We start from the raw sequence: 57,671 nt of genomic DNA on the forward strand, positions 1-57,671 counted from the left end.
TTAACAAGGGGAAGATTACACATGATGCTTTTTGATATTCTTTAATATTTTTATTTATAGATTTGAGAGCTTTGGGGTAACTAAATTCTCCTGATTCAATATTTCCTACATTATATTTAGCACCTATTTTATCAATTATGTCTATTCTATTCACGTTGTTTTTATATTTATTTAGCCGTAAAATTACATTTTAACTTCCAATATAGCTAGTTATTTCATGGAGTTACGGTTTACATTGTTAAATATTGCAATATAAACATTCTAAATTATTAGAAAGCTTTGATGATTTCAAATAATGAAAAATTAAGGATATTGTTTAATTACATTAATTGATATTTTAAAAGAAAGTAATTTAGAATTTCTCACTCTACAATTACAAACCTTACAATTCCTACAAAAAATTTTTTATAAAATTTTCGAACACGTAAACTACCCTCGAATAACCCCCACCTATTTTTGGAAGATTTGGAATCCCCCTCACCACTTTTTAATAGAATGGTTTTTTCTGGTGGATTTATTCATCCTCCTGTGATTCTAAATTAATGTTTAACAAACGTAGAGGTAAACAAACTTGCTTGTTTTTTATACTAAATCATCAACAAAATTTATCTCTACTCTAAAATCTTATAGCCAAAAATGAAGGTGTCAGAAATTAAAATCTCATATATGAATGAAGTAGATGAGAAAATCAAAGTAATGGGAAGTAGTGAAGTTTATCAAGTTCTTAAAGCGAATTGGGATTTGGATACAATTGAACTTCAAGAAGAGTTCAAAATATTATTACTAAATCAAGGGAATCAAGTTTTAGGAATTAAAAGCATGTTTAAGGGCGGAATAAACACTTGTAGCATTGATGTAAGGTTAATTATGGGAATGGTATTAAAAGCTAACGCATCTGCTCTTGTAATAACTCATAACCATCCAAGTGGAAACTTAAATGCGAGTGAATCGGATAAACGAATAACTTCTAAAATCAAAGAGTGTTGCGAGTTATTTGATATTCGATTGTTAGACCATATTATTATGGCTAAAAATTCTTACCTTAGTTTTGCAGACGAAGGAATTCTTTGATTTAAATAAAATATACGAGTAGGGTTGAAAATGATAATTAGTGGAAATCATCCCCGATTTCATCCCCTTTAGAAGGTTTTTAGAGCTAAGAGATTGATATTTAATACATATCCTGAATCCCGCCAGCTCCACAAATCTCCTTTAAAAAGTTTTAAAGGAGGTTTTTTTATTAAGAAAACTAAGGTTCCCAAATAATACGTGTCATCACATCAAGGTTGGTTCCTGTATGTTTGGTGATAGAAACTCCAGTAACCAAACCAATCATTAAATTGTGTTGAATAGCCAATCTAATTTGAGGTCTTAAAGTATAATGAAATCCATCGCGGTCAATATCCATATTATTTTCAAGTCCAATAAAGTTTTTCGAATTTGGTAAAACATACATCATACTTGCATTTATAGTTGCTCCAACATCTACTTTTTGCTCTTTATAATGATGTTCAAAAATAGGACCTGTATAGATTAACGTGTTGAAATTTTTAAAATTCTTTGCTCCAATAAAAACAGGATTCATTTTCATACCCGTAAATACAGAACCTTGATGTCCTAATTCTTTAAAATTATTAAACTCAAATTCATGAACATAAGCTACAGCCAAAGACATTTTTTGTTTTTCATTTACTAAAAAAGTATATTGAGTTGCTAATTTTAAACCTTCAATTTTATTGTTCGGAACATAAATAGAGCCATCGTTATTATCGCTTTTGTGATTAAAAGAAAAAGGTACTTCAACCTCCAATCCCAAACGATCTGCAACAGCCCATTCATACTCAATAAAACCATTATATTCATTATATCCTTTTTTTGAGGTCACTCCAAATCCTACATTTATCTCAGCTTCTCCTTTTCGTGCGCCCAAATCACGCATCAAATCTGTATAGAGAGGTTCTGCATGTTCAACTTTAGGTTTTAATGTTTTTTGTTGAGGTTGAATGGTGATAATTGAATCATTTTTCGTCTGAGCTATCGTAGTAATTGTTAAGAAAGTGCTTGTAATTATTGTTAAGAAAAATTTCATTTGTTTATTATTTTGAGACAAAGGACAAAGAAGATTTAGGAAGAAATTAGGAATTGAAGTTTTACCCCTTTAAAAATCTAACCTATTAAATTTTGAAGTTTTTTGATACTTATCATTTTAAGAATAATAAAAACTATCTTATCTTAGTCGATGAATTAACACCACATTTAAGACAATCAAACAATTATGAGTTCCTACGAATATTATAACTTTCCGATACAGTTGATAAACGGTTTTTTAGATGATTCTAAAAAAGTTTTGATTGATATTTCACATTATTGTATTTATAGAGTTTTTATAGATAATTTCGAGAAATATTCGGGTTCTTTTACAGGTTATCAGAAGGCTTGTGATGATTTTGGAATCGAATTTAAAAATGTTGCAGCAGCTTATCAAAATGGTAAAGATTTGTATGAAGCAACAATAGATAAAAGTCCGATGGTTGGAATGACTTCTGAAATGTATTGGGATTATATGACCAATGAAAAATCTGAATTTGAAAAGGTTTTACTGCTTGGGGATCTTGCTTTTAAAAGCATTTTAGGTGCAAAATCATATATAAAATTGGATAATAAATATTGGTTTAGCCGAATGAATGGTTCTGTAAAATCAATTGCGAAAGAAGAAATTTCTCCAAAACTTCAACGTTATTTGAACGAATATCAAACCAAAAAGATTAAGAATCAATTAATTGCTGGTTGGGGATTAGCTTCATATTCAAGATATAATCGCGGATTTTATGTGAGTTATAAAATGACATTAGATGATTTGGCTTATCATGCAGAAAAGATTAGAAAATCTACACAAGATAAAAAGATCAAAAATGATGTAAAATCAGCTCACGAAAAAGCATTAGAGAGATTGGAGAAGGAAGGTCAATAGTGTATATATTTTATAGAACAAAAAACCTGAAGATTAACTTCAGGTTTTTATTTTATTTACGTTTAAAAAGGTTTTTAAAAAATCCACCTTTATTATGGTTTTCTCCATAACCATAACCATAGCCATAACCATAGCCATAACCTTTTGTAAAGTCAACATCATTAATAACCATAGCCATATTCTTAAGTCTATTTTCTCTATATAAATCTCTTGGAATTGCTAGCATACGTTTATCTAAGTAGTTGGCACGAACTACGTACATTGTAATATCTGCATCGTCTGAAATTAATAGTGTATCAGTTACTAAACTTACAGGAGCTGTATCAACTATTACATAATCATAATGTTCCTTTCCATATTTAATAATATCATCAAATCGTCCATTCATTAATAATTCGGATGGATTAGGTGCTATTTGACCTGAATAAATAACATCGAATTTATAATGTTCAGGTTTTTTTATGATAATATCATCAATATTAACATCATTAGAAATTAAATATTCAGTTACACCATATTTATGTATATATTGATCAGAAATACCTAAATAATCTAATACTTTTGGACTTCGAATATCAGCTCCGATTAACAATACTGATTTTCCAGACATTGTTAAAATCTGAGTTAAGTTAGTTGATATAAATGATTTTCCTTCTCCACTAGTTGTAGATGTAATATAAATACATTGAGGATCTGTTGAGTTCTTTAATAAGAAATTTACATTTGTTCTTAAGATTCGGAAAGCTTCAGCAGCACTTGAGTTATCATTATTTTCTAATATAGAAATATTACTTTTCGGTACTTGTCCTGCGATAGGTGCTCCTACGGCATTTTCTACATCTTCTTTTGAATTAACTGTATTATTTAATAATTTGTATATATAAATTATTATAAAAGGTATTATAAGACCTACAATAAGCGCTCCTAAAAATATAATACTTTTTTTAGGGGAAACAGGTTCTTTTATACCATAAGCATAATCAATTACTTTAATATTTTCTGGTGTTGCAGCAGCTTTTATTTCATTTTCTTCTCTTTTCTGAAGTAAGAATAAATATAAAGCCTCTACAATTTGTTGTTGGCGAGATATATCTCTAAAACCACGCTCTTGACTAGGTACTTTTTTAATTTTTCCAGCAATTTGATTTTGCTTTCCTTGTATTGTATTTAAAATAGTTTGTGTGTTATTTCTATATAATTTTAAACTATTCTTCAGGTTTCTTTTTACATCATTTATTTGCTCTTGTAATTTAATAACATTTGGATGTTCATTTGTTACAGATTTTAACATATCTTCTTTAGCTAGGACTAGTTCGTTGTATGAAGATATTTCTGATGAAATAGATTTATCTTCTAAACCAATATTTGAAGGAAGTAAATCTGTACGAGACGTATTAAGAGCTCCATTCATATATTCAACTAATTGTAGTTGTGTAGAAGCATCTAATAATTTCTTTTCATTATCAGCAGCACTCTCTAAAAAAATATTTGCTTCAGAGGTAACATCTGTAATATTATTACTTTGTTTATATTGTTCTAATTGTTTGTCAACACCATCTAAATCGCCACTAACAATAGCTAACCTTGAATCAATAAACTTAGATGTAGCTTCAGTTAATTTATGGTTATCGCCTACAATATCTTTGTTGTAATTAATAATTAAATCATTAATTACTTTTTTAGAAATCTCAGGAACAGGACCTACTAATGAGAAGTTAATAATTTTAGAGCTTTTTTCACTGTTAGGATCTATATCAAGTTTCTTTTGATAATTATCTACAGTCTTATCAATAGAATTTAAAACAATCAGATATTCATTATCAATTGATTTAGCTAAGTTTTTATTAGGACTGATAACAAAACTTCCAATCTTATCATTTATTTTTTGTCCAAAAGAATATTCCTTTTCTGTAGAAGTTGTTTTGTTTGTTAAAATAAATTTTGTTGTAGATTTTATTTGAACAATAAATTTAGCTTCTAAATCTTCATTGGTTTTATCAGCTTCGTTTAGAAAAATAATTTTAATAGGAGATTTCTCTTGAGTTAATTCAACTTCAGCTACACGACCTTTACTAAAATATTGAATATTTAAATTATTTTCTTCTACAACCTTAGTAATTAGTCGTTTTGATTTTAAAACATCAATTTGATCACCAACTTCAGCATTTGTTGAAGATCCCCCTCCAAGCATAGCTTGATCCATTAAACCAGCTAATTCACCTGTTGCAGATTCTTTCTCATTTAATAATATTTTAGCTGAAACTTGATATTGTTTCTGAGTATATTTAACATATAAAAAGGCTAAGGTTAAAGAAATAATAACTCCAAATACAAACCATTTCCAGTAATAAAGATATTGTTCTAAAATTTGCCTGATATTAATCGTTTCTTCAGACTCATCGAAGTATTGGTCTTCTAGGTTATTTTTATTTGTACTCATTTTTATTTAGAAATAACAGCAATTACAGATATTATAACACCAGCAACAGATATCCATAATGAATAGTTTGGTGTAAATTTAGATGATGAAATTTTAGCATTATTTGGTTCTACATAAATAACATCATTTTGGGCTAAATAATAAACAGGAGAGTTTAGTATTTCTTTGGATGTTAAATCGACGTTATATGTTTGTTTTTGTCCATTTTGTTCACGAATAACCATAATATTATTTCTAACACCATTAATAGTTAAATCACCAGCCATACCTAAAGCATCAAGTATACTTACTCTTTCGCTTGGAATTGTAAAATTACCAGGTTTAGCAACTTCTCCTAAAACGCTAATTCTAAAATTTGTAAAATTAATATTTACCCCAGGATTAACGATATATTTTGAGATTTTTGCTTTTAATTCATTTTCAGCTTCTGTTCTAGTTAATCCACCTACTTTCACATTACCAATTAACGGATAGTTGATATAACCATTTTCATCAACAGTATAAACCTTCGCATAAGGATTATTTTGCACCCCAGAATTTACTTGATAAACACTTTGTTGATTAAAAGGTTCTGTAGCTTTTATATCAGCAGCACTTACACTGATTGCTAGCATATCAGAAGATTGAATTTTAGGAATATATTCTTCGTATTTCGTAGTAGATTGTTGATCTCCTTGAAAGTAGACTAATTCTTTTTTTGATGCACAAGAAGAAATAGTGAGTATAACTATTACAATTAAAAGATTAAAAATTTTATTTTTCATAAATTAAGTTATCAAGTTTTTCAAATTCTGAGTTTTGAGATTTAAATTCTGGTACAATCTCTTTTATTTTAGCCACTAAATGCATGACTTGCTCATGTTTTTCTATGGTTGAAGACATTAAGCATAGTTCTTCAATTAGTTTTTTATTGTCTTGACATTTGTTTGTATTAACTTTTGCTATCATTATTTTTTCATGATGGGTCTTTACTGTATTTTCATCATTAGCCAATAACTCTTCATAGATTTTTTCACCTGGACGCAAACCTACAATTTTTATATCAATTTCTTCAGGATATTTAAAGCCACTTAATCTAATCATCCTTTTAGCAAGATCAATAATTTTCATTGATTCGCCCATGTCGAATACAAAAATCTCACCACCTTTTCCCATAATAGCCGCTTCTAATACTAATTGGCAGGCCTCTGGAATAGTCATGAAAAAACGTGTAATATCGGGATGTGTTACTGTCAAAGGACCTCCGTTTTCTAATTGACGTTTGAATAAAGGTATTACAGAACCATTAGATCCTAAGACATTGCCAAATCGAGTAACAATATAATTTGTTTTAGATTTTTCATTTGTACAATTTACATAAATTTCTGCCACACGTTTGGTTGCTCCCATCACGTTAGTCGGATTAACCGCTTTATCTGTTGAAACCATAACAAATTTTTCGGCACCAAATTCATTCGCTAAATCAGCAATAATTTTTGTTCCATAAATATTTGTATTAATTGCTTCATATGGAAATCTTTCCATTAAAGGAACATGTTTATATGCAGCTGCATGAAAAATAATTTGCGGATGATATTTATCAAAAAGGCTTAACATTCGTTTTCGATCTCTTACACTCGAAACGATATAATCTATTCTATTTTGTTTTTCTTCAGAAATTTCATTTTTTAAAGACTGTTGAACATCATATAGAGCCGATTCTGCCTGATCAATCAAAATTAGTTGAGCAAAATCCATCATAGCAAGTTGCCTTGAAATTTCACTTCCTATAGAACCTGCAGCACCAGTAACAAGTATTACCTTACCTTGTACATTTTCATTAATAATAGGGTTTTTCAACTTAATTGATTCACGACCTAATAAATCTTCAATTTTTAATTGTTTGATTTGAGCAGGCTTGTATGTACCATCAATCCAATTAGAAATAGGTGGAATTATTTTTATGTTTACATTCAAATCTTCTAATGATTTGGATAGATTTAATAATTGATTCGTTTTAATATTTTGAATAGAAATAATAATTTCTGAAATATCATTTCGTTCAATGAATTTATTATCAATATCATTTATAGAATAAATTTTAACACCATCTATAAATGTTCCAATTTTAGAAGGTTTATCATCAATAAAACCTACAACTTTATAATTAAACTGAGTATCATTTTGTAAAATATCTCGAGTAATTAATCCTGAATCTCCTGCACCGTAAATTAATATTTTTTGTTGTTCCTTATTTTTTGAGAAAAAATAATTATAAATCCATTTATAATATAATCTGGCAATAACCATTATTACTGTTGAAATAAATAAATGGACAAAGATAACAGAGTAAGACATTCTGAAAACATATGAAACAGGAGTGTTCTCCGAAAGATTAGATTCAATGAATTGTCTATAGATAAAAGAGATGAAGAAAAGAATCAGAAAAGCCGTAGTATTAGATACAAATACATTTTCAGCATCTTTTAACCCCGTTTTTTTTACAATTCCCTTATATGTTTTGAAGTATAGGAAACATAGAGTATATGCTGCTACAACAAATGGTAATTTAAATAATAATTTTTCTAAACTAAAAGAATTTAGAAAACTATTAAGTATAAAATTGGTTATTACATAGCTAAAGAAAACAATAAGTATGTCTAGCACTAATACTACCCATCTAGGAGCATTAAAGTGTTGGTTAAAAGGATTCAATATTTTAGTAATTTAAGTGGTGGTAAAGATAATAAAAAAATCAGGAATAGAGACTCCAAAAAATGGAAAAATCTATCCCTGATTAATATCTTAAATTAAGAGAGAATTATTTTACTCTGAAAACAACTCTTCTTGCTAATTGATGAGATGAAACTTGAGAGTTTTTGAACTCTTTATCTTCCCCTTCACCAACAGTAGTTAATTGAGAAGCATTAGCTCCTTGACTAACTAAAATAGCTTTAACATTTTCTGCTCTTCTACGAGATAAGTCTTTATTGAAAGCATCTCCTCCTACTGGATCAGCAAAACCTAAAATGTCAATTTGAGCATTTGGTTTAGCTTTTAAGTACTCAGATACAAATTTGATACCTCCAACAGATTGTTGGTATGGTTTGTCAGAGTTGTAATCGAAGTATACGTTGATAATACCTGAATTAATCATTTGCTCTAAGAAATCAGCATCGTTAATGACAGTTGTGTTTCCTCCTGCATTTTGTTTGATATATTCTTCAATATTATCTGGAATTCCGTTTCCGTTGTGGTCGATAGTAACACCTTTTGTGTCAACTACTGCACCTGGAGCTGAATCTGGTTCTTGATCTAAGTAATCAGCAACACCATCACCATCAGTATCTTTTAACATTTGTTCGATGTTAGAAATACGATCTTCTAAGTCAGAACGAGTTGGTTCGTAAACCCAGTCAGCATGTTTTTCGTTTTTACCTAAGTAAAATGTTAAACCTAAAGTAGCATTCCAAATTTCACCTCCAAATCCTGAACCTGATGTGTTAGCTGTGCCATCAAATGTTACATTTTGACGAATATTTCTTACGTAAGATACATCTCCTGTTAAAACAACACGATCAGTTAATCTTAATTGTGGTGTTAAACCAACCATAACATTTACCATGTTATCATTGTCGTCGAAAACTTTACCATCAGCACCTTTTGTCGCATCATTATTCATCCAAGAGTAACCTGCACCACCATGAGCTAATAATCCAATTCTATTTGTCCATGTTTCAAAATTCATGATTCGTCCTAAGTTCGCAACCCCTTGTAAATCTACACGGTAATAATTAGAACGGAAACGAGCTACATCTTCGCCTTCTTTGATACGATCATATCCACCATCTAATTTTAAACCAAATTTTGGATTGAACATATAACGTACACCAAAATCAGCATGGAAAAAACTTGGTGTTTCTGAATAATAACCTGGAGCGAATGCTTTTCTTGCTTTTACCGCACCTCCATTGGCCTCGATAGACCATTTGTTGTAATCGTTGTTAATTGTTTCAGTAGTTTCTTGCGCGTGAGCAAAAATTCCTAATCCAATTACACTTAATAGGTATGAAATCTTTTTCATGAGGATATATTTAATTGCAAATTTATATAAATACTTAAAAACGAATCAATCAAAAACTGTTAAAAAACACTATAACTAACGAAAGTCATGATTATGTCTTTATGATTATTTTAACTTGTTTAAAAAATATTCAATAATTGTGCCGAAATTAATTTTTGATTTTCTTATATCATTTTTAAATCATTTAAATTATTTTTGCATAAATATTTCCCAAAACAAACAATGGAACAATCAGCATTTCTTTTTTCGACCAGAGGATCATTAGAATTAGCACAAAAAATTGCCGATCAATATGGTCAAGAACTTGGTAAATCTAAAATTGTAGAATTTAGCGACGGAGAATTTGTACCCGCTTTTGAACAGCCAATTCGCGGAGCTCGCGTTTTCTTAATTGGTTCTACAATGCAACCAACAGACAATTTAATGGAATTACTTTTAATGTGTGATGCAGCAAAACGCGCATCTGCTAAAAGTATTACAGTTGTTATTCCTTATTTTGGTTTTGCTCGTCAAGATCGTAAGGATGCTCCACGTGTGCCAATTGGAGCAAAATTAGTTGCAAAAATGTTAATGACAGCTGGAGCAACTCGTGTAATGACTATGGATTTACACGCTGATCAAATTCAAGGATTTTTTGAAGTTCCTGTTGATCATTTATTTGCTTCAACAATTTTTGTTGAATACATTAAAGGTTTAGGCTTAGATAATATTTGTATTGCTTCTCCAGACATGGGAGGTGCTAAACGTGCAAATACATATGCTAAATACCTTAATGCAGATATCGTAATTTGTCACAAAGAACGTAAAGTTGCAAACCAAGTTGATAGCATGATGTTAATCGGTGAGGTTGAAGGTAAAAATGTTATTTTAGTGGATGACATGATTGATACAGCGGGTACACTTGCAAAGGCGGCTGAATTGATTATGGAAAAAGGAGCAAAATCTGTTCGTGCGATTGCAACGCATGGAGTTTTATCTGGACCAGCTTATGAGCGTCTTGATAACTCTCTATTAACGGAAATTGCTATAACTGATAGTATTCCATTAAAAAATACTTCCGTATCTAAAATAAAAGTATTATCTTGCGCTCCGCTTTTTGCTGATGTTATGCATCTAGTACATAGCAACAAATCTATTAGTCAACGTTTTGTTATCTAGTGGTTTAACTAAATATTAAATTATTTTTATTATATACATATTATTATGAAGTCAATTACAATTCAAGGTGTAAAAAGAGAAGACTTAGGTAAAGTGGCTACACGTAACCTACGTAATGCTGAACAAGTACCTTGTGTGGTTTACGGTTCTGGAGAGCCTATCCACTTTTCAGCTGATGAAAAAGCATTCAAATCATTAGTTTACACTCCAGATGCTCATACAGCAACTATCGAGTTAGCTGATGGAGCTAAAATTCAAGCAATTTTACAAGACATCCAATTTCACCCAGTAACGGATAAAATCTTACACGTAGATTTTTACCAATTAAACGAGGACAAACCAGTAACTATGGAAGTTCCAGTTCGTTTAGTAGGACGTGCTCGTGGTTTAGTAGCTGGTGGGGTTTTACGTTTCAATATGCGTAAATTAAAAGTTCGTGCTATTCCAGCAAACTTACCAGACGAAATCGAAATCGATATCACTCCAATGAGAATTGGTCACAAAATGTATGTAGAAACATTGAAAAATGATAACTACACATTCGCTCATCCAGATAACGCAGTAGTAGTAGCTATTCGTACTTCTCGTAACGCAGTTAAGGATGCTGATCAAGACGAAGACGAAGATTAAGAAATTTTCTTTTCAGATAATATTAAACCACTCATTTTTGAGTGGTTTTTTTATTTTTAAAAATTTAATAAGATAAATTTGTCCGATTTAAAATTAGTTGTATATTTGCTTCATAATTTATAATGAATAAAAGAAATTAATGTTTTCTAAAGCGTGCGAATATGGAATTAAGGCTTGTGTGTTTATTGCACAAGAATCTGTAGAAGGAAAGAGAGTCAATTTAAAACAAATTGCAAATTCTATTAATTCTCCAGAAGCTTACACAGCCAAAATTCTTCAACAATTAGTTAAAGCAAATGTGATTTCATCTGTCAAAGGAAAAATGGGAGGTTTCCAAATGGATGCAGCGCATTTAGAAGATATCAAATTAGTGAATATCATCAAAGCGATTGACGGAGATGGTCTTTATCATAGTTGCATTTTAGGTTTAGTAGAATGCGATACTAACAAACCTTGTGCTTTACATAGCCGTGTTTTTGCAATTCGTAATGATTTGCGAGGTATGCTAGAAAAGACATCGATGTTTAATTTGATTGATGATCTAGAGAAAGGAATTGCTTTTCTTAAGCATTAAAAAAATTTGATTAAAAATAAGATAAAAATATCCGATTATCCGAATTGAAAAATTATAACAATGAACCTATTAATAGAACTTCCTCAAACAACTGCTTCTCAGATGAGTTATACTGTAACAGTAAATCTAAATGAAGCGTGCGAAAGGCATCATAAAACATTATTTTTTTGTTGGAATATTCGTGCTGGAATAGATAAAGGAGTCGATATTCAACGAATTGTTGATTATGTAAATTGGTATGGGGAAAAAGTATTATTCAAAAAATTTGAGATAGAAGAAAATTACTTGTTTTCGCTTTTAGATGAAGATCATTACTTGGTAAAAAGAGCATTGAAAGAACATAGACGTTTGAGACGCTTGTTCAAAATAGATGCAAAAAATCCGATGAAAAGTTTGATTTATATCGAAGAAGAATTGGATTTGCACATCAGATTTGAGGAGAAACAAATGTTTCCTGAATTTGAGAAAAATGCAACACAAAAAAAGTTAAAAGTAATTAAAGAACAATTTAATTCACTTTTAACTAACACAGATTGGAAAGATCAATTTTGGTTATAGGATCTTTCATAACCATAAATTTTTACTTATAATTTTTTAGATGATTTTTGAAAAAGAAAAGCTCGATTTTGCAGGTCGAGCTTTTTGCTTTTTTATGTGTTAAGGAAATTATTTCTTAATCTTAATTTCAAATATTTTATCCCAGTTTTTACCTGTTAATAACATATTTCCGTTGTCTTTGAAAGCGATTCCGTTCAATTCTTGTGCTTGCGGATTTCCTTGTTTTCCTTTCAATTCAGCGAAGTTAAACTCTACTTTTACAGCGCCAGTTTGCGGATCAATTACCACAATATTACTGTTATCTGCATGTCCAGATTTTAGGTAAACATTTGCATAAATTAAACCATCGTGGTATTCAATTTCATTCAAATAACTATATGGTTGTTGACTGTCAAAAGCTTGAACAGTTCTTAGATAATTAAAGTTTTCATCAAAGAAATGAATACGTTGAGAACCTTCTGTTATGGCCAATTCTTTTCCAATTGTTGTAATTCCCCAACCTTCGATAATTTGAGCTGGCATATCAAATTTTTCAACTTGATTAAAGTTTAAATCATATTTATAAATCACACGATCTTGCCATGTTAATTGATAAATAAAACCATTCAGTTCTGTAATTCCTTCTCCAAAAACATCGTCTTTGATTTGATATAATTTTGTAGGTTCAGTTGCCCCCAATTTATATTCAATCAAACGTGTTTTTCCTCCGCGAAGTCCAGTTCCTTCGAAAATATTTCCGTTTTTGAAATAAAAACCTTGCGTAAAATAATCTGGATTATGTGGATAAGTTCCTACAATTTCATAATTCCATTGCGCAGCCGGCTCATTTGCATAAACCACAAACGTAAAATCGCGCGAATTTGTTTCTTCTTCTCCTTTGAAGAATTTCAAATTAACCGTATGATTTCCTAATCCAATTGTTTTTCCGTCAATCGTAAAATCAGCAGGAACTTCTTGTCCATCTACCGAAACAATAACTTTCGTAATTCCATCTAAATTAGTTAAAGGAATATCGATTTTGTCGCCAATTTTGTATTTGTTTTGTTCAATTTTCGAAACAATTTCAGTGATTGCAGTATTGTTTTTTCCAGTCGAATCTTTACAAGAAAATAACACTGAAGAGAAAACTGTTGCACAAACTGATGCTGCGATTAAATATTTTTTCATTTGATGTGTTTTATGTTTTACGAATTAGGTTGCTAATTCTACTACAAATATATTTTATTTTGTTCGATTCGGATTATTTTTTACAAAGGCATCCCAACTCGAATAAGAATTTGACGTCCCAGTTGTTTTACCCGAATTTAGATAATGACAAACCGCAACGGCAAGACCATCTGTGGCATCCAAACGTTTCGGAATTTCTTTCAAACCAAGTAAATGTTGTAACATGCCCGCAACTTGTTCTTTTGATGCATTTCCGTTTCCAGTAATCGCCATCTTAATTTTTTTTGGCGCATATTCTACCACAGGCATATCGCGATGCAGGCAAGCGGCAATACAAACGCCTTGTGCACGTCCAAGTTTTAACATAGACTGAACATTAACGCCAAAAAACTGCGCTTCAATGGCTAATTCATCAGGATGATATTGATCGATAATGGCTAAAGTTTTTTCGAAAATCTTTTTCAATTTCGTTTGCTGGTTCGGAAGTTTATGCAACAACAATTCGTCTAAAGTAATCAACTTTATTTTGTTATTTTTGACTTCAATCAAACCAAAACCCATCACCATTGTTCCAGGATCAATCCCTAAAATAATCTTTTCCATCGTTGCGAAGGTATTAAGATATTCTGAAAATTAAGCCGAATTTCGACTCGCATTAATATTTCCGAATAACGAACGCATCACAATTTGCTCATAGATTGATTTGAACTCACTTTCATGATGAATTTTGTTCAACGCAAATTGTTGAATCGTTAATAATGGTAACACAATTTTTTCGCGCATTTGTACCGAAGATTTGTTCAATGGTTCGTCTTGCATCAATTCTGTGTAACCCGAAATTTCTAAACATAATGCTTTTGATAATTCAAATTCATCGTGCAAAATATTCCAAAATTCACCATATTCAGGATCATTTTTCATATAAGATGTTAATGGAAAATAAGTTTTTTCCATCGACATCATACTATTCTGGATCAATGTTTTGAAGAAGCTCGAATTCTTGAATAAATCTTTTACATCCTCTAAATGACCTTGTTTTTTCAATTCATTTATAGCTGTTCCAACACCAAAATATCCCGGAACATTTTGTTTTAATTGACTCCAAGAACCCACAAATGGAATAGCACGCAAATCATCGAACTCTAATTTTTTATCACCACCTCGTTTACTCGGACGGCTTCCGATATTCGTTTTTCCATAATAGTTAAGCGTACTCATATTTTCTAAATAAGGTAAAAATGAAGGATGCGCTTTCAAATCTTCGTATTTCTGATAACTAATTGTGGCTAATTTATCAATCAAAATTCGCTCATCTGGCGAAATCTGACTTGTGCTTGTCGAGAAAACATCCGAAATAATACCAGCTGTGTACAATTGTTCAAAATTATATTTTGCCTGCGGCATTGTTCCATAATTCGACGTAATTGTTTGTCCTTGAATTGTAATTTGAATTTCGTGATTCGCAATTGTTTTCCCTTGAGAAGCGTAAAATTCGTGCGTTTTTCCACCACCACGCGCAGGAGGTCCACCACGACCGTCAAAGAAAATAACTTCGATTTGATTTTTATCCGAAACATTCGAAAGGATTTCTTTGGTACGATAAATTTCCCAATTCGCTTTGATGTAACCACCATCTTTTGTTCCGTCCGAAAAACCTAACATAATCGATTGACGTTGTTTTCTACGTTCTAAATGTTGCGCATAAATAGGTAAATTATACAATTTATTCATCGTATTTTCAGCACCATCTAAACCTCTAATCGTCTCGAAAAGTGGCATGATATCAAACTTAATTTCATCGTCTTGATAACCACAAAATTTGAATAAAGCATAAACATTTAAAACATCGAAAATGGTTTCAGAATTTGAAATAATGTATCGGTTAACACCTAATTCACCATTTCGTTGCTGAATTTTTTTTAATTGATAAACATTTTTGATTGTATCAATCACAATATCATCTTCAAAATCTTCTGGTTTAGCTGTAAAAGACGGATTTATTAACAATTCGATTTGTTCTGCTTCGCTTAAATCTTTCAGATTAATTCCAGTATATTTTTCAACAATTCGGTTAATCACTTTTTGATGAACACGCGAATCTTGACGAATATCCAAAGAAGCAAAATGCAATCCGAAAATATCAACACGTGTGATAAAATCATCTAAAATATCTAAGAAAACACCATTGTGTTGTTCAATTAAAATTGTACGAATCGTTTGTAAGCGCGTTTTGATTTCATCAATTGTAATTGTTCCATTTTCATTGAACATATTTTCGTAAATCAAATTACTCAACGCTTTTAAAGGTTCTGTAACATGCTTGAATGTTAATCTACGTTGAACAATTTTAAGATGATTGTAATAATTTTTTAAGATACTTGTACGCAATAAACTTGCAACTTTCCATGTAATTTCTGCTGTTACAAACGGATTTCCATCGCGATCGCCTCCAGGCCAAAAACCTAATTGAATAACAGGAGATTTTAGAGGTTCACTTTCTGTAAAAAACAATTGGTTGATTTCGTTGTATAATCGTCCAATTGTTTGATAATATACATTTCTCAAATAATAAATAATAGAAACAGCTTCATCGTAAGGAGTTGGTTTTTCTTCGTTGATAAAAGGTGTTTTTCCTAATTGTTGCAACAATAAATCAATTTTACTTACCGAATCTTGTTGAATTGCGTCGCGTAAATCTTGAATAATTTGTTGAACATTTGTTGGATAAAACTGCGTTGGATGGGCTGTAAAAACAACTCTTGTTACAAAATCTTCGATTCTGGTTTTTACTTGCTCCATTTTACCTTGCGCTTGTGCAATATGATAAATGCTTTCCAAACTTCCTTTTTCATTTTCGGAATGTAATGACGGAAATGCAGCATCTTCGATACTATCAAACAAAACAACTTGTCGCTCGATGTATTGTATCATTCGAAACATCAAATCGATTTGCTCTTGTTCGGTTTTTAAATCAGTGTATTTCTCAAAAAAATTGTTGATGATTTCATTTGGTGATTTACCTTCGGGTAAACCTTTTTGACTTTCATCATACAAAAACGGAATCAATGATCCGATGTTTTGCATTTTTTCGTAGGGAAGACTCATAAAGAGACTGTTGTAAATTTGAAACTTATTTTCCACAATTTGGTGGAATTTAAGTTCAGATAAATTCGTACTTCGCATTAATAGGTATTTTTTCTCTTAATAGTAAATTTACTTGTTTCGAGGTAATTATCCTATTTATTTTAAACCAAAAAAAGAGAATCATATTGATTCTCTTTTTTATTATGATCGATTATTTAATTCAATTAATGGTTCAATAAAGTCTCTTGTATTTGATAAACGAGGAACTTTATTTTGTCCACCTAATTTACCTCTTGAAGCCATCCATTCGATGAATAATTTTGTGCGTGCTTTGTGTACAATCGGTCGATTAAGTGTCATATTATTGTAACGTTTTGCTTCGTAATCGGAATTAACTTCTTGCAAACCTTTATCTAAACAATCAATAAATTGCTCAAAATTTTCAGGCTCTTTATCAAACTCTATCATCCATTCGTGAGCGCCTTTTTCTTTTCCTTGCATAAAAATTGGACCAGCACTATATTCAGAAACAATTGAATTTGTTTGCATACAAGCACGTTTCAAAGCTTCTTCTGCATTTTCTATCATCAATTCTTCGCCAAATGCATTGATATAATGTTTTGTTCGTCCAGAAACAACAATTCTGTGTGGATTAGTTGAGGTAAATCGAACCGTATCACCAATAATATAACGCCATAAACCACCATTTGTTGTAATTACCATGGCGTAATTTTTACCAACTTCAACTTCTTTAATCGTTAAAAATCGTTGAGCTTCTGAACCAAATTCTTCCATTGGAATAAATTCGTAAAAAATTCCGTTGTCTAATAATAACAACAACTCTTTACTATTTAATTGATCCTGAATTCCAAAAAAACCTTCGGAAGCATTATATAATTCGAAATAATTTAATTTTTTCTGAGTAATTAAATTATAATTTTCTGCATAAGGTTTGAAGCTGATTCCACCATGAAAAAACACTTCGAGATTTGGCCACAATTCGTCCAAATAATTCTTTCCAGTTTCGGCTAATAATTTATTCAAAACGACTAACATCCACGAAGGAACACCAGTTAAAGAACTAACATCTTCATTTTTTGTTGCATTAATAATAGCATTCATCTTTACATTCCAATCAGACATTAGAGAAATCTCACGATTTGGAATGTTTTTCATTTCTGCATAAAAAGGTAAATTATCAATCAGAATAGCTGATAAATCACCAAAACGCGTATCATATTTTTGATAAAGTTCACTACTTCCACCAATTCTTAAGTTTTTGTGCATAAAAATATCCGTTTCGGGATAAGCGTTTAAATACAATGCAAACATTGTTTTTCCTGCTGCGTAATGGCAATCTTCTAAGGATTCATTACTAATCGGAATAAATTTACTTTTGGCATTTGTTGTTCCAGAAGATTTCGCAAACCATTTTATTTTTCCATGCCAAGTAACATCTTTTTCACCTTTTCTTGCTAATTCAATATAAGGTTGAAAATCCTCGTAATGCACTGCAGGGACTTGCTCTTGAAATTTATGTGTCGTTTTGATTTCGTCAAAATGAAATTCTTTTCCGTAAATAGTCGATTTGGCTTTTTTGATATTCTCAAATAACACACGTTGTTGCGTACCAACTGGATTTTTGATACTTTCCTCGATGATATTCATTCGGCTACGCATCATAATTTCCATAATCTTATTGACTATTCCCATCCGCTAAAAGTTTTGTAGATTTACACAAAATTAATTAAACTTTTTTAGCAAGATGCAGTTTGAAGGACAAATTCGTAAAATGACAACTGAAAATGGAACGCCAATCAATTATTATTGGAATTTCAAGAATGATTTTATTGTTATGAATCAATTGTTAGGAAAAAAAATCAAGATTAACTTTGATCATTACGAATGTTTAAACTGTCACGAGGACAAAGAGATTTATCAGATGGGATATTGTAAAAATTGTTTTTTTACAGTTCCAGAAGCTAATCCAAGTATTATCAATCCAGAACTTTCTACAGCACATTTGGGAATTGCGCAACGTGATTTAGAGTTTGAAACGAAATTCGAATTGCAACCGCATATTGTGTATTTGGCAAATTCTTCGGGAATAAAAGTTGGTGTAACACGTTTAACTCAAGTGCCGACTCGTTGGATCGATCAAGGAGCATCAGAAGCTATTATTATTGCACGAACGGATAATCGTTACGAAGCTGGAATGATAGAGGTTTCGTTGAAAAATGTTATTGCAGATAAAACAAATTGGCAAAGAATGTTGAAAAATGATGTGCCAGAAATTAATTTGTTTGAAAAGTATCACGAAATCAGAAATGAAGTGAATCCAGATTTTCAACAATTTTTGGTTGATGAGCCAGAAGTTTGGAAGTTAGACTATCCAGTTTTATCTTATCCAGAAAAAGTAAAATCATTAAACTTGAAAAAAACGCCAGAAATAGAAGGTGTTTTGAAAGGAATAAAAGGTCAATACTTGATTTTTGAAGACAATACCGTTTTCAATGTTCGAGGTCACGAAGGTTTTTATGTGAATTTTAAAGTGTAAAATTTATTTTACAATAAAATATATTCAAAAGTCGATTTTGTAACAGAATCGACTTTTTTTGTTTCTATCTATTTGATTTCAATAAAAATACTTGTTTTTTATCTTATTTATTTTTACATTAGTTATAATCAATTAACACAAAAAATAGGAATTATGAAAGCAAGTGCATTACTTATGGTTGGTGGTATTTTGGCTTTAACAGCATGTAATAAAAAATCAGATTTGCCAGATTATAAGGTGAAAGAAGCAGTTTTAGATGTTTACAAATACAGAGCAGATAAGCCAGATTCACTTTTTTCGAAAGTAGAAGGCGTAAATGTGGATGATTTGAATGCGGTGGTTAAACAATATGGGCCAGTTGATGTCTACAACTTTGAGAAAATGACGCCTCTTGAAGATGGTGACAAAACAGTTTACGAAGCAGTTTATAAAGTATCTTTTAAAGGAGCAGAAGGTACAGAAACTTTTAAAGTACGAAAAATTGATAAACTAGACGGAATTGTTGTTGGCTATGCAAGTGATGTAAAACCTGTTGCTGAACCAAATGATTCATTGGCTGTAAAAAAGGATTCGGTGAAATAAATATAAAAAAAGAATAAATACGTAATGATTTATTGAAAAAGTTTGTATATTCGTTATCAATAATGAAACAAAACGGATTAGATACAATCATTTCAATTACGACGACTTCTAGTGTTCACACTTAGAGGAGTTTTGTTATGTATTTAATTCTAAAAAAATAATGCAAAAGCATCTTCTCAAAAGGAAGATGCTTTTTTTATGATCAAAATTTAAATTATGAAAGTTTTAAAATTCGGAGGAACATCAGTCGGATCGGTAGAAGGTATTCGCGCGGTCGTAGAAATTGTTAAACAGGAAAAGCAACAAAATAACTCGATTATTTTGGTTGTGTCTGCTATTTCTGGTTTGACCAATTTATTAACCAAAATCTCTGAAGAAGCTTCATCAGGAAATTTTGATGAAAATGATTTAAAACTTTTTCAAGACAAACATTTCGAAATTGTAAAAGCTTTAATCGATGTGCCGAATCAAAATCCGATTTTAACAAAATTAAAATTGTTGATGAATGAGTTGGAAGCATTATTAGAAGGGGTGGAAATTCTGAAAGAATTAAGCCCTCAAACAAAAGATTTGATTTTGAGTTTCGGCGAAAGATGTAGTGCTTTATTAATAGCAAAAGTAATGCAAGAGCATGTTGGAAATTCATTGGCGATTAATGCATCAGATTATATTTTGACTGATCATAATTTTGGTCAAGCGAATGTTATCGAGGAAAAATCGTTTCAGAATATTCAACAATTAGCAAAAGATTATTCGGATAAATTATTAGTTGTAACAGGGTTTATTGCTGCTAATGAAGAAGGACGAGTGACAACTTTGGGAAGAGGAGGTTCTGATTACACTGCGGCTTTGATTGGTGCGGCTTTACATGCAGAACAAATTGAAATTTGGACAGATGTAAATGGAATGATGACGGCGGATCCTCGTTTTGTGAACAAAGCTTTTTCGTTAGAAAATTTATCGTATACAGAAGCGATGGAATTGTCGTATTTCGGTGCGAAAGTGATTTATCCGCCAACAATGGCTCCAGCTTTTAAACTTCGAATTCCGATTTTAATTAAAAACACATTTCAACCGGATTTTGAGGGAACAAAAATTCAGTTCGATTCGCAACCAACAGATTATCCAATTAAAGGAATTTCGTCGATCAAAGATATTGCATTAGTCAATATAAAAGGAAGCGGCTTGGTTGGCAAATTGGGCTTTAGTGGAAAACTTTTTTCACTTTTAGCGCAACATCATATCAACATTGTGTTGATTACGCAATCTTCGTCAGAGCATAGTATCACGCTTGCCATTCATCATAATGAAGTCGAAAAAGCAAAGCAATTAATTGAAGAAGAGTTTTGTTTGGAAATTGCAGTAAAATGGTTGGAACCAATTGAAATTGAAGAAAATCTCGGAATTATTGCAATTGTTGGAGAAAACATGAAGAAAATGGTTGGTGTTTCGGGCAAGTTATTTTATGCATTAGGACGAAATGGAATCAATGTCAGAGCGATTGCGCAAGGTTCTTCGGAGTATAATATTTCGGTTGTGATTAACGAAAATGATTTGTCAAAAGCTTTAAATGCGGTACATGATGCGTTTTTTAATCATTTGAAAAAAACAATTCATGTTTTCAATGTTGGAGTAGGAAATATTGGGTCGACATTTTTAAATCAATTAGAAAAACAGAAAGATTTTTTAGCAAAAAATAATGATATCGAAATAAAATTGGTTGGATTATCAAATTCAAAAAAAATGATGTTTGATGAAAACGGAATTAATTTATCGAATTGGAAAAATGAATTAGAAAATTCTTCTTCTCCAGCTGATTTGAATGAATTTATCCAAAAAATGAAACAGTATAATTTACCAAATTGTGTTTTTGTAGATAATACTGCGAGTTCTGATTTGCCAAATTATTACAAACAAATTTTTGAAAGCAGTATTTCGGTTGTAACATGTAATAAAATTGCGAATTCATCTTCTTATCAAGAGTATAAAAAATTGAAAGAAACTGCTCGAAAATATGGCATTGATTTCCTTTATGAAACGAATGTTGGAGCAGGTTTACCAATTATTAGCGTGTTGAAAGATTTAAGAATGAGTGGAGATCAAATCTTAAAAATTGAAGCAATTTTATCAGGAACAATTTCGTATATATTTAATCATTTTAAAGGTGAAAATACATTTGCCGAAATTGTAAAAAAAGCGCAAGAATTAGGTTATACAGAACCAGATCCTCGCGATGATTTGAGTGGAATAGATTTTATGCGAAAAATGTTGATTCTTGCTCGTGACAATGGTTACGAAATTGAAGCGGGAGATGTAAAAATCGATTCTATTTTGCCTAAATCTTGTTTAGAAGCTGCAACTGTAGAAGATTTTTATCAAGAATTAGTCAACGAAAATGATTATTTCGAAAAGATAAAACATCAAGCAGATGAGGAGCAGAAAGTGATTCGTTACATCGGGATTTTAGAAGATGGGAAAATATCAATTTCGTTAGAATTGGTGGATAATCAACATCCGTTTTATGCCTTGTCTGGAAGCGATAATATTATTTCTTTTACAACAGCGCGTTACAAGGAACGTCCTTTGGTTGTGAAAGGACCTGGAGCTGGTGCAGAAGTTACAGCAGCTGGCGTTTTTGCAGATTTAGTTAATATAAGTTCAATACGATAAAAGATGAATCAAATAATCGAAAATAAATATAAGCTTGATCAAGCGAAGTTTTTAGATAAAGTACATGTTTTTGCTCCTGCAACAGTTGCCAATATGATCTGTGGATATGATATTTTGGGCTTTGCGGTGGATTATCCAGGTGATGAGGTAATCATGAAAAAGACAGAAAAGTTAGGAATCGAAATTCTGACAATTACAGGTGACGAGGGTAAATTGCCTTTGGATGCGATGAAAAATACAGTTTCTCATTCGGCATGGAAATTATTTTGTGATTTAGGTCTACAAGATTCTTTTGGATTATCGATAGAATTACACAAAAAAATGCCAATTGGAAGTGGTTTAGGTTCAAGCGCGGCGAGCACAGTTTCTGGACTTTTTGCATTGAATGAATTATTAGGAAAACCACTTTCTAAAAATGAGCTTTTGCCTTATTGTATGGAAGGCGAACGATTGGCTTGTGGCGCTGCTCATGCGGATAATGTTGCGCCATCGTTGTTTGGAGGAATTACGTTGATTCCTTCTTATGAGCCGATTTTGGTGCGTTCTTTACCTGTTCCTGAAAATTTATATGTCACACTGATTTACTCAAAAGTAGAAGTGCCAACAAAGGATGCGCGCAAATTAATTAAAGATAAAGTGCAATTGAGTAAAGCAATAAAGCAATGGGGAAATATTGCAAGTTTGGTTGCAGCGCTTTATGAGAATGATTACGAAGAAATTGGTCGTTCGATGCAAGATGATATTGTCGAACCAAATCGTTCTTTATTGATTCCATATTTTAATGAAATGAAAAGTATTTCGCTCGAAAATAATGCATTAACATTCGGTATTTCTGGTTCTGGACCAACAGTTATGGCGTTATCTAAAAGTAAATTGGGTGCAGAAAATATCGAACAAAAACTAAATGATTTTTTGACGATAAAAGAAATTGAACATTTATCATTTGTCTCTAAAATTAATCAACAAGGACCTTACATAAAACACTAAAAATGAAATTATATAGTACAAATAATCATAATAACAGAGTCGATTTTAAACAAGCGGTTTTCCAATCTTTGCCAGAAGATAAAGGATTGTATATGCCTTTGTCGTTGGAAAAATTAGATGAAAATTGGTTGAATTCTATTGAAAATTATTCATTTCAAGAGATTGCGAAAAAGGTGACAAATCACTTATTAAAAGATGATTTTTCTGAAGAAACGATTAATAATTTAATTGATGATGTAATTAATTTTCCTGCGCCTTTGGTGTTTTTAGAAGATGATTTAGCTATTTTGGAATTATTTCACGGACCTTCTTTTGCTTTTAAAGATTTTGGAGCAAGATTTATGAGTCGCGTGATGGCACATTATTCAAAAAAAGATAATCAATTGTTAGATGTTTTGGTCGCAACTTCTGGCGATACAGGAGGCGCTGTAGCACTTGGCTTTCTGGGAGTAGAAGGAACGAGAGTAACGATTTTGTATCCAAAAGGAAAAGTGTCGCTGATACAAGAATTGCAATTAACGGCGAATGGAAAAAATATTCGTGCCATAGAAATCGACGGAACTTTTGATGATTGTCAAGCATTGGTCAAGCGAGCTTTTTTAGACAAAGATTTAATGAAAAATCTAAACTTAACCTCAGCAAATTCAATTAATATTGCTCGCTTAATTCCGCAATCTTTCTATTATTTCGAGGCATTTGCCCAAGCAAAAAGAAAAGGTTTTGAGAAAGTTTCTTTTGTTGTTCCGAGTGGAAATTTCGGGAATATTACAGCAGGTATTTTGGCTTCAAAATTAGGATTGGAAGTAGAACAATTTGTTGCGGCTACAAATGCGAATGATACTGTTCCATTATTTTTAAAAACCGAAAATTATCTACCCAAACCTTCTGTACAAACGTTTTCGAATGCGATGGATGTTGGAAATCCGAGCAATTGGGTTCGTGTGATGGAATTTTTCGAGCAAGATATGGAGCAATTAAAATCAAAAATGGTTTCAAAAGCTTTTTCAGATATTGAAACGACAAATGCAATTGTTAAAATTAATCAAGAATATGATTACATTGCTTGTCCGCATACGTCGATTGCGTGGTTGGCAGCGAAGGAATACCAAGCGAAAAAGCAAGATGAAAAAGAGTTAGTGGTATTTTTATCGACAGCGCATCCGTGTAAATTTCCTGAAGTTTTTCCGAAAGAAATACGAGATAAAATTGTCTATCCAAAAGAAGTCGAAGAATTGAAATCGAAACAATCGAATAAAGTTAAAATGAACAATAATTTTGATGAGTTAAAAAATTGGTTGTTGAATAATTAATAAATTAAAAAGCAAAGTTTCTAACTAAATAGAAGCTTTGCTTTTTTTGAATAGTATATTAATGATGGAAAAATTATCCAATCATTAACGAAAAGAGTGTGTTGTCTGTGTTAAGATATTGATAGTCGAAATGATGATTTTCTAATCTAAAAATTAAACCATCTAAATCTTCTTTTTTGTCTAATTCAATGCCAACTACTGCTGGACCTGTTTCTTTGTTATTTTTTTGCGTGTATTGGAAATAGGTGATGTCATCATTTTCACCCAAAACTTCGTTCACTAATTCTTTTAAAGCGCCAGCACGTTGAGGAAAATTGATAATGAAATAATGTTTCAAACCTTCATATTGCAAACTTCTTTCTTTTATTTCTTCCATTCGCGTAATGTCGTTGTTGCTTCCACTAAGCACGCAAACCACATTTTTTCCTTTGATTTCTTCCTTGAAAAAATCTAAAGCCGAAACACTCAAAGCGCCTGCTGGTTCTACAACAATTGCGTCTTCATTGTACAAACGCAAAATGCTCGAACAAACTTTTCCTTCTGGAACAGCACAAGTTGTTTCTAAACCTTCTGCACAGATTTTGTAGGTTTTTTCACCTGCTTTTTTTACAGCTGCGCCATCTACAAAAGGGTCAATCTTCGCTAATGCAACAGATTGTTTTTGTTTGATAGCTTCTGCCATACTTGCTGCGCCACTCGGTTCTACGCCAATAATTTTGGTGTTTGGACTAAGTGTTTTCATCACAGAAATAACGCCAGATGCTAAACCTCCACCGCCAATTGGCACGAAAATATAATCGATTGGTTGATTGCATTGATTCAAAATTTCTAAAGCAACAGTTCCTTGTCCTGCGATTACTTTTTCGTCATCAAAAGGATGAATAAATGTAATATTTCCTTCTTGGGATAATTGATGTGCAAAAGCCGATGCATCATCAAATGTATCACCATGTAAAATGATTTCGATTTGATCTTTCCCAAACCATTTTACTTGTTTTATTTTTTGTTGAGGTGTCGTCGTTGGCATCACAATTTTACCTTTGATATTTAATTGTTGACACGAATACGCCACACCTTGTGCGTGATTTCCTGCACTTGCGCAGATTACACCATTATTTTTTTCTTGTTCTGATAACTGAACGATTTTATTATAAGCACCACGTAATTTGTATGAACGGACGACTTGTAAATCTTCTCGTTTTAGATAGACATTCGCATCAAATTGACGACTTAAATTTTCATTGAAATCGAAAGGAGTGTTTTTGGCAACTCCTTTCAAATTCATTTGTGCTAAGTTTACTTCGTCAAGCGAAACGCCTAAGGTCTCAGTTTTCTCACTTCTAAGTCCCTTTGTCATAATTCACTATTTTCTTAGTTATTTTAATATTTGATTATGCCGTTTTTATGGTTTTCATAGCAGTCATTGCTTTACGAAGTTTTTTTCCCACAGTTTCGACAGGATGATTACGTAAAACATCATTTATGTGTACCAATGTCGCATTGTCAACAGCATTGTCTTTTCCTTCGTTGTAATTTTTTCCGACAACGTCTACGTTTACTTTTGTCATAAAATCTTTTAACAAAGGTTTACAAGCCTGATCGAAAAGATAACAACCATATTCTGCTGTATCAGAAATTACACGATTCATTTCGAATAATTTTTTACGAGCAATTGTATTTGCAATCAATGGTGTTTCGTGTAATGATTCGTAGTAAGCAGATTCAGGTTTAATACCTGCTTCCACCATAGTTTCGAAAGCTAATTCAACTCCAGCACGAACAAAAGCAACCATTAAAGTGTAATGATCAAAATATTCTTGTTCAGTAATATTTGCATCTCCAGCGGGTGTTTTTTCAAAAGCAGTTTCTTCAGTTTCAGCTCTCCATTTTAATAAGTTTTTATCATCATTCGCCCAATCTTCCATCATTGTTTTACTAAACTCACCAGAAATAATGTCGTCTTGATGTTTTTGGAATAATGGACGCATAATATCTTTTAATTCCTCTGATAGTTCAAAAGCTTTAATTTTAGCAGGATTACTTAATCTATCCATCATACCGCTAACTCCACCATGTTTTAAGGCTTCTGTAATTACTTCCACACCATATTGAACTAATTTTGAAGCATAACCAGCATCAATTCCGTTTTCAATCATTTTTTCGAAAGAAAGAATAGAACCTGTTTGTAAAAGACCACATAAAATGGTTTGCTCTCCCATCAAATCTGATTTTACTTCCGCAACAAATGATGATCTTAAAACTCCCGCTCTGTGACCACCAGTTCCTGCACAATATGCTTTTGCTTGATCAAAACCTTTTCCTTCGGGATCATTTTCTGGGTGAACGGCAATTAATGTAGGAACTCCGAATCCTCTTAAATATTCTGCACGAACTTCCGAACCTGGACATTTTGGTGCAACCATTATTACTGTAATATCTTTACGAATTTGCACACCTTCTTCTACGATATTGAATCCATGAGAATATAAAAGTGTAGCACCTTGTTTAATAAGTGGTTGAACAGTATTGATAACTTGCGTATGTTGTTTATCCGGCGTTAAATTCGCAACAACATCAGCATTTGGGATTAATTCCTCGAAAGTTCCTACTGTAAAATTATGACTTGTTGCATTTTTCCAAGAATCTCTTTGTTGTTCAATCGCTTCTTTGCGTAACGCGTATGAAACATCTAAACCGCTGTCTCGTAGATTTAATCCTTGGTTTAACCCTTGCGCACCGCAGCCTACAATCACAATTTTTTTGTCTTTTAATGCGTCTGTACCTTTTGCGAATTCTGAGTTATTTAGAAATTCTGCTTGTCCTAGTTGATATAATTGACCTCTTAATGATAGTGAATTAAAGTAATTAGTCATTTTTGATTTTTTAATAAAATTATTTGTTGAATTATTCGTCTTTACATTGTGAAAACTGAGGTTCCTTCGTTTAGGAATTCATTTTCGATTACTTCTTTTGATGGCTCGTCTTTTTCGAATTGTAATAATTTTTCATGGAAACCAGCACTTGCTTTTATAATGGCTATTCTAGCTCCACGAACAAATTCTATTAAGCCATATTTAGTCAGCTCTTGTGTTAGATTATCAATTTCCTCACGATGACCAGCTGTTTCAAAAACTGTATAATCATTGCGAATCACAACTGTATTCGCGCCATATTGACGTAATAAACGTTCAACGTATGCCTTTTCAGCAATAATGTTAGTGGGTACTTTGTATAAAGCTTGTTCTTGCCAGATTAATTCATCATTATTATTGAAATAAGCTTTAAGAACATCGATTTGTTTTTCAATTTGCATGCAAAGTTTTCGAACGACTTCTTCAGATTCTTCAATTACAATTGTAAATCGGTGTACATTTTCTATTTCTGATGGAGAAGTGCTTAAACTTTCAATATTAATTTTTCGTCGAGTAAAAATTCCTGCAACTCTTCCCAAAATTCCTATGGAATTTTCTGTATATAGCGTAATTGTATATTCTTGTTTTGAGTCCATAATAATTTATTTTAATCTAATTTCAGAAACACTTGTACCTTGTTCTACCATAGGAAATACATTGTTTTCTTTTCCTACCATAACTTCTAAAAGATAAGAACCATCATGCTCTAACATCTCTTTTAAAGCATTTTTCAAGTCGTTTCTTGCTTCTATTTTTTGACCTTCTATTTGGTAGGCTTTTGCAAGTGCTACAAAATCTGGACTTGTAATATCTACGAAAGAATAGCGTTTGTCGTTGAATAATTCTTGCCATTGACGCACCATTCCAAGGAAGCTATTGTTTAGGATTAATATTTTTACTTTAGCTCCAAATTGCATAATCGTTCCCATTTCTTGTAACGTCATTTGGAAACCACCATCTCCACAAACCATGACAATGTCTTTTTCTGGTGCTCCATACCATGCTCCAATTGCTGCAGGTAAACCAAATCCCATTGTTCCTAATCCTCCTGATGTAACCAAAAGCTTAGAATCTTTGAATTTCGCGTAACGACAAGCCGACATCTGATGTTGTCCTACGTCTGTCACAATAACGGCTTCTCCTTTAGTTAATTCATTTAAGGTATTGATAACCTCAGCCATAGATATCACATCAGTTGTTGGATGGAATTCTTTATTAATAACTTCTGTACGTTCTTCTTTTTCGAGATCTCTAAATTCTTTTAACCATTGAGAATGATCATTAGGATGAATCAAATTTGTTAATAACAGAAGTGTTTTTTTACAATCTCCCCAAACAGGGACAGCAACTTTTACATTTTTACCAATCTCTGCTGGGTCAATATCAAGATGAATCACTTTGGCTTGTTTTGCATATTTGTCTAAGCGTCCAGTTACGCGATCATCAAACCTCATTCCTATGGCAATTAATACATCGCAATCATTTGTTTTAACATTAGGTGCATAATTACCATGCATACCTAATAAACCTACATATTGTGGATGATCAGTATCTAAAGAACTTAATCCCATCAAAGTTGTTGCTACAGGAATTCCAGATTTTTCTAAGAAATCGTTTAATTCTTGTTCAGCTTTTCCAAGTAATATTCCTTGACCAATAATCGCAAATGGTTTTTTTGCTTGATTAATAAGTTTAGCAGCAGCTTTTATATATTCAGTTCTTATCTCTGGTTCTGGTCTATAACTGCGAACATGCGTGCATTTCTCATACTTTTTCTTTTCGATAAGTTGTATTTGAGCATTTTTTGTAATGTCAATTAAGACAGGTCCTGGTCTTCCAGAGCGAGCAATATGAAATGCTTTTGCTAGAACATCATTTATTTCTTCTGCATCAGTAATTTGATAATTCCATTTCGTGATAGGATTAGTAATATTGATAACGTCAGTTTCTTGAAAAGCATCCGTTCCTAAAAGAGAAGCGAAAACTTGCCCTGTGATACATACAATAGGATTGCTATCAATCATGGCATCTGCAATTCCAGTGACTAAATTCGTTGCGCCTGGACCACTCGTGGCAAAAGCTACACCTACTTTTCCTGAAGTTCTTGCATAACCTTGCGCAGCGTGAATGCCTCCTTGTTCATGACGAACTAAAATGTGTTCTAATTTATCTTTGTAATCATACAAAGCATCATATATAGGCATAATTGCGCCACCAGGATAGCCAAAGACTGTTGTAACTCCTTCGGACAATAAAGCGTTAATAATCGCTTGTGAACCTGAAATTTGAGTTGGTTTATTGGTCAGTAAGACATCCTTCTGAAGCGTTTCCGACTTGCTTTGCGTATTTGTATAAGACTCCATTTTTTACTTTTAATGCGGGTTGTTTCCAGTTATTTTTTCGATTTTCTAATGTTTTTTCATCAATCAAAAGGTTTAATTCATTTTTGTTGATGTCAATTTCGATGAGATCATTATTCTCGACTAATGCGATTGGACCTCCTTCAAAAGCTTCTGGTGTTATGTGACCGACGACAAATCCGTGCGTTCCGCCACTAAATCGTCCGTCTGTAATCAAAGCGACTTTATCTCCTAATCCAGCTCCAATAATGGCAGATGTTGGTTTCAACATTTCTGGCATTCCAGGACCACCTTTCGGACCTTCGTTTCGGATGACGATAACGCTTCCAGCTTTGATTTGTAAATCTTCGATTGCTTTTAAAACTTCAACTTCGCTATTAAAAACTTGTGCTTTTCCTTTAAAATAAAAACCTTCTTTTCCAGATATTTTAGATACCGATCCGCCAGGAGCAAGGTTTCCGTAAAGCATTTGTAAGTGTCCAGTTTCTTTTATGGGATTAGATAATGGACGAATAATATTTTGTTTAGAGAAATCTAAATCAGGAACCGATGCTAAATTTTCGGCTAATGTTTTTCCAGTAACCGTTAAACAACTTCCATCGATTAAATCTTCTTGTAACATATACTTTAAAACAGCAGGAACTCCACCAACTTTACTCAAATGTTCCATCAAGTATTTTCCACTAGGTTTTAAGTCTGCTATTACTGATGTTTTATCGTTAATTGCTTGTATATCGTCTAATGATAATTTGATATTCATAGTCGCTGCAATTGCTAATAAGTGCAAAACAGCATTTGTGCTTCCGCCTAAAACAACAATTGTTTTGATTGCATTTTCTAAAGAATTCTTCGTGATGATATCACTTGGTTTAATATCTTTTTCTAATAAAATTCTTAGATAATGTGCCGCAGTTGTACATTCGTTTTTCTTTTCTTGACTAAGAGCAGGGTAAGACGAAGAATAAGGTAAACTCATTCCCATTGCTTCAATCGCCGCTGCCATTGTGTTTGCTGTATACATTCCGCCACAAGCACCTGGACCAGGACAAGCATTCTGAATGATTCCACAAAAATCTTTGTCATCAAGATTTCCGTTTAATTTTTTTCCTAATGCTTCGAAAGCAGAAACAATGTTTAATTCCTCTTCTTTGTAATGTCCCGGAGCAATTGTTCCACCATAAATCATGATCGAAGGACGGTTTAAACGTCCCATTGCCATAATCGATCCTGGCATGTTTTTATCACAACCAGGAATAGTAATTACGCCATCGTAAAAGTGTCCTGCACAAACAGTTTCGATAGAATCTGCAATGATTTCTCTACTTACTAAAGAGTAGCGCATTCCTGAAGTTCCGTTGGTAATTCCATCGCTAATTCCGATAGTGTTGAACTTCAATCCGATTAGGTTTTCGGCTTTCATTCCATCTTGTACCAACTGTGCAAATTGATTTAGGTGCATATTGCAAGTATTTCCATCGTACCCCATGCTTGCAATTCCGATTAATGGTTTTTTAAGGTCTTCGTTTGTTAAGCCAATCCCATGTAACATCGCTTGTGACGCGGGTAAAGTGTCATCTTGCGTAACGGTTCGACTATGTTTGTTTAGTGCTTTGTTGTTGTTTTTCATCACTATTTATTTGACATTGTTTGTATTAAAAACATAAAAAAAAGCCACCCTGAATAAAGGTGGCTCATAAAAAATCGTTCAAAAAATTTGTCATAAAACCACCTTTCCTAATCGTAAGACCAAGACTAAAATAATAATGATAATAATGACGAAATTGTTTTGCATAATATTGTTTAATTAATTTTTCTCCATAAAAAAAGCCACCTCGTTAAGAAGTGGCTTTAATTGTTATTTTGTACGTACACAACTAATTACCACTCCCTGGGATAAGAATGACTAAAATAATCAAGTTGATAATGTTGTGAACTAATTTCATTTTCTTTTTTTGATAAGCCAAAGCTAGGATTAATTTTTTTAACTTAGCTCAACTTTTTTTATAAATTTTCCGAAAAATTTTCATTAATTGAAAATTCGCATTTTAACATTGCTTTTTTTAAAGATTGTTTAAAAATAAGTTTATAAAATTTTATATTTGCAAAACTTTGGAACAGAAAACTATTCACAACGTTTTTAGCTTATACGATTCTTCAGATTTCGTACAGAAGCTTATTGTCAATTTTAAAAATAATCCACAGCATAAAGTCAATATCAAAGGTTTTTTAGGTTCAGGATTGAGCATTATAACTGGTCATTTATATGATCGTGTTGCGCGTCCTACGATTCTAATTTTTGATGATAAAGAAGAAGCGGCTTATGTGTTAAATGATTTGGAAACTTTGTTTGATAAAGAACAAATTCTATTTTTTCCGTCTTCTTATAAGCGTCCTTACGAAATTGAGGAAGTAAATAATGCAAATGTTGTTATTAGAACAGAGGTTTTAAATGTATTATCGCATTCGAAACGCCCAAAAATTGTGGTGACATATGCGGAAGCCTTGTCTGAAAAAGTAGTGACAAAAAAAGCGCTTTCTACGAATACACTTAAAGTGAAGGTTGGAAATGATTTAGGAATTGATTTCTTAACGGAGGTTTTATCTTCTTATAATTTTCATCGTGTTGATTTTGTTTCTGAACCGGGAGAATTCTCGATTCGTGGTGGAATTATAGATGTTTTTTCGTTTTCGAATGAGCATCCTTATCGAATTTCGTTGTTTGGTGATGAGGTGGAAACCATCAGAACGTTTGATATCGAGAATCAATTGTCCATTGCAACGACAAAAGAAATTACGATTATTCCAAATCTTGAGAGTAAATCGATTAACGAAAAACGAGAAAGTTTCTTAGAATATATTTCGAAAGATAGTTTAGTTATCGCGAAAAATATTTCTGTTTTAGCGAAACAAATCACCAAGAATTTTGAACAAGCGGAAGTTGCTTTTTCAGAATTGAAAGGAGAAATTAAACAAGCAGAACCGAATCATTTATTTTTGAATGAGAATGCATTTCTTCAACAAATTTCATCTTATGGAGTTATTGAATGTTCCATGAAATCTTATTTTGAAACAGTTGAAGAAATAGAATCACCATTCAAACCTCAACCAAGTTTTAATAAGCAATTCGAGTTATTAATTGATGATTTGAATGAGCATAAAGCCGAAGGTTTCAAAAATGCACTGATTTGTTCCAATGAAAATCAAATCAAACGTTTCGAAGAAATTTTTGATGATATCGGAAAAGAAGTTTCATATATTCCCGTTTTGGGATCTATTTATCAAGGTTTTATTGACGAAGAAATCAAATTAACGTGTTATACAGATCACCAGATTTTTGGTCGATATCATAAATTCAATCTTCGAAATTCATTTTCCAAAAAAGAAGCGATTACGCTAAAGGAAATCAATTCGTTGCAAGTTGGAGATTTTGTGACGCATATAGATTATGGGATCGGAAAATTTGCAGGTTTGGTACGATTGAATAATAATGGCGTAACGCAAGAATCAATCAAATTGATTTATCAAAATAATGATATTCTGTATGTTAATATTCATTCGTTGCATAAAATTGCAAAGTTTAGAGGAAAAGATGGCGCTGAGCCAAAAATTTCAAAACTTGGATCTCCAGCTTGGAAAAATTTAAAGAATAAAACCAAAGCTAAAGTAAAAGAAATTGCTTTCGATTTGATTAAATTATATGCGAAACGCCGTGCCAGAAAAGGTTTTGCGTATTCGCCTGATACGTATTTGCAAAATGAGTTGGAAGCATCTTTTATTTATGAAGATACGCCCGATCAGTACAAAGCGACGCAAGATGTAAAAACGGATATGGAATCTGAACGCCCAATGGATCGTTTGGTTTGTGGAGATGTTGGTTTCGGGAAAACAGAGGTTGCGATTCGTGCGGCGATGAAAGCAGCTGTTGATGGAAAACAAGTTGCTGTTTTAGTGCCAACAACGATTTTAGCTTTTCAACATTTCAAGACATTTTCAGAGCGTTTACGAGATTTGCCTGTGAAAGTTGCTTATCTCAATCGATTTGTAACAGGAGCAAAGAAAAAAGCTGTTTTAGATGGTTTAAAATCTGGTCAAGTTGATATTGTGATAGGAACGCATCAATTGGTTAATCCAAAAATTGAATACAAAGATTTGGGATTATTAATTGTGGATGAGGAACACAAATTTGGTGTTGGTGTAAAAGATAAATTGAAAACACTTCGCGAAAATATTGATACATTAACCTTGACTGCGACGCCAATTCCGCGTACACTTCAATTCTCGTTGATGGCTGCGCGTGATTTATCGGTTATCAAAACTCCTCCACCAAATAGACAACCTGTCGATACGCAATTGGTTGGTTTTAATGAAGAGATTTTCCGTGATGCGATTATGTATGAAATGCAACGTGGTGGACAAGTTTATATCATTCACAATCGTGTGCAATCGTTAAAAGATATTGCTGGAATGGTACAACGATTAGTTCCTGATGCGAGTGTGGCGATTGGTCATGGACAAATGGATGGGAAAGAATTAGAAGCCGTTTTACTCGATTTTATTGATGGTCGATATGATGTTTTTGTGTCAACAACTATTATCGAATCTGGTTTAGATGTTCCGAATGCGAATACGATTTTAATTAATGATGCGCAGAATTTCGGTTTGGCAGATTTGCATCAAATGCGTGGACGTGTTGGTCGTAGTAACCGCAAAGCGTTTTGTTATTTGGTTGCGCCACCACTTTCGGTTTTAACGGACGAAGCGCGTAAACGTTTGCAAGCAATTGAGCAGTTTTCTGATTTAGGATCAGGATTCAATATTGCGATGAAAGATTTAGAAATTCGTGGAGCTGGAAATCTTTTAGGTGCTGAACAAACAGGATTTATGATGGATATTGGATTCGAAACGTATCAAAAAATCTTGAATGAAGCGATAGAAGAATTGAAAGAAACGGATTTCAAAGATTTGTTCGAAGATCAAAAATCGGAAGAAGTAAAATCGTATGTGTCGGATGTGCAAATTGATTCGGATTTACAAATTATGTTCCCAGACGAATACATTGAAAGTTCGGAAGAGCGTTTATTGCTGTACAAAGAATTAGCTGATGTCGAAACTGAAACAGATTTACAAACGTTTAAAAATAATTTGATTGACCGCTTTGGAAAATTACCAATTGAAGCCGAAAATTTATTGGAATCAATTCAACTGAAATGGATCAGTAAAAAATTAGGTTTCGAACGTTTGGTGATGAAAAATGGTGTTTTATTGGCTTATTTTATTAATAAACCACAAAGCGAATTTTATCAGTCAGATGAATTTAGATTAATTTTAAATTACGTTCAAAATAACCCTAAAAACATCAGTTTTAAGGAAAAATCACCCAAAAAAGGAGAAGAGTACCCAACATTGTTAGTACGATTTGAACATATTAAAACTGTGAATGAAGCACTACAAGGTCTACAAAATTTATTAATTCATTAACTTTTTTAAGTTTTAATTAGTAATCTAATAAAATACATAGGGAGAATTGACCAAGTTGTTAGTTCTCCTTTTTTTATTCAATTATCAAACTTCCGATATAAATAAATAATATATAATTTATCATATAAAGAACTACAACTTACTGAAAACTAATTCACATAAATAATATGATATTTTATTATTATTTTTATCGATAAAATATTAGTTGGAAAAATAGTAAAGTAGTTATGGAAACAGCATCAAGTTATATTCCTATTCTCATTCTTTTTGTGATTGCTTTTGCGTTTGTAGCGGGTACTATCGTTGCGACGCATTTTCTTGGGCCATCGAGAAAGACAGACGAAAAATTAGAGAATTTCGAGTCTGGGATTGAGAAAGTTGGAAATGCAAGACAGCCATTTGCAATTAAATACTTCTTAGTAGCCATTTTATTCGTGTTATTCGACGTAGAGGTAATCTTCTTTTACCCATATGCAGCGAATTTTAAAGAGTTAGGTTGGGAAGGTTTTGCAGCAGTTGTAACATTCGTTGGATTATTCTTTGTGATGTACTTGTATGTACGCAAAAAAGGAGCTCTTAATTGGGAAAAATAGAGCGATTAAAATTCTAAAATAATAGTATAATGATTCATAATAAAAGACCAGTAACACACAATACCAATGTGAAGATTGTAGAGTCTCCAGGAGGTTTTGAAGGTGAAGGTTTTATGGCGATGCAACTATCAAAAGTAGTTGGATTAGCGCGTAAAAACTCTATTTGGCCTTTACCATTTGCGACAAGTTGTTGCGGAATCGAGTTTATGGCGACTATGGGTTCGACATACGATTTGGCACGTTTTGGATCTGAGCGTTTGGCTTTTACGCCTCGTCAGTGCGATTTGTTGATGGTAATGGGTACAATTTCTAAAAAAATGGCACCAGTTCTGAAGCAAGTTTACATCCAAATGGCAGAACCTCGTTGGGTGATTGCTGTTGGCGCTTGTGCAAGTTCGGGAGGAATTTTTGATACATATTCGGTCTTACAAGGAATTGATGAAGTAATTCCAGTAGACGTATATGTGCCAGGTTGTCCGCCTCGTCCAGAAGCAATTATCGATGGTGTAATGCGTATTCAGGAGTTGGTAGAGAGCGAAAGTGTTCGTCGCAGAAGTAGCGAAGAATATCAACAACTTTTAGCAAGTTATGGAATTAAATAAGTTGAAATAATGGACAATTCATTTATAAAAGACCGTTTGGTTCAGAAGTTTCAAGAAAATATATACGGATACGAAGAGCATTTCGGTGTATTGACTTTATACGCTAACAAAGATTTCAATCTAAAGATTTTACAATATTTATATGATGATGAGCAATTATCTTTCAAATTTTTGAAGGATTTAACTGCTATTCATTATCCTAATAATGTTGGAGAAGAATTGGTTGTAACCTATTTAGTTTATAATCTATATGAAGGAGTTGAGGTTCGATTAAAATTTGCTTTACCAATCGAAAAACCTTCGATTTTTACCGCAACTAAATTATTCGAAACAGCTAACTGGTTAGAGCGCGAGGCGTATGATTTCTATGGAGTTGATTTTGTAGGACATCCAAATTTAATTCGTGTCATGAATGTTCCAGAAATGGATTATCATCCGTTACGCAAAGAGTTCCCATTAGAGGATCAAACACGTAAAGACAAAGACGACGATATGTTTGGTCGTGGTGGAGATTTTAATTACGGAGGTTTTAATGTAAAAGCAAATTAACCATGGGAAAAGAGAAAACTAAAAAATTAAAGCATCTTGATCTTCCAGATGGTTCGTTAGAAAAAAGCACAATTACCTTAAACTTAGGACCTACGCATCCTGCAACACATGGGGTATTTCAAAATATTTTAGAGATTGATGGTGAAATCATCAAATCTGCGGTTCCTACAGTTGGGTATATTCACCGTGCTTTTGAGAAAATTGCTGAACGCAAACCTTTGTACCAAATTACACCTTTAACAGACCGATTGAACTATTGTTCGGCGCCGTTAAATAACTTAGGTTGGCACATGACAGTTGAGAAATTCGTTGGAATTGAAGTTCCAAAACGTGTTTCTTATTTGCGTGTTATCATTATGGAATTGGCTCGTATGGCAGATCATATTGTATGTAACTCGATTATGGGTGTTGATACAGGAGCATTTACAGGATTCCTTTATATGATGAAATACCGCGAGTTGATTTATGAGATTTACGAAGAAATTTGTGGTTCTCGTTTAACAACAAATATTGGTCGTATCGGTGGTTTCGAACGTGATTTTTCTGAAGTTGCTTGGACAAAAATCCATCGTTTCGTGAGAGAGTTTCCAGATGTCTTAACAGAGTTTGAAAACTTATTTTTACGTAACCGTATTTTTATGGATCGTACGCAAGGAGTAGGAGGAATTTCGGCTGAACGTGCATTAAATTATGGTTTCACAGGACCAAATTTACGTGCGGCTGGTGTAGATTATGATGTTCGTGTAGCGAAACCATATTCTCGTTACGAAGAATTCGAATTCGATATTCCAGTTGGTACAACGGGAGATTGTTACGATAGATTCTTAGTTCGTGGTCAAGAAATGTGGCAAAGTTTAAGTATCATTAAACAAGCAATTGCAAAAATTGATGCATTAGAAGGAGAAGAAGCAACGCAATATCATGCTGATGCTCCAGACTTTTATTTACCACTAAAGAAAGATGTTTACACAAAAATGGAAGCGTTAATCTATCACTTCAAAATTATTATGGGAGAGGTAGATATGCCAAAAGGAGAAATTTATAATTCAATCGAAGCTGCAAATGGTGAGTTGGGTTATTATTTCGTTTCTGATGGTGGACGTTCGCCATACCGTTTACATTTCCGTAGACCTTGTTTCATTTATTATCAAGCTTATCCAGAATTGATTGAAGGATCAATGATTTCAGATGCCATTATCACAATGAGTAGTTTGAATTTGATTGCTGGAGAATTAGATGCTTAATAAAAATTATTAAAAATGGCAATTCAATTTTCAGAAGAAACACAACAAAAAGTAGATAAAATCATTGCACGTTATCCATCGGATAAAAAACAAAGTGCATTGATTCCTTTACTTCATGTCGCACAAGCTGAGTTTGGTGGTTGGTTAGACACTCCTCATTTAGATTATGTTGCAGAAGTATTAGAAATTTTACCAGTAGAAGTTTACGAAGTAGCTTCATTTTATTCGATGTTTAACTTAAATCCTGTAGGGAAATTTGTGTTAGAAGTTTGTCAAACAGGACCTTGTATGTTAAGAGGTTCAGACAAAATTATTGAACACATCAAAACAAAATTAAATATTGAAGCTGGTGGAACTTCGGCAGATGGTTTATTTACATTAAAACCAGCCGAATGTTTAGGAGCATGTGGTTACGCGCCAATGCTACAGTTAGGAAAAACGTATCGTGAGAATTTAACGATCGAGAAAGTAGACGAATTAATCGAGGAATTGAAAAAATTAGCATAATGGGACAAAAATTACTGTTAAAAAATATTGATGTTCCAGGAATTCGTCAGTATCAAGCTTACCGCGAAAACGGTGGTTATGCAAATGCTGAAAAAGCATTTAAAATGACAACTGATGAAATCTTAGAAGAAGTAAAAACTTCTGGTTTAAGAGGTCGTGGTGGTGCAGGTTTCCCAACTGGAATGAAATGGAGCTTTTTGGCAAAGCCAGAAGGTGTTCCAAGACACTTAGTGGTAAATGCAGACGAATCTGAACCAGGAACGTTCAAAGACCGTTTCTTGATGGAATATATTCCTCATTTATTAATTGAAGGAGTTCTGATTTCATCATTCTGTTTAGGTTCTAATACATCATTTATTTATATCCGTGGAGAATATGCGTGGGTTGCAGAAATTTTAGAAGAAGCAATCGACGAAGCAAAAGCTGCTGGTTGGTTAGGTAAAAACATTCAAGGAACAGGTTTCGATTGCGAAATTTATGTTCAACGTGGAGGTGGAGCTTATATCTGTGGTGAGGAAACGGCATTGTTAGAATCGTTAGAGGGTAAACGTGGAAATCCACGTCTTAAACCACCTTTCCCAGCTGTTAAAGGTTTATGGGGAAGACCAACGGTTGTAAATAATGTAGAAACAATTGCTGCAATTGTTCCAATTATTGAAATTGGAGGAGAAGCGTATTCTAAAATTGGAGTTGGACGTTCTACAGGAACAAAATTAATTTCAGCTTGTGGTAATATTAATAAACCAGGCGTTTATGAAATTGATATGACAATTACGGTTGAAGAATTTATTTATTCAGACGAATATTGTGGAGGTATTCCAAACGGAAAACGTCTTAAAGCATGTATTCCTGGAGGAAGTTCTGTGCCAATTGTTCCAGCAAACTTATTGTTAAAAACTGCCGAAGGTAAACCTCGTTACATGAATTACGAAAGTTTATCAGAAGGAGGTTTCCAAACAGGAACAATGATGGGTTCTGGAGGATTTATTGTTTTAGATGAAGATCAAGATGTTGTTTACCATACGTATACATTAGCTCGTTTTTATCGTCACGAATCATGTGGACAATGTTCACCTTGTCGCGAAGGAACAGGTTGGATGGAAAAAATCTTGAAACGAATCGATGAAGGAAAAGGAAAAATGTCTGACATCGAATTGTTATGGGATGTTCAACGTAAAATCGAAGGAAATACAATTTGTCCATTAGGAGATGCAGCGGCTTGGCCAGTAGCAGCGGCAATTCGTCACTTCCGTGATGAGTTTGAATGGCATATTAATAATCCGGAAGAATGTTTGACGCGTAATTTTGGTTTAGCACATTATGCTGATCCAATCGAAATTAAAGAAACCGCAAATTAATACGAAGATGGCAGAAGAAACACCATTATTTAAAGTTACTATCGATAACGAAACGATTGAAGTACCTGCGGGAACAACGATCCTTCAAGCCGCTCGTATGATTGGTAAAGAAGTAGCACCTCCAGCGATGTGTTACTACGGTAAATTAGAAAATACAGGAGGAAACTGTAGAACATGTTTGGTAGAAGTATCAAAAGGTAGTGAAGCAGATCCTCGCCCAATGCCAAAATTGGTTCCGTCTTGTCGTACAACAGTTATGGATGGAATGGTTGTAGGCAATAAAACGTCTGAGCGTACAGTTGAGGCACGTAAAGGTATTGTTGAATTATTATTAATCAACCATCCTTTAGATTGTCCAGTATGTGATCAGGCAGGAGAATGTAAATTACAAGATTTAAGTTACGAACACGGAGCAGAAGCGACGCGTTACGAATTTGATCGTCGTACATTCCCTAAAGAAGATTTAGGTCCAAATATTCAGTTGAACATGAACCGATGCATTTTGTGTTATCGTTGTGTAAAAACTGCGGATCAAATCACAGGTTGTCGTGAGCATGGCGTAATGAATCGTGGAGATCACGCTGAAATTTCAACGCATATCAACAAAAGTTTAGATAACGAATTCATCGGAAATATTATTGATGTTTGTCCAGTAGGAGCATTAACAGATAAAACGTTCCGCTTCAAAAATCGTGTTTGGTTCTTGAAACCAGTTGATGCGCATCGCGATTGTCCGACTTGTTCTGGTAAAGCACAAGTGTGGTTCCGTGGGAATGAAGTTTTCCGTGTAACAGCTCGCAAAGATGAATTTAACGAAGTAAAAGATTGGATTTGTAACACATGTCGTTTCGATAAAAAAGATATCAACGATTGGACGTTAGAAAAACCATCAGAAATTTCTAAAGATTCTGTTGTTCGTCAAGGTCATTACTTTGAGAATAAAGTGGAGCCAAAAGAAACACTTCCGAAAGTAATCAAACGCGATCCAAAGATTTTATTAGATATTCACTCGGTTTCAGAAGTAAATGAACCAAATCGTGATTTATCTAAAATTGATGGACCAGCAACAAGTAAAGATTTTAAAGATTAATCATTCGTAAATAAAATTAACAAAAATGACAGAAGAATTTATTGCTGATGCATTAGAAAAGTTAGCTTTAGTAGGCGTAATGATTGGTTTTGCATTAGTTGTTGCCATGTACTCTACTTGGGCTGAGCGTAAAGTTGCAGCATTCTTACAAGATCGTATCGGACCAAACCGTGCAGGTATTTTTGGTTTATTACAACCACTTGCCGATGGTTTAAAATTATTCTCAAAAGAGGAAATTACACCAAAAGATTCGAATAAATTTTTATTCATCTTAGGTCCATCTTTGGCAATGATTGTAGCTTGTATGACAGGTGCAGTTATTCCATGGTCGACAGCTTTCGAGATTGGAGATCGTGTAGTTGTTCCTCAAATTGCAGATGTTAACATCGGGTTTTTATACATTTTAGGTGTGTTAAGTTTAGGTGTTTATGGAATTATGATTGGTGCTTGGGCATCGAACAACAAATACTCTTTAATGGGAGGTTTGCGTGCAGCTTCGCAGATTATTTCGTACGAATTACCAATGGGAATTGTGTTAATCACAATTTTGATGATGACAGGTTCTCTAAAATTGAGTGATATTGTACATTATCAACAAGAACATGCATGGTTTATCTTATTACAACCATTAGGATTTATCATTTTCTTGGTGTGTTCGTTTGCAGAAACTAACCGTACTCCGTTCGATTTACCAGAAGCAGAAAATGAATTAATTGGAGGTTATCACTCAGAATATTCTTCGATGAAGATGGGATTCTTCTTATTTGCAGAATACATCAACATGTTTATTAGTTCTGTGGTAATTTCTACCATCTATTTTGGTGGATACGATATCCCATTTGTAGACGATGCAACATTAGTAAACTCTATCGGAGTGAATGGAACGGCAATTCTTAATTTCCTTTCATTATTCGGTAAAGCTTGTTTCTTCATCTTCTTCTATATGTGGGTGCGTTGGACAATTCCTCGTTTCAGATATGACCAATTAATGGATTTAGGTTGGAAAAAATTATTGCCTTTAGCATTAATCAATATGTTAATTACAGGCTTAGTGATTTTATTATTAAACAAATAGAATCATCAAAATCATTAAAAGTATGAAACCAATTACAAATAGAGTAAAACAAGTAGAACGTAAACCCCTTACTTTTTGGGAAAGTATCTATTTGATTTCTATCGCAAAAGGGTTGATGATTACATTGAAGCACTTCTTTTCGAAGAAAGCAACAATTAGTTATCCAGAAAAACAAAGACCGTTTAGTCCTGTATTTAGAGGATTACACGTTTTGAATAGAGACGAAGAAGATCGCGAAAATTGTACGGCTTGTGGACTTTGTGCTTTGGCTTGTCCAGCAGAAGCGATTACAATGGAAGCGGCAGAAAGACTTCCTGGTGAAGAAAACCTTTACCGTGAAGAAAAGTATGCAGCGAAATATGAAATTAACATGTTACGTTGTATTTTCTGTGGATTCTGTGAAGAAGCTTGTCCAAAAGATGCTGTTTATTTATCGCAAACAGTTCCACCAGCAAGTTTCAAACGTCAAAACTTTATCTATTCGAAAGAAGATTTATTAATCCCGAAAAAAGCTACAAATTAATGGAATTACCTATCATTTTATTCTATGTTTTGTCGAGCTTAACGGTGTTAAGTGCGCTACTAATGGTGTTCAGTAAAAATCCTGTACATTCCATTTTATATTTAATCGTAACATTCTTCTGCATCAGCGGACATTATGTATTGCTAAACGCACAGTTTTTGGCAATTGTAAATGTCATTGTCTATGCCGGAGCAATTATGGTATTGTTCTTATTCGTGGTGATGTTGATGAACTTGAATAGTGAAAAGAAATCATTTGGTCGACCAGCAAAAATAGTAGCAGCGAGTTTAATCTCTTTGTTATTTGTTGCCTTGACAATTGGTATTTTCTCACAAAATCAAGCTTCTGCAAACACAGCTGTAGAAATGGGAACAGGTGATTTAGGATTGATTCACAACTTAGGATCATTGTTATATTCAGAATATGTTTTACCATTCGAGTTGAGCAGTATTTTGTTTATTTCTGCAATGATTGGAGCGGTGATGTTATCGAAAAAGGACGAAGAATTATTGGATTAAATATAAAAAGTAAAAGATGTTACCAATCAGTTATTATATTACTTTATCATTAATCCTATTCGGAATAGGAATGGCAGGTGTTATGCTACGTCGTAACGCAATTGTCATTTTTATGTGTATAGAATTGATGTTAAATTCTGTGAATTTGTTGTTAGTAGCGTTCTCAAAAATGCACTATCACGCAAATTCAGTATTAGAAAAAGGAACAGATGCACAACTTTTAGTATTCTTTATTATGGTTGTAGCCGCAGCTGAGGTTGCTGTAGGATTATCAGTAATAATTTTATTGTTCCGAAAAGTATACTCGGTAGATATTAATGTGTTAAATCGTTTAAAAGGTTAAGAATGGAGCAGTATATATGGTTAATTCCTTTGATTCCATTCATAGGATTTTTGATTAACGGTTTAGGACGAAATGTACTTTCAAAAAGCTTAGTTACTTTCATCGGAAGTGGAGCAGTTTTGGCAAGTTTCATTTTATCAATCATGGTTTTTATGTCAGTTCCATCAGGAGCAGATGCACAACCATTAATTTTTAAGGCATTTGATATTATCAATATTCCAACTTTACAAGTTCCGTTTGCATTTCAAATTGATGCATTAACGAGTTTGTTTTTGTTAATTATTACAGGAGTTGGATTTTTAATTCACGTGTACAGCTCGGCTTACATGAGCGAAGACAAAGGATTTGCAAAATTCTTTTCTTACCTAAATTTATTCATCTTCTTCATGTTGATTCTTGTAATGGGAAACAACTTTGTGATGATGTTTATTGGATGGGAAGGGGTTGGACTTTGTTCATTCTTATTAATTGGTTTTTGGTTTACAAATCCAGAATATATCAAAGCAGCAAAGAAAGCTTTCATCATGAACCGTATCGGAGATGTTGGATTCTTATTGGCGATGTTTTGGATTTTCAAAGAATTTGGAACGTTAGAATATGTAAAAGTATTCAGCCAATTAGCAATTGATCCATCTGCATTTACAGGTTTTGTATTGACAGGAATTACATTATTGTTATTTTTAGCAGCAACAGGTAAATCGGCTCAATTACCATTATTCACATGGTTACCAGACGCGATGGCAGGACCAACGCCAGTTTCAGCACTTATTCACGCTGCAACAATGGTAACAGCAGGTATCTTTATGATTACACGTTGTAACGAATTATTTTCGGCAGCACCAATCACATTACAAGTTATTCAGTACGTAGGAATTGCAACAGCTTTTGTTACTGCAACGATTGCAATGCGTCAAAACGATATCAAAAAAGTATTGGCTTATTCTACAGTTTCTCAATTAGGATTAATGTTCGCAGCAATTGGATCTGGAGCGTATATCGCAGCAGTTTTCCACGTAATGACGCATGCATTTTTCAAAGCATTATTATTCTTAGGGGCAGGTTCTGTAATTCACGGAATGCACCACGAGCAAGATATGCGCAAAATGGGAGGTTTGAGCAAATACATGAAAATTACACATATCACTTTCTTGATTGGATGTTTGGCAATCGCTGGTATTCCAGGTTTATCAGGTTTCTTCTCGAAAGACGAAATGTTATTAGGAATGTTTGTTTCTAATCCAGTTGTTTACGGAATCGGATTTATCGTTTCTGTGATGACAGCATTCTATATGTTCCGTTTATATGCAATGACTTTCTTAGGAGATTTAAGAGATAAAGAAGCTCATCCGCATGAAAGTCCAGCTGCAATGACAATTCCATTAATCATCTTAGCAGTTCTTTCTGTTTTTGCAGGTTATATCGGAATTCCAGCGTTGTTTATGCAAGACGGACATAAACTTCAAACTTTCTTAAGTGGAGTTGTATCAATCGGAGAAGCTCATCATGTTTCTCATGCAACAGAATGGATGATGATGGGAGCTTTATTACTTTGTGTACTTGGTGCAATTTATTATGCAATCAAGAAATACACAAACCATGTAGATGGTGAAGCAACAGGAATTGCAAAATTCTTTGAAGACAAATGGTACATCGACGAGTTATATGACAATGCAATTGTAAAACCATTGTTCGAGTTGGGTGATGTCTTGAAAAAATATGTAGAAAAAGCAGGAATTGCAGCTTTTGTTTTAGGAGTTGGAACTGTTTCTGGTCGCGCATCAAAAAATGTACGTCAGCTACAAAACGGAAATGTAGGATTCTATATTATGCTAATGGTTGTAGGAATCGTGGCAGGTATCGCAATCTTTTTTATGGGGTATTTAATTTCAAAATAGGTTAGTAATGCTTTTATCTTTATTTATCATTTTACCATTAATAGTAGGAGTTTTTATGCTATTAATGCAAGGTCAAAAACCACAAAGATGGTTAGGAGCATTCGTTGGTGGAGCGTTGTTGGCGTTGTACTTGTTTATCACTTGCAAAGGTGGAAACAACGAGTTAACGTTTCAAACACAATGGTTCAATTTCAACAGCGTTAAAACTTATTTCGCGTTAAATGCTCAAGGTTTGGGAGGATTAATGATTCTATTAACTAACCTTACTTACTTAGCTCTTTTTGTTTATTTATCAACAACAAAACAAAAATATAGCAATACATTCTATGGATTATTGTTAATCACTTTAGCAGGATTAAACGGAGTTTTCTTAGCAGAAGATTTAATTTTATTCTATTTCTTCTGGGAAGTTGTCTTAATTCCGGTTTATTTCTTAATCGGATTATTTGGAATTGGAAAAGACAAAATTCGCGCAAATATGACATTCTTCTTATACACGATTTTAGGATCGATGTTTATGTTAGGAGGAATTATTTACATCGGATTTTTCTTACAACCAGCATCATTTTTATTAACAGATGTTGTACAAGTTTCAGGACCGCATTATTCAACAAACACAGCGTTGGCATTGTTATTCTTAATCGCTTTTGTGATTAAAATTCCAATCTTTCCATTTCATACATGGCAACCAACAATCTATAAAACATCACCAACTCCATTAACAGTTGTACTTTCAGCTTTGATGGCGAAAATGGGATTATTTGCAGTGGTTACTTGGTATTTGGGAATGTTTCCAACGATTTCAGAATTGTTCAAATACATTACTTATTTAGCAATTTTCGGATTAGTTTATGCCTCGTTAATAGCTTTGAGTGCAAAAAATGTGAAGAAAATTATTGCATATAGCTCGATTGCTCACTTAGCTTTAATTTTTGTGTCATTATTTTCTGAATTAGCAAATGGTGTAGCAGGAGCTTATTTCCAAATGTTTTCACATGGTTTAGTTGTTTTAGGATTATGGTTATGTGTAGATATTATGGAAAGAAAATATGATTTGACAGACATCAAATCGATTGGTGGTTTAGCAAAAGTTGATCCAACATTATCTATCTTATTCATGATATTCGGTTTAGCAAACGTAGCATTACCATTGACAAGCTCATTCATCGGAGAGTTTATGATGCTTTCTGCATTATTTACACACAATCCAGTTTTATGTGTAGTAGCTTGTTTAGGTGTTATTTTATCTGCCGTTTATACGTTGAGATTATCAAGCGCATTATTGTTTGGAGAAGTGAAAAACATCAAACAAAAAGATGCTCAAAAAGGAGGTTTTGGACCAATTGCAGTTATTTCTGTAATCGCAATCATCGTGATTATTTTAGGAGTTTATCCAACACCAATTTTTAATTTATTAGCACATTAATCATTTTTGAATAAATAGATATGAATACGATTATTTTATCAGCACTTTCAGGTATTATTTTGATGTTTAGTGGATTCTACATCAAAAATAATCGTGCCTTAAATATACTTTCTGTTGTTCTGTTTTTCGGAATGATTGTAGGAGGAATTTTCGAATTGAAAGGTTGCTCAATGTTCGCAGGAAAATTCGATAATATGATTGGACAATCGCTTTACGGCGTTTCGTTCTTTATCGCATTGGCAGGATTGGCAATTTTTTACTTATTATTGAACAAAGATTTGTTTGGAAAAGTAGGAAAACACGTGGCAGAATATTATGCCTTAATTTTCTTCTCTTTTACAGGAATCGCAGTTTTAGCACAATTCCACAACTTAGTAATTATGTTCTTAGGAATCGAATTAATGTCAATTCCAATGTACATTATTGCAGGAACAAACAAAGAAAGTCTTAGAAGTACAGAAGCTTCTGTAAAATATTTCTTGATGGGAGCTTTCTCAACAGGAATTTTGATGTTAGGTGTAACATTTTTGTACGGCGCAACAGGAACTTTTATGGTTGATCAATTGGTAAACTATAACAAAGATTTCGAAACAATTTATTACGCAGGATGGTGTTTAATCATCTTCGCATTTTGTTTCAAAGTTTCTGCAGCACCGTTCCACGCATGGACACCAGACGTTTACGACGGAACACCAACTGTGTTTACATCGTTTATGTCGACAATCATCAAAGGAGGATCATTTTTAGGATTTATTTTAGTCCTAAAATCATTCCCAACAAATGTAGAATATGCCGAATATTACCGTTTATTATTCGCGTCAATTATCATTTTGACGTTATTTATCGGAAACTTCGGAGCAGTTTCTCAAAAATCTGTCAAACGTTTGATGGCTTATTCATCAATCGCGCAAGCAGGTTTCATGTTATTTGTTTTGTTCAATATCAATTCAGCTTCTAAAGAGGCTTTGATGTTCTATACGATTGCTTATTCAGTTGCGAACTTCATTATTTTCTATGCGATTGATCAATTCAAAAATCCAAAATTTGAGAGTTTCATTGGTTTAGGAAAAGCAAATCCAGTTTTAGCAGCAGCGATGACAATTTCATTAATTTCATTAGCAGGTATTCCATTAACAGGAGGTTTCTTTGCGAAATTTATGGCGTTGAGTATTGGAGGAACAAACGATAAAAACCTATTTTTGATTGTAATTGCATTGGTTATGGCAGTTTTGAGTATGTATTATTACTTCAAAATCATCAACTACATGTATTTCAAAAAAGGGAAAAACAAATTAAAAACACAAGACGGGTTAACAAATTTCCTTTTAATTATCGGAATGGTAATCTTAATTGTGATGGGAATTTTTCCAGGAATATTATCGTCATTTTTACAAACGCCAATGTGGTAATTGGAGAATGATTATTATATAGTTTTTTATTATTTATTATTTAAAAGCTCGTGTCAAGTACTTGACACGAGCTTTTTTTTATATGGGATTATTTTGCAAAGAGTGTAAACCCTAACTTATCAACAACACATTATTGATAAATAAAGTTAAAACCCATAAAATCATTTCGATAATCAATTTATCTTTAGAGTAAATCTTACGATTCTTCAGATGAAAAGTCAAGCGTTTAACTCAGTCAATTAGTTTCAACAATTAGCAGAAGAAATCAATAAAATGCAACAAGCATTTGCAGAAGGAAACATTAGTTCTTTAGATTTGTACCTAATGGAAGAGGAGGATGTATTGCAATACCTAAAAATTTGCAAAAGTACATTATACAATTACAGAAAGAAAAACCTTTTAAAAGCCTACAATTATTTTGGTCGAAACGTCTACTTAAGACACGAAGTTTACCAAGCAATAATCAATCAATTACTCAAATAAATCAAGAGGCTTTTAAGCCTCTTTTTATTTATAATAAATTTAATAATACTCAATAAGATCATCATTAAAGATAACAATTAACAACCAATTCTTTTTTTGAATCCTTTTTTAGACAAAAAAAGAGACAGAAGATTTAACCAAAAAGAAAAACTTCCCCGTTTGAAAGAGGTCAGGAGAGTGTAAATCAAATGTAAAACAAAACCACTACAACCACACAAACACCGAACAAACACCGAAGCGCTGCGGTACTTATCAACAGAACAACCACAGCACAACCACAGAAATATACAGACGAATACAAATAAGTACATTTCATTCCAAAGCATTGCAAATCATTCCAAATGTTTCCATTTGTATGCAATAATTGAATTAATACGGATATCCATTACGAACTTCACCATAGAAATTAAAAATCAAGTAAAACATTTAAAACCAAAAAGTATGGGTAAAGTTATTGACAGTATCATTTCAGGTACATCCGGTCGTACAGGTCGAATAGTAGTCGCAAATGTCAACGGTTACGAAATATCACGCATTCGTCCTAAAAAATTATCAAAAGCACCAACTCCAAAACAAGCATTAATCAAAGAACGTTTCAACAAATCAGTCTTATTTCTTGCGAGTTACAAAGAATATGCAAAAGCATTTTTCGGAACAAAAGTAGGATTACGTTCCACATACAATTCTGCAATGAGCAATGTCATGAATGCATTAGTCTGTGATATGGATAATTTACAAATACTACCTAATTATCATCAAATTCAATTTTCAAAAGGAAAAGGAATAGATCTACAACCCTTAGCCATCAGTTCTCCAACTCCGTTAACAATTCAGATCGATTGGGAAAACAACTCCATGGGCTCTAATGGCGAAACAGATTACATGGTGGCATTACTTGCAGAAGACAACGACCTTAATGTAGGAACCCAGTTTTTTCAAACCAATGCAATCCGTGTAGACTTAACATATCAACTAAGTTTATTACCAAGATATCAAGGTAAAGAATTACATATATGGATTGCCTTTGTCAATCCAGAAAACCTATTTGCATCTAATTCTGTTTACGTAGGAAAAATCATAGTAAACTAACATTGACTATGATTCAGAAAAGAGAGAAAAAACCGTTTATATCATAACAAATCACATAAGTTGATGTCCAAGATACAAACGGTTTTTCTTTTTTTATCAAAAGAAAAAACTTCACCAAAGACACAAAAAAAAATCCCTCTCGAGAGGGCATAGAAGAGTGTAAACCCTAACTTATCAAGCTAAATTCATTTCAGCTTCACATTATTTTCTAATCAAATTCCAAATCAAAAAATTGGCATTAAATCGATGACGTTAAGAAAATGATTGAAGAGCAGCGTTAAAAAGATTTTAGCTCGTAGAGTTTTTAAAATCTTTAGCGAAGCGAAAACCATTTTTAGTCCAATCGATTTACAGCCAAGTCTTTTTTGGTTACTTTTTTTGACTGTTCCCCGAAGGGCATATGAATACCAATTAATTAAAATAGATATTCAATGAATAAAAAAAGTAACAGAAGGTTGTTAACTAAATAAAAACAACCAACCCCCAACCTTCACCTTAATCTCAATCTTTTTTGTATTTTTGAAGTTAAAGTTTAATGATTAGTTAGAAATGAGAAAATTCACTTTACTAATCTGCTTATGTTTGGTTCAATTAGCTTTTGCACAACGTAAAGGATATTGGCAACAAAAGGTAGATTATAAAATAGATGTTGATATGAAAGAAAAATCATATCAATACGATGGAAAAATGCAATTGAAATACACCAACAATTCAGGTCAAAGCCTGAATAAAGTTTATTTTCATTTATATTTTAATGCTTTTCAACCAGGAAGTATGATGGATAATCGTTTACAAAACATTTCAGATCCTGATAAAAGAATGGCAACAAATATCGGAACAAAAGAAAATCCTAAATATGTTAGCCGTATTTCTGAATTAAAACCAGATCAAATTGGTTATCAAAAAGTAACATCTCTTAAACAAGATGGTAAAGCCGTTTCATATAAAGTAGACGGAACAATCTTAGAAGTTACATTAGCAAAACCAATTGCAGAAGGACAAACTTCTACTTTCGATATGGTTTGGAATGCACAAGTTCCCGAACAAATTCGTCGTTCTGGACGTAATTCGAAAGATGGTGTAGAATTTTCTATGGCACAATGGTATCCTAAAATGGCAGAATTCGATCCAGAAGGATGGCATTTAGATGAATACATTGGTCGCGAATTTTTTGCGCCTTTTGGTAATTTTGATGTCACAATTAACATCGATAAAGATTATGTAATCGGAGCTTCAGGAGAATTACAAGACCCTAATAGTGTAAAAGGTTATGTAAAAAATCCAACAATCAAAACAAAGAATGGAAAAGTAGCTTGGAATTTCAAAGCTGAAAATATTCACGATTTTGTTTGGGCTGCAGACAAAGAATTTATTGTAGAACATGCAAAATCAAAGCATGGTGTTGAGGTATATTTAGTTTACCAAGACAATGATAAATCTTCTGCATGGAAACAAGCAATGCCTTACGCATTAGGTTTCTTCGATTATAATTCTGAACACTTTGGCGAATATCCTTGGAAAACATATTCAATCATTCAAGGTGGTGACGGTGGTATGGAATATGGTACTGCAACTTTAATTGCTGGAGGAAGTAATTTAAATAGCTTAATCGGAACTATTTTCCACGAAGCAGCTCACTCTTGGTACCAACAATTATTTGGTATCAATGAAACATACAACGAATGGTTCGACGAAGGTTTTACATCATATGTAGAGCAAATGGCGCACCTTAATGTTGTAGATAAATTAAAAGTAATGCCTTCTAATCCAAATCCAGATGCCTACAAAGGATATATTAATTTAGCACTTTCTGGTAAAGAAGAACCTGCAAGTTTATTAGCAGACTATTATAATACAAACTATGCATACTCTTTAGAAGCATATTACAAAGGTCAAGTTTTAGCAATTCAATTAGGATATATTATTGGAAATGATAATTTAAACAAAACATTCCTAGAATTCTATAAACAATGGAAATTCAAACATCCATCAGGGAATGATTTCAAACGTGTAGCAGAAGAAGTTTCTGGAATTAATCTTAAATGGTACTTCAATTTATTCTTGAACACAACACGCAAAATTGATTACGCTGTAGAAGCTGTAAACGGAAACACAATCACAATTGCAAACAAATCAGATTTTGCAATGCCTATCGATTTGTTGGTAGAATATACAGATGGCTCAAAAGAATTATTCTACATTCCTTTACGTGAAATGCGTGGAGAAAAACCAGCAGAAAACTTAGTAGAATACCAAGGTGCAAAAAGAATTATTTTAGAAGATTGGTTCTGGACAAAACCTACCTATGATGTTAAAGTTTCGAAAGAAGTTAAACAAGTTACCATCGATCCAACAAAACGTTTGGCAGATGTAAACGATAAAAATAACGTATTTACAAAATAATGTTATTAGCAGTAAATATTGGAAATACTAATCTTCGTTTCGCAGTTTTCAAAAGTGAAACGGAGATTATTACATGGACAATCAATTCAAAACCTTACCGTACCGAATACGAGTTTTTTGCAAAATTCTCGAACATGTACGAGCCTTTCGGAATTTCGAAAAATGATATTACAGATATTGTGATAGGTTCGGTTGTACCACCACTTACAGCAAGCGTTAAGATTGCATTACAAAAGATTCACAAGTTCAAACCAATGGTTGTAGATCGTAATACGCCATCAGCAATCAAGCATAAGTCAAACCAAATGGGAACAGATTTATATGCGAATGCCGTAGCTGCACATTATCAAAATTATCAAGGCAAAAAAATTGTCATTGATTTTGGAACTGCACTAACTTTCTTAGGCATAGACGAATCAGCAAATGTCGGTGGAGTAGTAATTGCTCCCGGAATTATTACTGCCTTAAATTCTTTAGTAGGAGAAACAGCTCAATTACCAACAGTCGAACTAAAAGCACCAAAAACTGTTTTAGGATCAGATACAGAATCTTGCATGCAATCAGGAATGGTTTATGGGTTTTTAAGTATGGTCGAAGGAATGATCGATCGTATCAATGCCGAAGAAGGAGAACAATCTTATGTAATTTCAACAGGAGGAGTTGGCGGTGTTTACAAATCATTGACAGATAAAATTGATATCGATGATCGTCTACACACAATAAAAGGTCTTAAAATATTATACGAATTGAATAAAGATTCATTTCAGAAATAAATCTATTTTTAGATAAAAACAATTAAAAAGCTCGCTCATTGCGAGCTTTTTTCATTTTATATCAAATCATTTCAAAAAAATGTCTAATTTTCTGTAACCTTTTTACAAACCTTGAGTCTATTAAGTAAGAAAGCAATTAACACACGTGAAATTATTTGTACTAAATCGAAAAAGTAAAGAAGAAATTTTAGTCGATCGACTAAAAAAGAACGATGCTTTGGCGCAAAAAGAACTCTACGAACAAAACTCCAAAAAGATGCTGAGCGTTTGTAGAAGTTACATCGAAGACATGCATTATGCAGAAGATTGTATGATTAACGGTTTTTGTAAAGTCTTTAATCATATCGAGAAATTTCAAAATAAAGGAAGTTTCGAAGGTTGGATGCGTCGAATTATGGTCAACGAATGTTTAACTTTTTTACGTGCAAATAAAACATTGATTTATGTTGATGATGTAAGAGTTTCTAATTATGATGAAGCAGATGAAGAAGTAGAAGAAACATGGTTAAATTTTAATGTGCAAGACGTGTTAGATCAACTTTCAGAACCTTATAGACTGGTGTTTAATCTTCATATTCTCGAAGATTATTCGCATCAAGAAATTGCAGAAATGCTCAATATTTCGGTATCGACCAGCAAAACGCAATTGTTTCGAGCAAAGGCAAAACTGAAAGAAATTGTTCTAAGTAAAAAGAAAATGACAAATGAAAAACAACGATAAAATATCAAACTATATAAAAAACGATTTAGAAAATCGTGAGCTAAAACCTTCGCACGATGCGTGGGACAGAATTCAGGCTCGTATGGATGTCGCTCCATCACCACAAAAATCAAACTACAAATGGTGGTTATCTGCTGCGGTTGTGGCGTTATTTACAGTTACTACGTCTGTTTATTTATTTACGAATCAATCTAAAAATGATGAACCAAAAGAATTGGTAAATCATCAGGAACAAAATAATCCGCAACAAATTCAATCAGATTCTAATACAGTTCATTCTTCAGAATCGATTTTAGCGAATAATGAAAAGATTGATTCTTCTAAAAAAGAAGTTGAAATTCAGCCTCAAGAAGAGAAGAAACCAATTCAACATGGTAAAGTTCAAGTGGCGATAAACGAAGAATCTCAACAAGTTGAAATGGCTTTTCCAACGAAGAAAGAAGCTATTGCAGAGAAGAAAGAAGAGTTAAAATCAGAAGCTCAACCAAAGAAAAATATTGCAGCTAACACAACATTAGATTCTGTAAAAGTGAACAAAAAGAAGAAGAATTTTGTAGATCCAAATATGTTGTTGTATTCGATCGAAAATAAAGAAAATCTAAAGGAGTCAAACCAATCGCGCGTGGTTTCTATCGGCTTCAAATAAAACATTAATATCCCTAAATTAGCAAGATTATGATAAAAAAACTTATCGTAGCAGGATTATTATGCTTATCAGCTACATCACTATATGCTCAAAAATTTACATTTGATTTGAATGATAAAAATGACGAAAAAATCAGTCCAATTGTAAAAGATCGCATTAGCGAATTTACGTTAGTGATTCGTCAAATTGTGCAGGAAGAAAAATCTGCAATGGAAAAGAAAATTGCGGCAGTTGACAAAGAATTAGCAGAAGGAAAACTGAATGCTTCTGAGGCTACAGCGAAGAAAGAAGCGATTGCAAATGTGTATTCGGGAACGATAAATGATCGTATTCAGGAAGTGAATTTTAACTTAGATGATATCATCAAACAACAAGTTGCATTTTCGATTATGAATGGCGAAGATCCAATTACGCCAAAAACGAAACAAGATGTGACGAAACGTTACCGAATTGCGAATCAAATTAACGGTTATGCTTCTTTTGGATACATGGCGTTTACAGGAAAAAAAGACGAAGAATTGAACAAACACGAGAAGTTTTCGAGCAATTTAACAGTAGGTTTAATGTATGAAAGACAATTATCCTTAACGAGTCCAGTTAACTTTTTAGCAGGAGCATTATTCTCTTGGAGAACTTACAGAATTGACGATGATATGCGTTTTAATCGTGATGAAAATGGAGATGTTGGTTTAATAAAACATGACAAATCGTTAGACAAATCGAAGTTGCGCTCGGCTTATTTTATGGTTCCAGTTGGATTTAAATACAATTTTTCGAAAGTCAAAAATATTACCGAAGATTTTGCATATCGTCCGCAAGGAAAACACTATATCGCAGCATATATGTATGGAGGAACGTTGTTATCATCGAATAATATTTACAAAGGAGATGGTGTTCGCAGCAAAAATCGTGGAAATTATAATGTGAATAATTTTATCTACGGAGCCGAAGTAACAATTGGTTTAGGATTGATTGATGTCTTTGTGAGAAAGGATTTTAATAATTATTTTAAAGATAATACATTCGATAATCGTAAAATGATTCAGTTTGGCATAAATCTTGGATTATAACAATTATCTCAATCATAGTTTTAGTATTGAAATTTTATAACATAACATTTTTTTTAATATAATGAACCTCAGATTTATCTGAGGTTTTTTATTTGTAGAAAAATTTTCTAAACCTGTTCAAAAAAATTGTAAATTAGTACAAATCCAATGAGAGATGGTAAAATCTAAACTTAGTTGGCAAACACTTCTTCTCGTCATCATTTTTCTATTATTAATGATGGTTAACTTCACGTTTGTCAAAGCTTTTTGGTTTGGAGGAAATTTTTGGATAGACGAACCTTTTTTACGCATTGGCGTTTTCATGATTTCTTTACTTGCATCGATGTCTATTTTATACGATTTAACGTTTAATTTGACCTTATTTACGTTAAAAGAAGAAACGTTCGAAATCAGAACAATTTTCAAAAAAGATGAAATTCCATATCGAGCAATTTATTATTTGTACGAAGAAGAAGACATTTTTCGCTTGAATCGCAATCAAATTCTAACTATTCAAACCAAAAAATCAAAGTTCAGATTACGAAGTTTTTTTGATTCAAATTATGATCAAGTAAAAACTAAACTAACCGAAAAAGCAGAACAATACGTTAATTTATTAGCTTAATGATATTAAAAAAACGTCGCTCATAGACGACGTTTTAATTATTACTATTATTTTTTAAGTAAATCAAAATGTTTTGAATCAGCACTAAAATTGCAACCGACGTAAAAAACATAAAGCCAACATAAATGGCAACTTGCTTGTCTTGACCAATTTTTATGAAGATAAAATAAGCCAAAAGTGTTCCCATGATTTGCATCAAAACGGCGCGCCAAGCCACTTTTTTTACAACAGCTGCATCTTTTGTTCTAAATCCAGCAATTCCTTGATAAATTGTCGGAAATATCAACATAATAAATGCGATTATTTTTAGAGGTGTTTCCATTTATACTTTTATTTCTTTCTGCATTTGTTCCACAACTTCGTAAGTTGCAGGACAAATTAGCGTGTTTTTTATGGTAAGATGATTAATCTGGTAAAATTTCTTACGATCTGTATGCGGATATTCACGACAAGCTTTCGGGCGATCTTCATAAACCAAACAATAATTTTCACTATCCAAAAAAGGACAAGGAACTTGCTGCAAAACATAGTCGTTGTCTTCATCAATTCGCAAATATTTATCAATAAATTGACTTGGTTTAATGCGAAAAACATGCGCTAAACGCTCAATATCTTTTTGTGTAAAAAGGGGACCAGTTGTTTTGCAACAATTCGCGCAAGAAAGACAATCAATACGATTGAAAACATCTTCGTGGATTTCTTCCATTTTCTGATCCAAGTTTTTAGGCGGTTTCTTCTTCAACTTCTCCAAAAACTTTTTGTGTTCGCGTTGTTTTTCTTTTGCTTTCGCAAAATATTCTTCTAAGAAATGATCTCCCATTTTTCTATCTCTCCTTCTTTTACTTCAAAAATCTCCGCGCAATCAACCATTTTAAGGTTTTCAAATTGTTTGAATCGCTCAGGATCTCTTTGTTCTAACTTCTTTAATAAATGGTTGAATTCATATTGCATTTGACCTGTTGTAACCTCAATTTTAATCTTTGTAAAATCAGAATCAATTTTATTTCGGTCAAAATTATATCCTCGTCTTGTGGCTTCGTCCCAAACTTTTGCTAAATATTGATTAATCGCTTCAAGCGGTTTTTCAATTGCTTTGAAACGAGTTAATTGCGGATGATTTTTATAACCTTTTGTATTGCCTTCCAAAACATTTTTTGCCAAAAGCGTTTCGCGCCAAAGTGCTACAATTCCTTTTGCATCGAGATATTTCGGATGAACAGACCAAATTCGCATTTGTTAGATTACTTCT

The 57,671-nt window shown here is 32.8% G+C and carries 52 protein-coding genes (1 of these 52 running past the window's edge); 34 read left to right on the forward strand and 18 right to left on the reverse strand.

Annotated features, from left to right (window positions below; genetic code table 11):
- Window positions 1–636: 636 nt before the first annotated feature.
- Window positions 637–1,071 carry a JAB domain-containing protein gene (locus tag B3578_RS11400; protein WP_291048818.1) on the forward strand — a complete coding sequence of 145 codons (435 nt, stop codon included), beginning with the start codon at window positions 637–639 and terminating at the stop codon, window positions 1,069–1,071.
- A gap of 178 nt (window positions 1,072–1,249) precedes the next feature.
- Here B3578_RS11400 and B3578_RS11405 read toward each other — a convergent pair whose 3' ends face one another.
- Window positions 1,250–2,089 carry an HAEPLYID family protein gene (locus tag B3578_RS11405; RefSeq protein ID WP_038336266.1) on the reverse strand — a complete coding sequence of 280 codons (840 nt, stop codon included), beginning with the start codon at window positions 2,087–2,089 and terminating at the stop codon, window positions 1,250–1,252.
- 186 nt (window positions 2,090–2,275) lie between these two features.
- Between B3578_RS11405 and B3578_RS11410 the strand changes: the two genes are divergently transcribed.
- Window positions 2,276–2,971: a hypothetical protein gene (locus B3578_RS11410; protein ID WP_219034502.1), complete on the forward strand. Its 696-nt coding sequence runs from the start codon at window positions 2,276–2,278 to the stop codon at window positions 2,969–2,971.
- Window positions 2,972–3,023: 52 nt separating this feature from the next.
- On the opposite strand, the gene B3578_RS11415 is transcribed toward B3578_RS11410, so the two are convergent.
- From B3578_RS11415 to B3578_RS11430, 4 genes are all read right to left on the reverse strand, one after another.
- On the reverse strand, window positions 3,024–5,411 hold the full coding sequence (locus B3578_RS11415; RefSeq protein ID WP_291048822.1) for a GumC family protein: 2,388 nt from the start codon (window positions 5,409–5,411) through the stop codon (window positions 3,024–3,026).
- Window positions 5,412–5,413: 2 nt separating this feature from the next.
- Window positions 5,414–6,175 carry a polysaccharide biosynthesis/export family protein gene (locus tag B3578_RS11420; RefSeq protein ID WP_125348880.1) on the reverse strand — a complete coding sequence of 254 codons (762 nt, stop codon included), beginning with the start codon at window positions 6,173–6,175 and terminating at the stop codon, window positions 5,414–5,416.
- Window positions 6,165–8,105 (reverse strand): polysaccharide biosynthesis protein, encoded by a 1,941-nt coding sequence (locus B3578_RS11425; RefSeq protein WP_286494991.1) that lies wholly within the window; start codon window positions 8,103–8,105, stop codon window positions 6,165–6,167. The genes B3578_RS11420 and B3578_RS11425 overlap by 11 nt, the downstream gene beginning before the upstream one ends.
- A 106-nt stretch (window positions 8,106–8,211) precedes the next feature.
- Window positions 8,212–9,474 (reverse strand): OmpA family protein, encoded by a 1,263-nt coding sequence (locus tag B3578_RS11430; RefSeq protein WP_286494989.1) that lies wholly within the window; start codon window positions 9,472–9,474, stop codon window positions 8,212–8,214.
- A gap of 222 nt (window positions 9,475–9,696) precedes the next feature.
- Between B3578_RS11430 and B3578_RS11435 the strand changes: the two genes are divergently transcribed.
- From B3578_RS11435 to B3578_RS11450, 4 genes are all read left to right on the forward strand, one after another.
- Window positions 9,697–10,632: a ribose-phosphate pyrophosphokinase gene (locus B3578_RS11435; RefSeq protein WP_038336277.1), complete on the forward strand. Its 936-nt coding sequence runs from the start codon at window positions 9,697–9,699 to the stop codon at window positions 10,630–10,632.
- A gap of 45 nt (window positions 10,633–10,677) precedes the next feature.
- Complete coding sequence (locus B3578_RS11440) at window positions 10,678–11,262, forward strand: 50S ribosomal protein L25/general stress protein Ctc (protein WP_038336278.1); 585 nt, start codon at window positions 10,678–10,680, stop codon at window positions 11,260–11,262.
- Between the two features lie 139 nt (window positions 11,263–11,401).
- Complete coding sequence (locus B3578_RS11445) at window positions 11,402–11,836, forward strand: RrF2 family transcriptional regulator (RefSeq protein ID WP_286494986.1); 435 nt, start codon at window positions 11,402–11,404, stop codon at window positions 11,834–11,836.
- A gap of 60 nt (window positions 11,837–11,896) precedes the next feature.
- Window positions 11,897–12,394: a hemerythrin domain-containing protein gene (locus B3578_RS11450; RefSeq protein ID WP_221854727.1), complete on the forward strand. Its 498-nt coding sequence runs from the start codon at window positions 11,897–11,899 to the stop codon at window positions 12,392–12,394.
- Between the two features lie 108 nt (window positions 12,395–12,502).
- Here B3578_RS11450 and B3578_RS11455 read toward each other — a convergent pair whose 3' ends face one another.
- The 4 genes from B3578_RS11455 to B3578_RS11470 all read right to left on the reverse strand — a co-directional run bounded on the left by B3578_RS11455 (window position 12,503) and on the right by B3578_RS11470 (window position 18,358).
- Complete coding sequence (locus B3578_RS11455; protein ID WP_286494984.1) at window positions 12,503–13,561, reverse strand: glutaminyl-peptide cyclotransferase; 1,059 nt, start codon at window positions 13,559–13,561, stop codon at window positions 12,503–12,505.
- A gap of 54 nt (window positions 13,562–13,615) precedes the next feature.
- The gene (gene ruvC / locus B3578_RS11460; RefSeq protein ID WP_125348885.1) at window positions 13,616–14,164 is read right to left on the reverse strand and encodes a crossover junction endodeoxyribonuclease RuvC; all 549 of its coding nucleotides are present in this window, start codon (window positions 14,162–14,164) and stop codon (window positions 13,616–13,618) included.
- A 30-nt stretch (window positions 14,165–14,194) separates the two neighbouring features.
- Window positions 14,195–16,744 carry a phosphoenolpyruvate carboxylase gene (locus B3578_RS11465; protein ID WP_221854724.1) on the reverse strand — a complete coding sequence of 850 codons (2,550 nt, stop codon included), beginning with the start codon at window positions 16,742–16,744 and terminating at the stop codon, window positions 14,195–14,197.
- Between the two features lie 102 nt (window positions 16,745–16,846).
- On the reverse strand, window positions 16,847–18,358 hold the full coding sequence (locus B3578_RS11470; protein ID WP_286494981.1) for a GH3 auxin-responsive promoter family protein: 1,512 nt from the start codon (window positions 18,356–18,358) through the stop codon (window positions 16,847–16,849).
- Window positions 18,359–18,410: 52 nt separating this feature from the next.
- Between B3578_RS11470 and B3578_RS11475 the strand changes: the two genes are divergently transcribed.
- The 5 genes from B3578_RS11475 to thrC all read left to right on the forward strand — a co-directional run bounded on the left by B3578_RS11475 (window position 18,411) and on the right by thrC (window position 24,751).
- Window positions 18,411–19,202, forward strand: a complete 792-nt coding sequence (locus tag B3578_RS11475) for a DUF2797 domain-containing protein (protein ID WP_221854722.1) — start codon at window positions 18,411–18,413, stop codon at window positions 19,200–19,202.
- A gap of 153 nt (window positions 19,203–19,355) precedes the next feature.
- A complete protein-coding gene (locus tag B3578_RS11480) occupies window positions 19,356–19,784 on the forward strand; it encodes a hypothetical protein (RefSeq protein WP_147280028.1) in 429 nt (142 codons plus the stop codon).
- Between the two features lie 216 nt (window positions 19,785–20,000).
- Complete coding sequence (gene thrA / locus B3578_RS11485; RefSeq protein ID WP_291048838.1) at window positions 20,001–22,454, forward strand: bifunctional aspartate kinase/homoserine dehydrogenase I; 2,454 nt, start codon at window positions 20,001–20,003, stop codon at window positions 22,452–22,454.
- Window positions 22,455–22,457: 3 nt separating this feature from the next.
- Window positions 22,458–23,441, forward strand: a complete 984-nt coding sequence (locus tag B3578_RS11490; protein WP_291048841.1) for a homoserine kinase — start codon at window positions 22,458–22,460, stop codon at window positions 23,439–23,441.
- Window positions 23,442–23,443: 2 nt separating this feature from the next.
- Complete coding sequence (gene thrC, locus B3578_RS11495; RefSeq protein ID WP_291048844.1) at window positions 23,444–24,751, forward strand: threonine synthase; 1,308 nt, start codon at window positions 23,444–23,446, stop codon at window positions 24,749–24,751.
- Between the two features lie 73 nt (window positions 24,752–24,824).
- On the opposite strand, the gene ilvA is transcribed toward thrC, so the two are convergent.
- From ilvA to ilvD, 5 genes are read right to left on the reverse strand one after another with little or no spacing between them, the layout of a single operon-like run.
- Entirely contained in the window at window positions 24,825–26,108 is a 1,284-nt protein-coding gene (gene ilvA, locus B3578_RS11500) for a threonine ammonia-lyase IlvA (RefSeq protein ID WP_221854717.1), read from the reverse strand.
- A 34-nt stretch (window positions 26,109–26,142) separates the two neighbouring features.
- Window positions 26,143–27,624 (reverse strand): ketol-acid reductoisomerase, encoded by a 1,482-nt coding sequence (gene ilvC, locus B3578_RS11505; RefSeq protein WP_286494976.1) that lies wholly within the window; start codon window positions 27,622–27,624, stop codon window positions 26,143–26,145.
- A 41-nt stretch (window positions 27,625–27,665) separates the two neighbouring features.
- Window positions 27,666–28,259: an acetolactate synthase small subunit gene (gene ilvN / locus B3578_RS11510; protein WP_180905464.1), complete on the reverse strand. Its 594-nt coding sequence runs from the start codon at window positions 28,257–28,259 to the stop codon at window positions 27,666–27,668.
- A gap of 6 nt (window positions 28,260–28,265) precedes the next feature.
- Window positions 28,266–30,026 carry a biosynthetic-type acetolactate synthase large subunit gene (gene ilvB / locus B3578_RS11515; RefSeq protein ID WP_219034513.1) on the reverse strand — a complete coding sequence of 587 codons (1,761 nt, stop codon included), beginning with the start codon at window positions 30,024–30,026 and terminating at the stop codon, window positions 28,266–28,268.
- Entirely contained in the window at window positions 29,959–31,650 is a 1,692-nt protein-coding gene (ilvD, locus tag B3578_RS11520) for a dihydroxy-acid dehydratase (protein WP_221854713.1), read from the reverse strand. The genes ilvB and ilvD overlap by 68 nt, the downstream gene beginning before the upstream one ends.
- Before the next feature lie 482 nt (window positions 31,651–32,132).
- Between ilvD and mfd the strand changes: the two genes are divergently transcribed.
- The 23 genes from mfd (at window position 32,133) to B3578_RS11635 (ending at window position 56,422) form a co-directional block, all read left to right on the forward strand.
- A complete protein-coding gene (mfd, locus tag B3578_RS11525; RefSeq protein WP_291048853.1) occupies window positions 32,133–35,501 on the forward strand; it encodes a transcription-repair coupling factor in 3,369 nt (1,122 codons plus the stop codon).
- Window positions 35,502–35,728: 227 nt separating this feature from the next.
- On the forward strand, window positions 35,729–36,094 hold the full coding sequence (locus tag B3578_RS11530; protein ID WP_115002285.1) for an NADH-quinone oxidoreductase subunit A: 366 nt from the start codon (window positions 35,729–35,731) through the stop codon (window positions 36,092–36,094).
- Window positions 36,095–36,123: 29 nt separating this feature from the next.
- Window positions 36,124–36,696 (forward strand): NADH-quinone oxidoreductase subunit B, encoded by a 573-nt coding sequence (locus B3578_RS11535; protein WP_038333376.1) that lies wholly within the window; start codon window positions 36,124–36,126, stop codon window positions 36,694–36,696.
- A gap of 9 nt (window positions 36,697–36,705) precedes the next feature.
- Window positions 36,706–37,245: an NADH-quinone oxidoreductase subunit C gene (locus B3578_RS11540; RefSeq protein WP_038333373.1), complete on the forward strand. Its 540-nt coding sequence runs from the start codon at window positions 36,706–36,708 to the stop codon at window positions 37,243–37,245.
- A 2-nt stretch (window positions 37,246–37,247) separates the two neighbouring features.
- Window positions 37,248–38,489, forward strand: coding sequence for an NADH-quinone oxidoreductase subunit D (locus B3578_RS11545; protein WP_038333370.1), 1,242 nt, complete (start codon window positions 37,248–37,250; stop codon window positions 38,487–38,489).
- A 15-nt stretch (window positions 38,490–38,504) separates the two neighbouring features.
- Window positions 38,505–38,996, forward strand: a complete 492-nt coding sequence (gene nuoE / locus B3578_RS11550) for a complex I 24 kDa subunit family protein (protein ID WP_115002287.1) — start codon at window positions 38,505–38,507, stop codon at window positions 38,994–38,996.
- On the forward strand, window positions 38,996–40,354 hold the full coding sequence (nuoF, locus tag B3578_RS11555) for an NADH-quinone oxidoreductase subunit NuoF (protein WP_221854711.1): 1,359 nt from the start codon (window positions 38,996–38,998) through the stop codon (window positions 40,352–40,354). Before nuoE ends, nuoF begins: the two co-directional genes overlap by 1 nt.
- Before the next feature lie 7 nt (window positions 40,355–40,361).
- Complete coding sequence (locus B3578_RS11560; RefSeq protein ID WP_038333449.1) at window positions 40,362–41,444, forward strand: 2Fe-2S iron-sulfur cluster-binding protein; 1,083 nt, start codon at window positions 40,362–40,364, stop codon at window positions 41,442–41,444.
- A gap of 25 nt (window positions 41,445–41,469) precedes the next feature.
- Window positions 41,470–42,519: an NADH-quinone oxidoreductase subunit NuoH gene (nuoH, locus tag B3578_RS11565; protein ID WP_019974862.1), complete on the forward strand. Its 1,050-nt coding sequence runs from the start codon at window positions 41,470–41,472 to the stop codon at window positions 42,517–42,519.
- A 22-nt stretch (window positions 42,520–42,541) separates the two neighbouring features.
- Window positions 42,542–43,042, forward strand: a complete 501-nt coding sequence (gene nuoI, locus B3578_RS11570) for an NADH-quinone oxidoreductase subunit NuoI (RefSeq protein WP_038333352.1) — start codon at window positions 42,542–42,544, stop codon at window positions 43,040–43,042.
- Window positions 43,042–43,560: an NADH-quinone oxidoreductase subunit J gene (locus tag B3578_RS11575; protein ID WP_125348899.1), complete on the forward strand. Its 519-nt coding sequence runs from the start codon at window positions 43,042–43,044 to the stop codon at window positions 43,558–43,560. Before nuoI ends, B3578_RS11575 begins: the two co-directional genes overlap by 1 nt.
- Window positions 43,561–43,576: 16 nt before the next feature.
- Entirely contained in the window at window positions 43,577–43,903 is a 327-nt protein-coding gene (nuoK, locus tag B3578_RS11580) for an NADH-quinone oxidoreductase subunit NuoK (RefSeq protein WP_125348900.1), read from the forward strand.
- Between the two features lie 2 nt (window positions 43,904–43,905).
- Window positions 43,906–45,798 (forward strand): NADH-quinone oxidoreductase subunit L, encoded by a 1,893-nt coding sequence (gene nuoL / locus B3578_RS11585; protein ID WP_125348901.1) that lies wholly within the window; start codon window positions 43,906–43,908, stop codon window positions 45,796–45,798.
- Window positions 45,799–45,805: 7 nt separating this feature from the next.
- Entirely contained in the window at window positions 45,806–47,224 is a 1,419-nt protein-coding gene (locus B3578_RS11590) for a complex I subunit 4 family protein (protein WP_291048869.1), read from the forward strand.
- A 20-nt stretch (window positions 47,225–47,244) separates the two neighbouring features.
- Entirely contained in the window at window positions 47,245–48,633 is a 1,389-nt protein-coding gene (locus tag B3578_RS11595) for an NADH-quinone oxidoreductase subunit N (RefSeq protein ID WP_286494973.1), read from the forward strand.
- 273 nt (window positions 48,634–48,906) lie between these two features.
- Window positions 48,907–49,116, forward strand: a complete 210-nt coding sequence (locus tag B3578_RS11600; protein ID WP_219034519.1) for a helix-turn-helix domain-containing protein — start codon at window positions 48,907–48,909, stop codon at window positions 49,114–49,116.
- A 441-nt stretch (window positions 49,117–49,557) separates the two neighbouring features.
- A complete protein-coding gene (locus B3578_RS11605; RefSeq protein ID WP_219034520.1) occupies window positions 49,558–50,205 on the forward strand; it encodes a DUF6266 family protein in 648 nt (215 codons plus the stop codon).
- Window positions 50,206–50,754: 549 nt separating this feature from the next.
- Complete coding sequence (locus B3578_RS11610) at window positions 50,755–52,608, forward strand: M1 family metallopeptidase (protein WP_219034521.1); 1,854 nt, start codon at window positions 50,755–50,757, stop codon at window positions 52,606–52,608.
- Window positions 52,608–53,381 carry a type III pantothenate kinase gene (locus B3578_RS11615; RefSeq protein ID WP_257468124.1) on the forward strand — a complete coding sequence of 258 codons (774 nt, stop codon included), beginning with the start codon at window positions 52,608–52,610 and terminating at the stop codon, window positions 53,379–53,381. The genes B3578_RS11610 and B3578_RS11615 overlap by 1 nt, the downstream gene beginning before the upstream one ends.
- A 145-nt stretch (window positions 53,382–53,526) precedes the next feature.
- Window positions 53,527–54,102 (forward strand): RNA polymerase sigma factor, encoded by a 576-nt coding sequence (locus tag B3578_RS11620; protein WP_219034522.1) that lies wholly within the window; start codon window positions 53,527–53,529, stop codon window positions 54,100–54,102.
- The gene (locus tag B3578_RS11625) at window positions 54,086–54,748 is read left to right on the forward strand and encodes a hypothetical protein (RefSeq protein WP_219034523.1); all 663 of its coding nucleotides are present in this window, start codon (window positions 54,086–54,088) and stop codon (window positions 54,746–54,748) included. Before B3578_RS11620 ends, B3578_RS11625 begins: the two co-directional genes overlap by 17 nt.
- Window positions 54,749–54,777: 29 nt before the next feature.
- Window positions 54,778–55,818 (forward strand): PorT family protein, encoded by a 1,041-nt coding sequence (locus B3578_RS11630; protein WP_286494968.1) that lies wholly within the window; start codon window positions 54,778–54,780, stop codon window positions 55,816–55,818.
- 154 nt (window positions 55,819–55,972) lie between these two features.
- The gene (locus B3578_RS11635) at window positions 55,973–56,422 is read left to right on the forward strand and encodes a hypothetical protein (protein ID WP_147280029.1); all 450 of its coding nucleotides are present in this window, start codon (window positions 55,973–55,975) and stop codon (window positions 56,420–56,422) included.
- A gap of 34 nt (window positions 56,423–56,456) precedes the next feature.
- On the opposite strand, the gene B3578_RS11640 is transcribed toward B3578_RS11635, so the two are convergent.
- The 4 genes in view from B3578_RS11640 to B3578_RS11655 are tightly spaced (at most 8 nt apart) and all read right to left on the reverse strand, a layout consistent with a single transcriptional unit that may run on beyond the window.
- Window positions 56,457–56,744 carry a hypothetical protein gene (locus tag B3578_RS11640; protein WP_038333316.1) on the reverse strand — a complete coding sequence of 96 codons (288 nt, stop codon included), beginning with the start codon at window positions 56,742–56,744 and terminating at the stop codon, window positions 56,457–56,459.
- Complete coding sequence (locus tag B3578_RS11645; RefSeq protein ID WP_171623750.1) at window positions 56,745–57,242, reverse strand: YkgJ family cysteine cluster protein; 498 nt, start codon at window positions 57,240–57,242, stop codon at window positions 56,745–56,747.
- Window positions 57,224–57,655, reverse strand: coding sequence for a pyrimidine dimer DNA glycosylase/endonuclease V (locus B3578_RS11650; RefSeq protein ID WP_219034526.1), 432 nt, complete (start codon window positions 57,653–57,655; stop codon window positions 57,224–57,226). Before B3578_RS11650 ends, B3578_RS11645 begins: the two co-directional genes overlap by 19 nt.
- Window positions 57,656–57,663: 8 nt before the next feature.
- Window positions 57,664–57,671 carry the end of a hydroxymethylglutaryl-CoA reductase gene (locus B3578_RS11655; protein ID WP_221854701.1) on the reverse strand. It continues 1,348 nt past the right edge of the window, so 8 of the gene's 1,356 nt are visible here — the last part of the coding sequence; its start codon lies beyond the right edge, outside the window — the gene reads right to left on this strand; the stop codon is at window positions 57,664–57,666.

Source organism: Empedobacter sp. UBA1574 (assembly GCF_002322895.1).
In the GTDB taxonomy this organism is placed as follows: Bacteria; Bacteroidota; Bacteroidia; order Flavobacteriales; family Weeksellaceae; genus Empedobacter; species Empedobacter falsenii_B.

What these genes read in the sequence shown, in the direction of transcription:
- B3578_RS11400 (WP_291048818.1), top strand. Translation starts at nt 637, where the DNA reads ATGAAGGTGTCAGAAATTAAAATCTCATATATGAATGAAGTAGATGAG.
- B3578_RS11405 (WP_038336266.1), bottom strand. Translation starts at nt 2,089, where the DNA reads ATGAAATTTTTCTTAACAATAATTACAAGCACTTTCTTAACAATTACT.
- B3578_RS11410 (WP_219034502.1), top strand. Translation starts at nt 2,276, where the DNA reads ATGAGTTCCTACGAATATTATAACTTTCCGATACAGTTGATAAACGGT.
- B3578_RS11415 (WP_291048822.1), bottom strand. Translation starts at nt 5,411, where the DNA reads ATGAGTACAAATAAAAATAACCTAGAAGACCAATACTTCGATGAGTCT.
- B3578_RS11420 (WP_125348880.1), bottom strand. Translation starts at nt 6,175, where the DNA reads ATGAAAAATAAAATTTTTAATCTTTTAATTGTAATAGTTATACTCACT.
- B3578_RS11430 (WP_286494989.1), bottom strand. Translation starts at nt 9,474, where the DNA reads ATGAAAAAGATTTCATACCTATTAAGTGTAATTGGATTAGGAATTTTT.
- B3578_RS11435 (WP_038336277.1), top strand. Translation starts at nt 9,697, where the DNA reads ATGGAACAATCAGCATTTCTTTTTTCGACCAGAGGATCATTAGAATTA.
- B3578_RS11440 (WP_038336278.1), top strand. Translation starts at nt 10,678, where the DNA reads ATGAAGTCAATTACAATTCAAGGTGTAAAAAGAGAAGACTTAGGTAAA.
- B3578_RS11445 (WP_286494986.1), top strand. Translation starts at nt 11,402, where the DNA reads ATGTTTTCTAAAGCGTGCGAATATGGAATTAAGGCTTGTGTGTTTATT.
- B3578_RS11450 (WP_221854727.1), top strand. Translation starts at nt 11,897, where the DNA reads ATGAACCTATTAATAGAACTTCCTCAAACAACTGCTTCTCAGATGAGT.
- B3578_RS11455 (WP_286494984.1), bottom strand. Translation starts at nt 13,561, where the DNA reads ATGAAAAAATATTTAATCGCAGCATCAGTTTGTGCAACAGTTTTCTCT.
- ruvC (WP_125348885.1), bottom strand. Translation starts at nt 14,164, where the DNA reads ATGGAAAAGATTATTTTAGGGATTGATCCTGGAACAATGGTGATGGGT.
- B3578_RS11465 (WP_221854724.1), bottom strand. Translation starts at nt 16,744, where the DNA reads ATGCGAAGTACGAATTTATCTGAACTTAAATTCCACCAAATTGTGGAA.
- B3578_RS11470 (WP_286494981.1), bottom strand. Translation starts at nt 18,358, where the DNA reads ATGGGAATAGTCAATAAGATTATGGAAATTATGATGCGTAGCCGAATG.
- B3578_RS11475 (WP_221854722.1), top strand. Translation starts at nt 18,411, where the DNA reads ATGCAGTTTGAAGGACAAATTCGTAAAATGACAACTGAAAATGGAACG.
- B3578_RS11480 (WP_147280028.1), top strand. Translation starts at nt 19,356, where the DNA reads ATGAAAGCAAGTGCATTACTTATGGTTGGTGGTATTTTGGCTTTAACA.
- thrA (WP_291048838.1), top strand. Translation starts at nt 20,001, where the DNA reads ATGAAAGTTTTAAAATTCGGAGGAACATCAGTCGGATCGGTAGAAGGT.
- B3578_RS11490 (WP_291048841.1), top strand. Translation starts at nt 22,458, where the DNA reads ATGAATCAAATAATCGAAAATAAATATAAGCTTGATCAAGCGAAGTTT.
- thrC (WP_291048844.1), top strand. Translation starts at nt 23,444, where the DNA reads ATGAAATTATATAGTACAAATAATCATAATAACAGAGTCGATTTTAAA.
- ilvA (WP_221854717.1), bottom strand. Translation starts at nt 26,108, where the DNA reads ATGACAAAGGGACTTAGAAGTGAGAAAACTGAGACCTTAGGCGTTTCG.
- ilvC (WP_286494976.1), bottom strand. Translation starts at nt 27,624, where the DNA reads ATGACTAATTACTTTAATTCACTATCATTAAGAGGTCAATTATATCAA.
- ilvN (WP_180905464.1), bottom strand. Translation starts at nt 28,259, where the DNA reads ATGGACTCAAAACAAGAATATACAATTACGCTATATACAGAAAATTCC.
- ilvB (WP_219034513.1), bottom strand. Translation starts at nt 30,026, where the DNA reads ATGGAGTCTTATACAAATACGCAAAGCAAGTCGGAAACGCTTCAGAAG.
- ilvD (WP_221854713.1), bottom strand. Translation starts at nt 31,650, where the DNA reads ATGAAAAACAACAACAAAGCACTAAACAAACATAGTCGAACCGTTACG.
- B3578_RS11530 (WP_115002285.1), top strand. Translation starts at nt 35,729, where the DNA reads ATGGAAACAGCATCAAGTTATATTCCTATTCTCATTCTTTTTGTGATT.
- B3578_RS11535 (WP_038333376.1), top strand. Translation starts at nt 36,124, where the DNA reads ATGATTCATAATAAAAGACCAGTAACACACAATACCAATGTGAAGATT.
- B3578_RS11540 (WP_038333373.1), top strand. Translation starts at nt 36,706, where the DNA reads ATGGACAATTCATTTATAAAAGACCGTTTGGTTCAGAAGTTTCAAGAA.
- B3578_RS11545 (WP_038333370.1), top strand. Translation starts at nt 37,248, where the DNA reads ATGGGAAAAGAGAAAACTAAAAAATTAAAGCATCTTGATCTTCCAGAT.
- nuoE (WP_115002287.1), top strand. Translation starts at nt 38,505, where the DNA reads ATGGCAATTCAATTTTCAGAAGAAACACAACAAAAAGTAGATAAAATC.
- nuoF (WP_221854711.1), top strand. Translation starts at nt 38,996, where the DNA reads ATGGGACAAAAATTACTGTTAAAAAATATTGATGTTCCAGGAATTCGT.
- B3578_RS11560 (WP_038333449.1), top strand. Translation starts at nt 40,362, where the DNA reads ATGGCAGAAGAAACACCATTATTTAAAGTTACTATCGATAACGAAACG.
- nuoH (WP_019974862.1), top strand. Translation starts at nt 41,470, where the DNA reads ATGACAGAAGAATTTATTGCTGATGCATTAGAAAAGTTAGCTTTAGTA.
- nuoI (WP_038333352.1), top strand. Translation starts at nt 42,542, where the DNA reads ATGAAACCAATTACAAATAGAGTAAAACAAGTAGAACGTAAACCCCTT.
- B3578_RS11575 (WP_125348899.1), top strand. Translation starts at nt 43,042, where the DNA reads ATGGAATTACCTATCATTTTATTCTATGTTTTGTCGAGCTTAACGGTG.
- nuoK (WP_125348900.1), top strand. Translation starts at nt 43,577, where the DNA reads ATGTTACCAATCAGTTATTATATTACTTTATCATTAATCCTATTCGGA.
- nuoL (WP_125348901.1), top strand. Translation starts at nt 43,906, where the DNA reads ATGGAGCAGTATATATGGTTAATTCCTTTGATTCCATTCATAGGATTT.
- B3578_RS11590 (WP_291048869.1), top strand. Translation starts at nt 45,806, where the DNA reads ATGCTTTTATCTTTATTTATCATTTTACCATTAATAGTAGGAGTTTTT.
- B3578_RS11595 (WP_286494973.1), top strand. Translation starts at nt 47,245, where the DNA reads ATGAATACGATTATTTTATCAGCACTTTCAGGTATTATTTTGATGTTT.
- B3578_RS11600 (WP_219034519.1), top strand. Translation starts at nt 48,907, where the DNA reads ATGCAACAAGCATTTGCAGAAGGAAACATTAGTTCTTTAGATTTGTAC.
- B3578_RS11605 (WP_219034520.1), top strand. Translation starts at nt 49,558, where the DNA reads ATGGGTAAAGTTATTGACAGTATCATTTCAGGTACATCCGGTCGTACA.
- B3578_RS11610 (WP_219034521.1), top strand. Translation starts at nt 50,755, where the DNA reads ATGAGAAAATTCACTTTACTAATCTGCTTATGTTTGGTTCAATTAGCT.
- B3578_RS11615 (WP_257468124.1), top strand. Translation starts at nt 52,608, where the DNA reads ATGTTATTAGCAGTAAATATTGGAAATACTAATCTTCGTTTCGCAGTT.
- B3578_RS11625 (WP_219034523.1), top strand. Translation starts at nt 54,086, where the DNA reads ATGAAAAACAACGATAAAATATCAAACTATATAAAAAACGATTTAGAA.
- B3578_RS11630 (WP_286494968.1), top strand. Translation starts at nt 54,778, where the DNA reads ATGATAAAAAAACTTATCGTAGCAGGATTATTATGCTTATCAGCTACA.
- B3578_RS11635 (WP_147280029.1), top strand. Translation starts at nt 55,973, where the DNA reads ATGGTAAAATCTAAACTTAGTTGGCAAACACTTCTTCTCGTCATCATT.
- B3578_RS11640 (WP_038333316.1), bottom strand. Translation starts at nt 56,744, where the DNA reads ATGGAAACACCTCTAAAAATAATCGCATTTATTATGTTGATATTTCCG.
- B3578_RS11645 (WP_171623750.1), bottom strand. Translation starts at nt 57,242, where the DNA reads ATGGGAGATCATTTCTTAGAAGAATATTTTGCGAAAGCAAAAGAAAAA.
- B3578_RS11650 (WP_219034526.1), bottom strand. Translation starts at nt 57,655, where the DNA reads ATGCGAATTTGGTCTGTTCATCCGAAATATCTCGATGCAAAAGGAATT.